The sequence below is a fragment of the Pedobacter sp. Leaf41 genome, assembly GCF_001422545.1.
GTDB lineage: Bacteria > Bacteroidota > Bacteroidia > Sphingobacteriales > Sphingobacteriaceae > Pedobacter.
This window is the reverse complement of sequence record NZ_LMLE01000001.1, coordinates 115,343-173,013: the sequence shown is the minus strand read 5'-3', so window position 1 is coordinate 173,013 and position 57,671 is coordinate 115,343. Positions and strand designations below refer to the sequence as shown.

Below are 57,671 nucleotides of genomic sequence, written 5' to 3'. Positions count from 1 at the left end.
CCCCTTTTTACCTTATCTGTTAGCATTTAGGGATTTAACCAATAAGGCATCCCGGCAGGGCGAAAAAGGCATCTCCTCATTTTTAGATTGGTGGGAAGAAGAAGGGCACAACAAAAACCTACCCTCGCCCGAAACTGCAAATGCCATCCAGGTGATGACCATCCATAAATCGAAAGGCCTGGCTTTTAGAGCGGTATTTATTCCTTTCTGCGAGTGGCCATTAGGTGGAAAAGCCAACAACGCTTTTTGGGTGCCAATGGAGGGAACGCCATATGCCGATTTGCAGAGTGTTCCGCTTCAATTTACGAGTAGCTTAAAAGGTTCATCCGTAGCCAAATACTATCTGGAAGAACTTTTAATGAATTATATGGATGCCTTAAACAGCCTTTATGTGGCTACTACAAGGGCTAAAGATTACCTATACATTTCTTTTTCAGGCAAGAAGAAGCCTTCGCTAAGCCACATTGGCGATGCTGTTTTTAGTGCTTATGAAGAAGATTTCGAACATACCGATGAAATCGCAATTGGCAGCTTTTCAACCAAAGGTGATGGCATGGAGAGTTTAAGAGCATTGACTTTAACCGCCTATCCTACTACTGATCGGTTGGAAGATGTATATGAAGAAAGCGAGAGCCGGCCACAACAATGCATAGATAACATTACCAAATCTGGCAAGAAAGGGAGTAATCTGCACTTAATTTTAGCTGAAGTAAATAAAGCTGATGAAATTGTGGATATAGTGGAGAAATTGATTTTGGAGGGATTAATACTCGAAGAAGAGAAAGATGATTATATTAATCAGGCATCGTCGGTATTGGCCCATCCAGAGTTGAGCGCATTGCTAAGCCAGAACGCCAATCAAATCAATGAAAAATCAATAATTGGCATTGACGGTAAAACCTACCGGCCCGACAAGCTGGTGTTAAATGGAGAAAAAGTTTCCATTATCGACTATAAATTTACAGCTGAGGAAAGTCAAAGTCATATTGCTCAAATCACCAATTACAAAAACTTAATAGAGGCTATGGGCTACCAGGATGTTAAACCGTATTTGTTTTACGCCACCTTGGGCAAACTAAAAGCTGTTTAAAATATGAACCCCTTTTTAAAAGATGTTGCCAAAGATTTAGTAGCTAAGTTTGGTCAGAATTTACAAGATTGTGCCATTGTATTTAATAATAAGCGCCCAACCGCGTATTTACAAAAGCACCTTGCCGACATTTATCAGAAACCGTTTTGGAGTCCTTCATTTTACACGGTTTCTGAATTTTTTGCCGAAGCAACACCGCTAAAAATCGCCGACCATTATACCCAGTTTTTCGCCCTTTACGACTGCTACATTCAGCTTTTAAAGAATGAAGGCATTGAAAAACTTCCCTCTATTGCAAAATTTCATAACATTGCCCGAATTATTTTAGGCGATTTTAGTCAGATTGATAATGATTTGGTTGATGCTAACAGGCTGTTTACAGAACTGGAAGATATTGCGGTGATTAACCAGCAGTTCGATTTCTTAACGGCAGAGCAAAAAGCCTTTCTATCGCAGTTCTGGCAATCTTACTCCGAAGGAAAATTTAAAAAACAGCAAGAGCTATTTATCCGGATGTGGCATCGAATGCCACTATTGTACAATGAATTCCATCAACAGTTAAAAACCAAAGATTTTATTACCATGGCCCGCTTGTATAAAAACATCGGCGAGGGTACAAACGAAATCGATTTTACGGCTAAATACACTGGAAAAAAGCTAGTGTTTATTGGGTTCAATGCACTAAGCAAAGCCGAAGCCAAGGCATTTAAACGCTGGCAGGATGAGGATAAAGCAATCTTTTATTTCGATACGGATAGTTATTACATGGAAGATGAGATGCAGGAGTCGGGATTGTTTTTAAGACGAAACTTAAAGCAGATAGGCCTGATCAACCAATTATCAAATGAAACCGGCTTCATCAAAACATCACCAAGAGCGGTAAATGTGTTTAAAGTGCAAGGGCAAACGGCACAGGCAAAAATTGTGAATGAATTGCTGGCCAAGGAAAAAGAATTGATTTTAAATAATCAAGCCATAACTTCTACAGCGATTATTTTAGCAGATGAAAGTTTGCTAATTCCCTTAATGCAAACCATCCCATCAACTATTGAGGATAAAAAAGTAGATGTGAATATTACCATGGGTTTTGGCCTGGCGAATTCTTCATTATATGGCCTGGCCGATTTATGGTTAACGGTTCAATCTGAATTAAGCGCAAAAAAAACGATTAAATATCAAACTGCTGAAGCTTTTTTATCTCATCCGTTAACTGGAATAAGCGAAATCATGCGTCCGAAAATAATCGATGCATTAATTAAGGAGCAGCTTGCAGAAATTCCATACCAGCGCCTAACTCGACAAGGCGGTTTGTTAGCGAAGTTTTTTGAGCCTATACATTCTACAACTAACACAGTCACTATATTAAATGAGTTACTGGATTATGTTTTACATCGTGAGCTCGCAAGCAAAAGTTTGAAGAAGATTGATGCCGAATTGTTTGGAAAAACCATTCAGGAACTCAACCGTTTGCAGGATACTTTACAGCACCATATCGATAAGTACAACAAGGAAATAGAGCTTAGTTTTGTGCTTTCTCTGATCCAAAAATCGTTGGCAGAAATTACAGTTCCCTTGGAGGGAGATCCCCTGAGTGGAATTCAGATTATGGGCTTACTGGAAAGTAGAAACCTAAACTTCGATCGGGTGATTATATTGGGTTTAAATGAGGGGATTGTTCCGCAAGCTTCTACCTCGACAACCTTTATTCCTGATACCTTAAGACGTGTTTATGGTTTACCTGTACTTGAAAATCAAGACGCCATTTCAGCTTACATGTTTTATCGTTTAATTCAACGGGCTCAAAATCTCGATTTTGTTTACAACAGTTTAACTGATGAAAGTAACAGCGGCGAACCCTCCAGATTTATTAAGCAACTAGAGTATGAAAGCGGATTTAATTTCAATCACCAGGAACTTCAGCTTGCTGTTAAAACGGAGCTCAAACGTGAGGAGGTTGTTTTAAAATCGGAAAAGGTTCAGGAAGTTTTAAACAAATACCTTTCGGGACAAAAATACCTGTCAGCATCAGCCTTAACCACCTACATTTACAATCCAATTGATTTCTTTTATAAATACATTGCCGGAATTGAAGAGCCAAAAGAAGTGGAAGAGACAGTAGAAGCCTATAAAGTTGGTTTAATTCTGCATTATGCCATGGAGCAATTTTACGAACAGCTGCGCATCATCTCACCCGAAATTACGGCAGAAAGAATTAAAGAGAAGCGAAAAGATATTCCCGAACTAATTATTGAAGGCTTTGCCGATTCTTTATACGGCGATAAAAAAGAACCAAAAGAGATCCGCCTGACCCATGTAAAACGATTAGCCAAAACCATTAAATTAAATGGGATGGAAAAAATTGTGTTCGCTATTGTAAACGAGTATATCAATATTATTTTAAAACAGGATACTGAAGATGCACCATTTACTTTAATTGGCTTAGAGCAAAAAGGCAACGTCGAATTTGGCTTTGAAGCGAATGGCAAAAACCATCAAATAAAGCTTTACGGCATTATCGATCGTGTTGATTTGAAAAATGGTGGCTATAGAATTGTGGATTATAAAACGGGAGGTGATAAACTCAAGTATTCTTCCATAGAAGAATGTTTCGATACGGATTGTGGCAACATTAACAAAGCGCTTATTCAAACGCTCTTTTATACTCATGTTTATGAGCAAATATCGAAGAATGAAAATGTGGAACCGAATCTTTACGTAGTAAAAAGTATGAGTAAAGATGGGATCCATTTTACTGGCAAAGGCGGCCTGTTACGAAACGAGTTTCTCGCATCAGAGAAACAAGCCTTTTTAAATGCATTGAGGACGAAGCTGAAAGAATTATTCGATTATAGCATTCCTTTCAGGGCAAGTCAGAATTCAGGGAATTATGTTTATTCTATTTATACAACACTTTTTGGGAGGTAAATGCAGCTAAAGCCAATTTCTTCTATAATCCGTTGGTTGAAACCAACGGCAAGGAAACTATATATGAATGAAATTTGTTCACTACACAAAACCGTTGGTTGAAACCAACGGCAATGAATATCGGTAATAAGGTAGAAACTTCCCTTACACTAGTTAAAACCAACGGCAATGAATATTGACAATCGAGGTAAAAAATTTATCCTGCGCAGTTCAATTTTTTGCAACTAGGCTTTAGTCGCTGGAATGAAATATGATTTTCAAACAAAACCGTTGGTTGAAAACAACGGCAATAGTCTTAAAATCAATGGCTTTAATGAAATCGCTAACTGCACCATCCATTTATTTGACGTTGGTTTCAACCAACGGATAGAAAAAAAATCAGTACATTGGCCTTAGCCAAACTTTAAGATATGTCGTATGTAAAAATTTGGGTTCACCTGGTGTTCTCAACTAAAAACCGACATCCCTATTTAACTCAAAACATCCGCTACAAACTTCAGAATCATATCATAGAGAATTGTAAAGAAAAATCAATTTTCCTAAAAGCTGTAAATGGCTATACAGAAGATTTGCATTGTTTGATATCAATAGGAAAAGAACAAACCATAGCTAAAATTGCACAGCTAATAAAGGGCGAATCTGCCCATTGGATAAATAAAAATAAATTAACCGACGAACCCTTTATTTGGCAAGATGATTATTTCGCGGTCTCTGTTAGCGAATCCAATTTAGAGATTGTTAGTAATTACATTAAAAATCAAGAAAAACATCATAGCAAAAAATCTTTTGAAGAAGAAGTGAAAGAGTTCGCCGATAAATATAAATTTGAATTAAGAAAATAATAATATGCTTACCCTCAACTTCACCAAATTTCCAATACTCGAAACCAAACGATTAATTCTTCGTGAACATTCGTTATCAGATGCCGAAACCTTATTCGCCATGCGGACCAATGAAAGGGTAATGAAATACATCGACCGAGAAAGACCTCAAGATTTATTAGACATTCAAACATTCATCACCACATTAAATCAAGGTTTCGAAAATGCTGATAATTTGGCTTGGGTAATTGCAGAAAAAGAAAATCCTGATGAAATGATTGGCTCCATTGGATATTGGAGAACTGATTTTGCCAACCACAGGGCAGAAATCGGTTATATGCTACACCCCAACTACTGGAGAAAAGGAATAATATCCGAAGCGCTAAAAAGAACAATTGATTTTGGCTTTGAAGACATCAATCTGCACACCATTAAAGCAAATATCAATGTAGAAAACGATGCTTCCAGGCAAATGCTTATCAAGCATGGTTTCGTTAAAGAGGCTCACTTTAAACAAGATTTTTATTTCAGAGGCCAGTTTTTAGATAGCGAGATTTACGGATTGTTAAATCCGAATCACTAAATCAGATTTTAATATTTTTATATTTGACTATGTACCGTTTAGACAGAACAGCATTCAAGGCTCAAAGTGCGAAGGAAGCAAGTAAAACTGATAGAATTTATTATAAAAATCTATCGTGGCAAGAACGTTTAAAAACTGCCAACTATTTGAATAGTGTTGCTTATAATTATCCTGAAAATTGCCCTCCTAAGATGGATAAATCAATATTTTCAGTTCGAACCAGAAAGTAATGGGCAATATTTGCAACATGAAGAAGAGTACTTAATTATACGAACGATAAATTACGAAGATTTGTTAACCGCAAAAAAGACTTCTGCCAGAGCAAAAGATATTAATGATTTAGAAAATTTATAATTGTTAATTTTGATAAAAGTATTTCGAGAAAAACCAAAATCCTGATACAAACGCAAGCTTAGTGGAAGCATTACAAAATATTATTTTAGCTAATGTAAAACAGACGTACAAGCTCGATCCAAAAAGCCTTAAAAATCACCATTATCAACCATAATTATTACAAAATAGAGGTTTAATTCCCTTTGGTTTGGTAACGATTAATAATTATATTTGCCACCGTTATTAAAATTTACAATGAGAGAAATCCAATTTAGAGAAGCACTACGTGAAGCCATGCAAGAAGAAATGCGCAAAGATGACCGCGTTTTTTTATTAGGTGAAGAAGTAGCAGAATATAACGGAGCGTACAAAGTAAGTCAGGGAATGCTTGATGAATTTGGTGCAAAACGTATTATCGATACCCCGATTGCCGAACTAGGTTTCGCAGGTATTGCAACAGGTGCTGCAACAGCAGGCCTTATTCCAATTGTGGAGTTCATGACTTTCAACTTCTCATTAGTAGCTATCGATCAAATTATCAACGGTGCTGCTAAAATTTTATCAATGAGTGGTGGTCAGTTCTCATGCCCAATGGTTTTCCGCGGCCCAACAGGTAACGCAGGTCAATTAGGGGCACAACACTCTCAAAACTTCGAAAACTGGTTTGCCAATACTCCAGGTTTAAAAGTTGTTGTTCCTTCAACTCCTTATGATGCAAAAGGATTATTAAAACAAGCTATTATTGATCCAGATCCAGTTATTTTCATGGAATCGGAAGTAATGTATGGTGATAAAGGTGACGTTCCTGCAGAAGAATATTATATCGAATTCGGTAAAGCAAATGTAACTAAACAAGGTACAGATGTAACTATAGTAACTTTCGGTAAAATGTTAACCCGTGTAGTTAATCCAGCAGTAGAGGAATTAACCAAAGAGGGCATCAATGTAGAAGTAATTGATTTACGTACTGTTCGCCCAATCGATTACGACACGATTATCGAATCTGTTAAGAAAACCAACCGTTTAGTTGTAGTAGAAGAAGCTTGGCCATTGGCATCACTTTCAGGTGAGATTGCTTTTATGGTTCAGAAAAAAGCTTTCGATTATTTAGATGCGCCAGTTTTACGTATTACTTGTGCTGATGTTCCACTTCCATATTCGCCAACTTTAATTGCTGCCAGCTTACCAAATGCAGATAGAGTTGTTAAAGCGGTTAAAGAAGTAATGTACGCTACAAAATAATTTAAAAATGTCAGTCTGGGCGTAGTCGAAGACTAAAAATATAAAATCCTCCGAATTTTTTGGGGGATTTTTTTTTTGCAATCGATTTTAGCTTGATGCTTATCTCCCTACCCTCAATAATATTGGGAAATGCACATCTTTGGTGGCATCGTCTCCCCAAGCCTCTTTCAGTTCGGTAAACATATATTCTAAAGGATTTCTATCGTTTGCCTTCTTGTAATGTTGAAGAGATGACCAGGTATTCAAATATCCAATCATCTGATTGAAAGTCCATTTGGTTTTAATTTGAAAATGCGGTGCAATAATTTCTTCAAAAGGAAATGGAATGGTTTTATAACCTTCTTCAATATACCTCCGTTCGCTATCCCAATATTTACCTAAAATATCTTCGTAAAGCTTATGGATGGCTTTATCAACTTTTTTATCGATGAACATAATCCCATAACCAATTACGGCCAGTAAGCCATTGGGCTTAAGTGTTCTTTTTACCTCAGAATAAAATGCTTCAAAATTAAACCAATGGATTGCCTGTGCTACCGTTACAAGATCAAAACTTTGATCGGGAACATTTATTTTCTCAGCTGGTGCTACATCGTAAACAATATTTGGCATTTTAAGCGCTTGATTAAGCTGCTGCTCACTAATATCCGTCGCATAAACTGACTTAAAATGTTGCGCTAAAACCCTAGCAACCTGTCCATTTCCTGTTGCGCAATCCCATGCGGCATCTTTGTTGTTCACCAAATTGAAAAGGTAATCATATAGCTCCTGAGGATACGTTGGTCGATAGATGGCATACTCAGCAGACTGGGTAGAAAAATTATCTTTCATGCTTAATTTAATAAGTGGGTGCTTGAATTGGTGACTTAATTTTTTGAATACTTTCTTGCAAATGAATTATTCTAAAACTATCTTACAAATTAAACAAAACTTACCAATTAGTGTTTAACTCGTTTGTTTAAAAAACAATCATTCTTTCAATGTAAGCATATGAATAAATCCACAAATGATTTTCCTTCAGAAGAGATGAATGACGTTAAATACAGGTTAAAATCTATCTTCGGTGGCTCTGTGGGCAATTTAGTAGAGTGGTACGATTGGTATACTTATTCTGCTTTTGCGTTATATTTTTCTCCCGTTTTTTTCCCTAACAGCAATCCTACTGCTCAACTCCTAAATACAGCTGGAATTTTTGCAGTAGGCTTTTTAATGCGACCAATCGGTGGGTGGTTATTTGGAAGTATTGCCGATAAAAAAGGCCGAAAAACCGCTATGGCTCTGTCGGTTTTCATCATGGCAATTGGCTCCTTAATTATTGGTTTAACGCCAGGCTATAAGCAAATTGGCATTTTAGCACCATTGCTGTTGGTTTTTGCAAGACTTATTCAAGGTTTAAGTACGGGCGGAGAATACGGAACCTCTGCTACATATCTTAGTGAAATGGCTTCCAAAAAACATCGTGGTTTTTATTCAAGCTTTCAATATGTAACCCTTATTGGCGGTCAGTTACTGGCTTTGGGCATTCAACTCGTTTTACAAAACTGGTTACTTACTCCACAACAACTCCATGATTGGGGCTGGCGAATACCATTTTTTATTGGTGCTATACTTTCCTTCATTGCGCTTTATTTAAGACGACATATTGCCGAAACTTCCGCTTTTAAAAGCAAAGATAGAGAAGCAAAAAAAGGTGGAATTGCTGTGCTGATGAAATATCCGAAAGAAGTTTTTACGGTTGTTGGTTTAACACTGGGTGGAACAATTGCCTTTTATACTTTCAGTACATACATGCAAAAATTCTTAGTTAATACTGTTCATTTAAGCAAAGAAACTTCCACAACGCTATCATTTATTTCGCTTTTAGTGTTTGCTATATTGCAACCATTGTTTGGCTTATTATCTGATAAAATTGGTAGGAAACCATTATTAATTGGTTTTGGCGTTTTAGGTTCTGTTTGTACTGTTCCTATTTTAACTGGTTTAGCCACCGAAACCAACACAACCATTATCTTTTTATTAATGATTGCTGCTTTGATCATTGTGAGTGGATATACCAGTATAAATGCGGTGGTAAAGGCTGAACTATTTCCGGCAGAGATTAGAGCTTTAGGCGTGGGACTGCCATATGCTTTAACCGTAGCCATCTTTGGCGGTACAGCTGAGTATTTTGCACTTTGGTTTAAAAATATCGGACACGAAAATTACTTCTATTGGTATGTTACAGGTTGCATTTTAATTTCATTGATTTTGTATACAACCATGAAAGACCCCAAGCATCATTCAAAAATAGAGGAGTAAGCTAATGGCAGAATTTCGCGATTAAGAAAGAGATATTTTTTCGCCCGTAGTCTTCTGATAGTGCGTTAATTATACTGCAGAGATAAAATATGCAGGTTAGTACACTTTCGGCTAAATGCCAACCAGTTGTTAGTAAGAATCCGTTTCCAAAATAATCAAATTTTATATATTTACAATTATGCAGAATCAAGCCCCTTTAGCCGAAAGAATGCGCCCTCAAAACCTCGATGAATATGTAGGGCAAAAACATTTGGTGGGTACAGGTGCAGTTTTGCGCAAAGCGATTGAAAGCAGTCAATTGCCATCCATGATTTTTTGGGGACCTCCCGGAGTCGGCAAAACCACTTTAGCTTATATCATTTCTCAAGCTTTAGATCGACCTTTTTTTAACCTCAGTGCTATTAATAGCGGCGTTAAAGATATACGAGAAGTGATTGATAAAGCTGCAGCATTAAAAGACAGTTTTTTAGGTTTGCCTATTTTATTCATCGACGAGATTCATCGGTTTAGCAAATCGCAGCAAGATAGTCTGTTGGGCGCTGTAGAACGCGGTTTGGTAACGCTAATCGGCGCCACCACAGAAAACCCTTCATTTGAAGTGATTTCCGCTTTGCTTTCCCGTTGCCAGGTCTATATTTTAAAATCCTTAACTGAAGAAGAGCTTGCTGGTTTATTGCAAACGGCCATTAAAAAAGATAGCATTCTTAGTGAAAAGAAAATTGCTATTAAAGAGCATGAAGCCTTAATTCGCTTAAGTGGCGGCGACGCCAGAAAGCTTTTAAACGTTTTGGAAATCGCCATTAACGGTATCGGCGGCGATAAAATAACCTTAACAAATGAAAATGTTTTGGCGCATGCACAGCAGAATTTAGCTTTGTATGATAAAGCAGGTGAACAACACTATGATATCATTTCAGCATTTATCAAATCTATCCGTGGTAGCGATCCAAATGCCGCTGTTTATTGGCTGGCCAGAATGATTGAAGGTGGTGAAGATCCACTCTTTATTGCCAGAAGATTATTAATTCTTTCTTCAGAAGATATTGGAAACGCCAATCCAAATGCCCTGCTTCTGGCCAATAATTGCTTTACCGCTGTAAACGTGATCGGCTATCCTGAAGCCAGAATTATCTTATCACAATGCGTAACCTATTTGGCCAGTTCGGCTAAAAGCAATGCAGCTTATGAAGCCATTAACCATGCACAAGCACTCGTAAAGCAAACCGGAAACCTGCCTGTTCCGCTACACATTCGCAATGCACCAACCAAGTTGATGAAGAACATTGGTTATGGAAAAGACTATAAATATTCGCATGGTTATGAGGGGAATTTTGAGCCACAGGAATATTTTCCGGATGAATTAAGCGGAACAAGACTTTACGACCCAGGGAAAAACCCGGCAGAAGAAAAGCTTCGGGAAAAGCTGAAACAAAACTGGAAAGACAAATACAATTATTAGTGTAACATTTGAAGGGAAACGTTAACTAATAGATAGAAACTAATACTAAACTTATATATGCTGAGTACTTTTTTGAGCCATCAAAGGAAATCCTTTTGGCGATCCAGAAATCGTGGCGGTAGTATCGCCACTCAAATTTTACTGGGATTTTTCATGCTCTATTTCCTGGCTGTTGCCGTTGGAATTGGTTTTGGAATGAATATCTTCCTACCTAAAGTTTTTAAAGGTGTAGATATCCTGACCAGTTTTAATGGAATAATTCTGTATTATTTCGCTTTTGACTTCGTTATGCGTTTGCAGCTACAAGAACTCCCTACCTTAAGCATTATTCCTTATTTGCATTTAAAAGTCCCGAAGTATAAAATCATTGGTTTTTTGAATATTAAAGCACTTTTTTCAGCTTTTAATCTCTGGCCGATTTTTCTATTTTTCCCTTTTATCTTTACAGAAATAATTGATGAATATGGCGCTTTTGCTGCCGTAATGTATGTAGTAGCCATACTTTCAATTACCGTTTTCAATAACTATTTGATTCTCTATATCAAAAGAAAATCAATTACCAATGTGCTTTACACTTTGGGCGGCTTTATATTGATTGCTATTTTTGGTGCTTTAGAGTATTTCAAAATCATTTCATTAATTAGTGTTTCCGATACAGTTTTCAGGGCCATTGGCGAACGCCCGTACCTGAGTTTCGCATTCACCATACTCGCTTTCGCGGTTTTTAAAATTAATTCTGACTTCTTATTAAAGAACTTATACGCTGAAGAATTAGGCGCCAAGCAAGAGAAAAAAGTGAGTACTGACTATGCCTTCTTAAATCGTTTCGGCAAAGTAGGAGAGTTAGCGGCTTTGGAATTAAAACTTATTTTGCGCCACAAACGCTCCCGTTCATCAGTGATCCTTGGCTTATTTTTTCTGCTCTATGGATTCTTTTTCTATAGACAAAAACTAATCGACACCGATTCGTTTGGTAAGATGATGTTTGCAGGGATTTTTATGACAGGCGTATCCATCATTATTTACGGGCAATTTATGTTTGCCTGGCAAAGTTCACATTTTGATGGATTGTTAAGCAACAAAATAAATTTTAAAAATTTTATAAAGGCAAAGTTTTTGCTATTTACTATCGGCTCCACTATCATTAGTCTACTTTCTACATTTTATGGCTTTATGAGCTGGAAACTGGTAGTGATGCATTTAGTTTGTTATCTGTATAATATCGGTTTTGGTACCGTCATAGTACTTTACCTGGCCACATTCAATTATAAACGAATAGATATTACCAAAGCTGCAAGCTTTAATTATCAGGGTACAGGAGCCACACAGTGGTTACTTATGTTTCCATACGCCCTAACACCCATGTTGATGTATTTACCTTTTAGCTTATTGGACCTTCCCTATTGGGGATTATTTACCATAGGCGCCTTTGGAGTATTGATGCTTTTGATGAGAGGTTTCTGGGTAAACCTGATTACTGCAAAATTTGAAAAACAACGTTATAAAATAGCCGAAGGCTTTAGAGAATAATTATGATACTAGAGGTAAAAAAATTAAAGAAAGTTTATGGCGATAAAACAGTTGTAAACATTGATCATGTACAAATTAGAGCTGGCGAAACCATTGGTTTAGTCGGCAATAACGGCGCTGGTAAAACGACATTCTTCCGAATGATTTTAGATTTAATTCGCCCAACTGAAGGTGAAGTTTTATCGAAAGATAAAAACGTGGCGGACGGTGATGATTGGAAAAATTATACCGCATCATTTTTAGATGAAGGTTTTTTAATAGACTATTTAACCCCTGAAGAATATTTCACCTTTATAGGAAGCTTAAATAACTTAAGCGTAGCAGATGTTGGTGCCTACTTAACCCAGTATGCAGATTTTTTCAATGGAGAAATTTTGAATAGTGGAAAGTACATCCGCGATTTCAGTAAAGGAAATCAAAATAAGGTAGGTATAGCAGCTGCATTGATGCAGAAACCTGAATTATTGATATTGGATGAACCTTTCGCTAACCTCGATCCAACTACTCAGATCAGGTTGAAACAGCTTTTGAAAACTTACCCTGGCAACATGACTACTTTTATTTCTAGTCATGATTTAAACCATGTTACAGATGTGTGTAGTCGGATCATTTTGGTAGAAAAAGGTAAAGTGATAAAAGATTTTAAAACGGATGAAAACACCTTAAAAGAATTAGAGAGTTACTTCTCCGCTTAGATTTTGTACTAAGAATGATACAGATAAGAAGGGCTATGATTTAACATAGCTCTTTTTTTATACATGATAATATTTTAACAGGTGCTAAAACATTAAAATTCAATTAAAATAGGATTGGGTAATTTTTGGCATCGTGTTTGAATACGAGTTGTAGAATTATAAATCTAGATTATTATGAGTATTTCAAAAGTAAAAATAGCAACATTAAGTATAGGGTTAGCAGTGGGTTCGATGGCATTCCAAAGTTGTGATAGTTTAACTAAAACACAAAAAGGTGCTGGTATAGGTGCTGCTGCAGGTGGAGTAGTAGGTGCGTTAATTGGTAAAAAAGCTGGTAATACAGCTGTTGGTGCATTAATCGGTGGTGCTATTGGTGGTACAGCTGGGGCTTTTATTGGCCGCAGGATGGACAGACAGGCTGCTGAAATTCAAAAAGCAATTCCAAACGCTGAAGTAATCCGCGAAGGTGAAGGTATCATTGTAAAATTTGACAGCGGTATTCTATTTGATTTTGATAAAACAGCTTTGAAGGATGCAGCTAAAACCAATGTTCAAAGCTTAGCAGCTTCTTTAAATCAATATCCTGATACTGATATTAAAGTAATTGGGCATACTGATAGCCGTGGTACAGAACAATATAACATGGGATTATCAGAAAGAAGAGCAGCAGCGGTTAAAGCTTATGCAGTTTCTCAGGGTGTTCCTGCTTCGAGATTAGTAACCATTGGTAAAGGCTTTGCCGAACCAATTGCAGATAATGAAACTGATGCTGGTCGTGCAGCTAACCGTCGTGTTGAAATTGTAATCGTTGCAAATGATGCATTGAAAAACACAGCAAAATCTCAAGGATAATCTTTGCATATTCCCTCTACCTATGAGGTCATTATATATCCAACCCCGATGTTAAAACATCGGGGTTTTTTGTTATCATTTTTTATGAATATATATCATCAAAATAACCAATCACCAATGATTTCATGAGCATTTCTTGCTCTAACATTGTATAAGGTGGAACGGCTTTTATCAACTTCCAATGCGGCCAACCGTCTTGGTCAACGCCTTCCAATTCATAAAAATCCATCTCACTTAAAAGGCGGCAAGTAGCAATATGCATCAACTCTTCTTTTTGACGCTTGCTGTATTTCTTTGGTCCTTTTCCTAACTCCTGCACGCCTATTAAGAAAAGCATTACTTTTAAATCAGGAAAATCTGAATCAAATTCCTTTGCAATCCGCTCTTGTAAAACTTTCCATTTGGCATTAATCTCCGATGGTTTCATAGCTGCAAAGATAGATTTAAAAGAATCAAGCTGAAAGTGAAACTTTGATGATGAAAAGTAAAACTTTAATTCTAACTGCTACAAATACCGCATAAAAACTTATTTTAATTACATTTATAACCTATGAAAACAGATTCTAATAAAATAATTTCTGCAGGTTTATTGGCATACGGCATGTCGGGCAAGGTATTTCATGCGCCATTTTTAAATGCTCACCACGGATTTAATTTAAAAGCGATTGTAGAGCGAAGCAAAAAAAATGCAATAAACGATTATCCAAATATTGTAAGTTACAACAGTGTTGACGAGTTATTGAACGATGACGAGATTGAATTGGTTGTTGTAAATACACCAAATAACCTTCATTATGAACATGCTAAAGCAGCACTTCTTAAAGAAAAGCACATTTTAGTGGAAAAGCCATTTACAGCTACATCTGCACAAGCTAAAGAGTTATTTCAATTGGCAGATGAGGTTGGTAAACAAATTATCTTCTATCAAAACCGCCGATGGGATAGCGATTTCACCTCGGTAAAAAAAGTGTTAGCAAGTGGTAAGCTTGGCAAATTAAACGAAATGCATCTTCGTTACGATCGCTATAGAAATGTGATTGGGCCAAAAGCCTTTAAAGAACAGGCGGTAGAAGCAAGCGGCTTAATTTACGACCTTGGTCCACATCTTTTAGATCAGGTGATTAGCTTATTTGGAAAGCCGATTAGCTACCATAAAATGTTAGGTAAAAATAGAGTGGGCACAGCAGTTGATGATTATTTCAGCATTCAACTTAGCTATCCTAACAGTGTTTTTGTATTTGTTACTTCGAGCATGTTGGTTGTAGATCCGCAGGCGGCTTTCGTTCTACATGGCGTAAATGGTAGCTTTATAAAACAACGAGCCGACATCCAGGAAGAGCAGCTTTTGGCTGGAATGAAACTCACCGATAAAGGTTACGGCATCGAATTAGCTGGAAAAGAAGGATTATTAACTACAATTGACGCTGATGGAAACAAAACAGAAGAAACTATTCCTTCGGAATTAGGAAGTTATTTACCTCTTTTTGAAGCCGCATATCTTGCCTTAACAAACCAAAAACCTTATCCTGTTACTAGAGAGGATGTATTAATTCAGCTAGAAATTTTGGAAAGTTAGTATAATAATCACCACCCGAATATTCACTCAATTATCGTTGATTAATAAAATATGAATTCATTACCATTCGCCTACCTTATTCCTATATTTTTAATTGCCATTTACCTGATTCTTAAAAAAAAGAAACCTAAAATTGATCCACTCACTGATACGGATAAAAAAATACTAGACGACTATGTGGGTTACTACCATCAACTGGATTCGACAGATAAGCTGAGATTTGAGCAAAAGATAGCCGAATTTTTTGCCGCGGTTAAAATTGAACCGATTGACTTGGAAATGACCACTTTAGATGAGCTTTTAATTGCATCGAGTGCAGTTATCCCCATTTTTGGTTTTGCAGACTGGCAGTATAAAAATCTAAGTACGGTATTATTATATCCTGATACATTTGATAAAGATTTTCAGTTTGAAGGTGGAGAACGGCAAATAATGGGTATGGTTGGCAGCGGTTATATGAATGGTCAAATGATTTTATCTCGGTCGGCACTGCGACAAGGTTTCTCGAAAAGTGCCGGTAAAGAAAATACGGCAATTCATGAGTTTGTACACCTTTTAGATAAATCAGATGGTGCAACTGACGGTGTACCCGAAAATTTAATTTCGCATGAGTACACCCTGCCGTGGATTAAAATGATGCACGAGGAAATGGCACGAATTGAAAATAATAAATCGGATATTAATCCTTATGCCATTACAAATGAAGCAGAATTTTTCGCCGTGGTATCAGAATATTTTTTCGAAAAGCCATACTTGTTGAAAGAAAAGCACCCAGATTTATACCAGCAATTGAGCAGAATATTTGCACAACATCCTGCTAACTAGTTATCAACCCTCGCATCTAGCAGAAACAAATCAAGTAACCAATGAAGTTTTTCAAAATATTTTCCATCCTTTTCTACCTAACTTTAAGTGTATCCGCACAAAAAACCTATGTACTGAAACAAAATTTTCCGATAGGTAAAAAGTATACCTTTTCAATGGTTTCTGATCAGATTATCAATCAGGAAATTTCAGGGCAAAAAATAAATCTCAATCAAAATATCGGTACCGATTATATTTTCGATATCCGCAATGGAGATAATATGAGTAAGGATATTGATGTGGTATACAGTCGCATCTTTATGAAATCATCGGGAATGGGAAATACGATGATGATGGATTCGAATGATCCGGACACGACAAAAGTCAATCCCTTCAGAGGAATTAAAGGCGCATCTTTCAGGATGGAAATTGCGCCTGATGGCAGTATAAAATCACTAACGGGAATCGATGCAATGTTAAACAAAATGACTTTCAGAATGTCAAAAGATTCATCGGTGATTCGCAGTTTAAAAACTTCATTGGCCAAACAGTTTAATTCTGAAGGCATGAAACAAACCATGGAATCATCTTTAAAAATTTATCCGGAAAAGCCTGTAAAAATTGGTGAAAGCTGGACAGTTGACACCAAAATGCAAATGACGATGCCTATTGAAACCATCACAAAATACACTTTGAAAGAGGTTAAAAATGGTGTCGCTTATCTAAATATATCTGGCAGCTTAACCTCAAAAGGTGATTTTGAAACGATGGGGAACAAAATGCAAACTGATTTGACCGGCACAAATAACGGCGACGTGGAACTGGATATGAAAACAGGCTTAATTTTAAAGAGCCATTTAAGAATAGAGTTAGCGGGTACAATGTCTGCAATGGGACAAATGATCAATTTTGAGCTCCAGGGAATCAATAAAATGACCGGTAACGAAATGCAGAAAAATGCCATATTAAACCCGTAAGATCTTCACTAAAGTTATTTGTTAATCACTTCACATCTATAAACTTCCAGTTAAAGCCACTAAAAATTCAGTAGGTATTTCAATGTGCGGAATATGCCCGCAAGCCTCAAATTCAATCAGTTTTGCCCCAGGAATCTTGGCCGCCGTTTGCTTTCCTAAAAATTTGTACTGCCCATGCAAAACCTGTTGATCAGGAGTCAAAAGTCCTTTACCTACAATGGTTTTGTCTTCCTTGCCAATAAATAAAACGGTTGGAACTTTTAAATTTTGAAACTCGTACACTACTGGCTGCTCGTAAATCATAGTGAAAGTCATGGCCGCAACCTTTGCCCAACGTGGATAGTCGGCGCTGAAAGTAACTCCACCGGCAACATTAACCAAGTACTCATATTCAGGTTTCCAATAAGTAAAATAAGAACTCTGATAATATTTCCGAACGCTTTCTGCGGTAGTTTTTAGTTCTGTTTGATATTGCTGAGCTGTATTTACATAAGGCACAAAAGTTTTATAATCCTCTAATCCAATTGGATTTTCGAGCAATAATTTTTCGGTTCTATCTGGATAAAGCAATGCAAAACGCGTAGCCAACATGCCACCCATACTGTGCCCCAATACCACCGTTTTCTGAACGCCAAGAGTATCCAACAATTTCTTATTCCATACGGCCATTTGATGGAAACTATAATGAATAAACGGTTTTGATGATTTGCCGAAACCAATTTGATCTGGAACAATAACCCGATAACCAATATCAGTTAAAGCTTTGATTACATTGCCCCAATAGTAACCACCAAAGTTTTTTCCGTGAAATAGCATCGCGGTTTTACCGTTTGCCATCTTGGTTGGCGCAATGTCCATATACGCCATTTTTACATCCTGACCCTGAGTTGATATAGGAAAAAATTTAACAGCGTATGGATATTTCACATTCTCTAAAGTGATGGACAACGTATCAATTTTTTGTGCTTGCGAATACGTGATAGTGGAAATTAAAATGGCAAATAAAAGGAGAAACTTCTTCATGTTCATAATTATTTATGGCGATTATCAAAAGGGGATCCGCCTAATTTAATACATATTTATACTTTTAACCAACCAAACAAACTAAAAACCATGCCGAATTGGGTACTATTTTGAAGGATAGCTTTTCAACTATCCGTTGCAAGCGAAAAGAAACAAGCATTAGGAGCAACAACGCCTGGGAAGACCATGTAAGCATGGGCGAAAATGGTACTACAAAATATTATCTAGCGATAAAAAACTTAGAAAATATTCTAGTTATGGAGTTACTTACCGCCTCCCAGGCGTTGGATTTACGTAAGCAATTAAAATCATCAAAGGCGATAGAAAATATGGTTTCAGCGTACAGGAAAGTGGTTAGCTTTAATAATGCCGACTAAATTCTGGCTGATGATATTAAGAATACAAAACAATTTTTGAATGAGAATTAGATTTCGGTTGGTGATGACACCAACCGATAGACAAAACTGAACATCCAAGCCTCCAAAATCAGAGGCTTTGATGGGTTTACTTAGCAAGAAAATCTATTATTTCCTTTTTATGGTACTTGCGGGCATAATCAAGCGCTGTCTTCCCCTCGTTATTTTTCAAGTCTATTTTGGAGCCGGCATTTATTAAGAATTTAGCCGCCTCGAGTTGGCCATATTTGGCAGCATACATCAGCGGAGTTTTATCATCGCAAATTTTATTTACATCTACTTTAACTGAAATTAAATCCTGCAAAATCTTAACTGAACCAGTTCTAATACTTATGGCTAATAAGGAGTACGGCTTATCTTGTAGCAGTAAACACGAATCCAGATTAATTTTATCCTGCATAAGGGCATTTTTAAATGCCATTACATCATCGGTTTCAAATGCATTTTTTAATCCATGTGACAAACTTTGCGCATGCGATAGAATTACAGAAAACATTAAGAAAACAAATATTTTTAGTGGTTTCATTTTAATTTTTCATCAATAGTTTTAGGTTTTTAGCAGAGGCATTTATCGCAGTCGAATCTGAAAAATCTCCATGCGCTTTGTTAACAAGCATATCGGTTAAAACAACGCTCGATTTACCTTGAGTAGTAATGGAGAGGCTATCAATTTTATATCTATTTCTGTTCGATTTATCGCCCTCAATAGCAATATGAGAATATCCTTTGATTGCAATGGTTAAAACTTTGTATGATGTTCCGCTGGCCCTAAACTCACTGTTATCTAAATTCAGATTGAGATCGTCGACGTAGTTATTACTTTGCGAAAAATTTAGCACATGATTGCCACTTACATTTAGCCTTCCAATTTTTGTGTTGGGATGGAACAACATACTCTGAAGATTATTCACATTCAAATCAAGCTTTTTAATTTTTGCGTTGATCTCTAACTGCAAAGCTTTGGTTACTGATAGTTGTTTAATTACTGGAGCAAAAATAACCAGACTTAAAAAATCCATCTTTTTATCTTTTGAAGCTTTGCTTGAAATTTGGAGCACTCCATTTGCATCCACAACAGCTATCAAGTTTTCGCTTTCATTTTCAGAAATCTTTAATCCATTTTGTGGACTTTCCACTAGCGTTATTTTTAAGATTGTGCTTTTCGAAGCAGTTACATTTACTTTTTCAAATGTTTTATCCAGTTTTCGAAGTTTAAAATAAGGAGTAACAGCATCAAACTTATCTAAACTTTCATAATTCTTAATGATTTTATCTTCTGGCAAATAGTTGAACTTCACATTGATCGCAATAACCAAAATCGGTACAATAATGAGCAATAGTGCTAGCGCTATTAATAATTTATTACTTGTTTTCATGTTCTAATCGTTAAAATTTTGCTCAACAAATGTTTCATATTTAGCTTTCAATTCATCAAAGCCAATATTTAATAAATAGATGTTCCTGAATACCACTGGTAATTCATCATCTATAAACTGTACTTTACGATAATTTTTAACCTGATCGATTGCACCTTCATCAACAAAAAAACCAATACCTCTTTTATTATTGATGATATTTTTATTTTGAAGCAACTCATAGGTACGCATTACGGTATTTGGGTTTACTTCCATTGCTACTGCAAGTTCTCTTACTGAAGGTACTTTTCCTTCGGCTTTCCATTTCCCTAGCAAAATATGTTCACACACATAATCTGCTATTTGAAGGTATATCGCCTTATTATCTCTAAATTCCATATCTATACCTATTAAAATTAAACCTCTTTCTCTTTTAAACGAACGTAGGTAATCAGCCAAAAAATTAAAGTAAGCAATAACGTAATTAAGCAAAGGCTAAGCAATATATTTTCCGTATCACCACCTATCGTTATCTTAGACTTACCTGTGGTTAAAACATCAGCGGCTTTATAAATGAGGTAAAAACCAACTGCCAGGAACAGCATTATTGATACCGCGGTTTTAATATAATGGAAATTCGTAAAATAAGCCGAACCCAATAAAAATATGCTAGTAATCAGAAATGGGAAGCCAAAAAAAGCCATGCAGTATTCCCGATATTTTTCATCGTTAAAAACTTGCGAAAAAATACTATCTACCGCTGCAGCCGACGCTCCTTTATTGTTTAAACTTTTGAATTCACTCAAATGCATATTTAAGTACTTCACGAAGGATATATCGATCAAATAGAAAATGATAATGTAACTCGCAAAACTGATTAAAGTAGTGTAGAAAACGCCACTCAAAAACTTTTCGAAAGTAGATGCTGGTGTCATTAATTCTAATATAGCTCTGGATTTTTGACCCAAAATGGAGAAGTAACTACTTGCTACAATACTAATGAAAAGGAAACCGAGCATTAAATAAATCGGGTATCTAAAACGCATATCCAAATTGCCGTCATAATCGAAATTATTATTTCTAATGGGTGATGGAATGTAATAAAGATAAAAACCAACAATAGCGCCAACCACTACTACCAGGCTTATAAGGTAGATTTTCCCAAAATCCAGCCATTGTCTTTTAAGCAATAAGCCAAATCGATTAATATTAAATGTATTGTTCATGGCTTAATTAAATAAAGGTTTAAATTTGATTTTTTCGGCGAGAATAGCATTAAATAGCAGCTCGATATCTAATTTGCTATCTTCCTGATGATAATTTGGCATAACTGCATTGAAGCCAGATAATGATTGCTCGGCATAAATTATACTTGCATCTATTTCCTTAACCTTTTTGAAGGTTAGCTTCTCGGTAATTTCGTCTACAGATGCTTTTAAAGCAATATCATTTTCATCTAACATGATTACCGTATCAATCAGGTTATCTAAATCCCTAACCTGGTGGGTCGAAATAATAATGCAACGATCGTCGGTTAAAGCCGAGGCCATAATTTTTCTGAATTGTGCTTTCGATGGGATATCTAATCCATTTGTTGGCTCATCCATAATAACCAGCTTGGCCTGCGTAGCCAAACCGAAAGCTATAATTACTTTCTTTTTCTGCCCATAACTCATATCAATTAACTTTTGCGCCAATGGAATATCGAATTCCTTAAGCAGATCTGCGAAGTAACCATGGTTAAAGTTTTTGTAAAATGGTGAATTGGCTTTGATATAAGCATCAATTTTTACGGCGGGGAGATAAAACTCTTCTGGAATGAAACAAATCTGCTCTAAAAGTGCTGGCTGTCTATCTTTAGGATTGTAACCCAAAACATTTAATGTACCACTTTGGGCATAAACCAGACCTGCCAAATTCTTGAGCAAGGTAGATTTACCTGCCCCGTTTTTACCAAGCAAACCATAAATATGGCCCGCCGTTAGCTGCAAACTTAAATTCGTAAATAATGGCTTGTGCTTGCTATAACTAAAATTAAGACTATCAATTTGAATCATAATACTGTATTAGTTAAATAATACACTAAAGTATAGCTTATTATTTAGATTCCAAATTTTTGGGTAGATATTTTTTTATAACCTCTTTGTAAAAACTAAGTTTAATATCCGTTGCATTAAAACTTCCTTAACATTTGGATTGTATGTTTGTGAGAAAGCATTAAAAATGGATAAAAATTGGGCATACTTACTTTGTCGTTTGGCAATCGGCTTAAGTTTTTTCGGTCACGGGTTGGTTCGGCTACCAAAACTTACTGGTTTTAGCAATTGGATGGTTGATCAATTTTCGAAATCATTTTTGCCCGATGCTTTGGTGGTTCCTTTCAGCTACATTTTACCCATTGCCGAATTTATTGCTGGCGTATTAATTATTTGGGGCTTATTTACCCGACAAGGATTATTACTTGCAGGCTTAATTTCACTAACGCTTATTTTCGGCACTACTGTGATCGAAAACTGGGATGCCTTACCTTCCCAATTAATACATGTCGCATTTGTGGCGGTGTTACTGGCACATTTACCATACAATACTTACGCAGTAGATAAAATCATAAAAAAATAATTATGGAATACAGAAAAATAGGAAATTCAGATTTAGAACTTTCTGCCATTACATTTGGTGCCTGGGCAGCTGGTGGATGGATGTGGGGAAGTACTGATAGAAATGATGCTATTAGCGCAATAAGAGCAGGTTACCATTTGGGTGTAACCTCAATAGATACCGCACCCATTTACGGACAGGGCGAAAGTGAAGAGATTGTGGGCGAAGCAGTGAAAGAAATCTCCAGAGATAAAATTCAACTGGTTACCAAGTTTGGCATGCGCTGGGACCTGGAAAAAGGCAAGTTGGCCATGCAATCAAAAGATAACGATGGCAAGAACATCGACATTTATAAGTATGCCGGAAAAGAAAGTGTAATTTATGAGTGTGAACAATCTTTGAAAAGGCTGGGAACCGATTACATCGATTTATACCAAATCCATTGGGCCGATGAAACTACGCCAATCAGCGAAACTTTTGAAGCCGTTAGTAGATTAATTGAACAGGGGAAAGTGCGTTACGCTGGTGTTTGTAATTATAATGTGGCACAGTTGAAAGAGGCAGATCAAACGTTGGAAATTATTTCCAATCAAATTCCTTTTAGTATGGTAAACCGTGGCGTTGAAGTAGAAACGGTTCCTTATTGTATAGAAAAAAACAAATCTATTTTGGCTTATAGTCCGATGGAAAGAGGTTTGCTCACCGGCAAAATGACTTCTGATTATCAATTTGAGGAAGGCGATCATCGGAAGGGAAACAAATTCTTCACTCCAGATAGTATTCAAAAAACAAATGCATTTTTGGAAAAAATTAAGCCTTTGGCTGATGAAAAAAATGCAACCTTATCTCAACTTGTTTTGCGTTGGACAATCGAAAGGCCTGGAATTACGATTGCCCTGGCTGGCGCTAGGAATGAGAAACAATCTGTTCAAAATGCGGAGGCTATCAATGTAAAATTGAGTGCCGAGGAAATTCAATTCATCAATACTGAACTGCAAAACGCAGGTTTTTAAATATCAAACCCGAACGCAAAATGGGGTCGAAATACGTTAATTTGCTTGCGGTAAAATCTAAATAATCATGTCAAAATTATTCTCTCCTTTCACCTTAAAGGATGTAACCTTAAAAAATAGAATTGTAATATCGCCAATGTGCCAATACTCTGCTGTGGATGGCTTTGCCAATGATTGGCACTTGGTACACTTAGGAAGCCGGGCTGTTGGTGGTGCGGGTTTAATTATCCAGGAAGCAACTGCTGTTGTTCCAGAGGGTAGAATTACCCATGCCGATTTAGGTATCTGGAAGGATGAGCATCTTGAAAAGTTGAAGCAAATTGTTTCATTTATCCATGCAAACGGAGCAATTGCCGGTATCCAGCTGGCACATGCAGGGAGAAAAGCAAGTTGCGAATTGCCTTGGAATGGCGGAGAACAAATTGCCGAGGGCGGAAACAGTTGGTTACCAGTTGGGCCCTCTCCACTTCCATTCAAAAATGGACAAGTTATACCACATGAATTGAGCATTTCTGAAATTCAGGATATCGTTTTTGCTTTCAGAGCTGCTGCAAAACGGGCTTTAGAAGCAGGGTATAAAGTAGTGGAAATCCATGCAGCACACGGCTATCTGTTGCATCAATTTTTTAGTCCGCTAAGCAATAACCGCACCGACGTTTATGGCGGCAGTTTTGAAAACCGCATCCGCCTGGTGATCGACGTAGTAGAAGCTGTGCAATCAGTTTGGCCTGAAAACTTACCGATTTTTGTGCGTATTTCTGCAACAGACTGGACCGAAAATGGTTGGAATGAGCATGACTCGCTTCAATTATCGGCAGTTTTAAAAGATAGAGGAGTTGATTTAATTGATACCTCATCTGGAGGGAATGTACCTGATGCTTTTATACCTGCGGGGCCAAATTATCAGGTCCCTTTTGCTGATAAAATCAGAAATGAAATTGGAATTTATACAGGTGCAGTTGGTATTATTGTCGACGCACAACAGGCAGAGGATATTCTTCAGGAAGATAAAGCTGATTTGATTTTTATCGCCCGCGAATCACTTCGTGATGCTTATTTTCCAACCCATGCGGCACAGGTTTTAGGCGACGATACAGAATGGCCAAATCAATACGTGAGGGCAAAAAGAGAGCCGGTTAAAAAGTAAAGACAAAGCCATCATTTCGAGCGCAGCCGACAAATCTTTGATTATAAAAAAGTCAAATCACGGCTTCTTACCTACCCATTGATATTTCGCTAAAGTGGTCTGTGCGGACACAGACCACGGAATAAAAAAAATAGCCGCAGCTTCACAAATAATTTGTGAGTCTGCGGCTATTCTTATCAAGATGTACTTGTAATTATTTCGCTAAACTAAAAGGCAAATATAGCCCGAAGGTGATGTTTCTACCCACATTATAAATTCCGAAGTTTGGATTTTGGTAATCTAAGCGCCCAGGTTTGTATCTGCTTAAAGCATCATAATACTTCTGGTTTAAAATATTATTGGCCGACACGGATAATTTAAGTGGTTGTTTCCCTAAATTGAAGGTAGCACCTAAACCAGCATTTAGCAATGTGTATCCACTGGTTTGAGTTTCGAAAACATCATCAACACGAGCTTGCTTGAAGGCCGAATTAATTCCTACCGATAAATAAGCATCATTAGTACCTTTTATTTTAGGTTCAAAACGCAATTCGTTACGTAGTGTTCCGGCAGGAATAAATGCCAATGGCTTACTTAATGAAGTATTCTGGGCATGCACATAACCAAAAGTATTTTCAAAATGAATAAAAGGAACCGGGTGAATGGTTAAAGTTGCCTCTGCACCATAAAGGTTTGCATTCACCTGGCCATACCGATACACTGGATAATCATCACCTTCAGCATTGATGATCTCGCCATTGTTTGATGCATAAATAAAATTATGTACATAGTTATTGTAAACGCTAGCACTTGCACTCACAATTTTCCCTTCATATTCCAAAGCGGCATCTACCTGGTAACTGCGTTCCGGACTTAAAGCTGAGTTACCAATTTCATACCTGAAAGTACCTTCATGCACACCATTCGAGGCCAACTCTGCAGGGTTTGGAGCACGAAATGCTGAACCTGCGTTTGCTTTAAAATTCCATTCCTCGTTAAATTGATGGGTGAAGCCCAACGCACCACTTACATTAGAAAACTTGTTTTGGAATGGGGCAAAAATTTCTTCGCCATCCTTAAACAACTGCTTACCATTATTTTTACGAAAATCGTAACGGGCACCAATGCTGAAGGTGTTGTTCTCCCAATTCTTCTTCGCAAATGCGAAAACACCTATTCCGTAGGTATTGTAATCTGGAATTAAAAACTCATCATCAGCTTTATTCAAGCTCCGGCCAGCATCTGCGCTTAGGCCAAAAACTGGTTGCCAGCCATTAGTTTCATGTAAATAATATTTCAGATCGCCGGTAAACGTTTTCAAATCGAAAAACAATGCAGGTTCAGGACCATCTTCCAACTCTCTGCGTTGATTCTGTTGATAACCAAAATCAGCTTTCAAATTGCCATTTCCAAGAATGAAGTTATTGTTTAACGCAATTTTAAAGTGACGAATATCCTGACGGGGATAATCTAATTCGCGGTTTTTGAAATCGGAGTTAATGAGAGCTTCGCCATTTTCTTTAACAAAATTTCCGTTATCGTCTAGCGCAGGCTCATAAAAGCCAATGTTATTGCGAAAACTCGATACGTTTAAGTGCGTGTAGCCCCAGCTCTTGTTCAATCCAATCATCCCGCTTAAATCCGTTTCATTAAACCCAGAATTTGGGAAATATCCGGTAGGTGTTTTAAATGAATAGGCATTTTTGTAAGTTCCCCGAGCCCTCCAAACGAAACCATTTTCATTTCCATTTAGCATTAATGAATTGGCTGTTAAACCGTTATTGGTAGAATAATTGGTAATAAATTCGCCATTAATTTGTCCTTCTGGAGCTGTACCTGGCTCTAAAATATTAATCACGCCGCCCAATGCGTCAGACCCATACATGAGCGAAGCCGCACCACGCAGGATCTCAATTCTATCAGATTTAAACTGATCAATTTCAATACCGTGCTCATCTCCCCATTGTTGTCCTTGCTGCTTTATTCCATCGTCTAAAGTTACAATTCGGTTATAACCCAACCCACGAATCACAGGCTTCGAAATCGACGGCCCAGTGGTAATTTGCGAAACTCCAGGCACTCTTGTTAATGCATCAATCAGGTTGGTAGATGGTGCCAAAAGCTGGTCTTTGCCCACCACTGCCGATGAAGCACTGTTTCGTTTGCTTGTGCTGCTGATGATGCTACCTGTAATTACAATTTCTTTAGTTTCAATCGCAGTAGGTTGCAGAGCGAATTCTAAAGTTGGTGCATTGGCAAAATTAACAATCTTAGTTGCCGTTTTGTAACCAATGTAATGTACCTCCACTAAATAACTCCCCTTATTTGGCAGGTTGTTAAGCATAAACTCACCATCATTATTGGTGATAGCAGTAACTTTTAAATCGGGAATGTAAATGGTTGCGCCAGGTAGAGTTTGGTTGTTACTGGCATCAATAACTTTACCTTTAATATCTTTTAAAGCAAGAGCAAAAGCTGTATTGCTCAACAAAGTATATAGAATTACTAAGCCTATAAGCTGTAATCTTTTCATATTTTTTTATAATAAAACAGAATGAGTCAAAAAGGATAAATCAGCACTGATACAGGGCATAACTTACTTTATTGACGTAAAAACAATTGATTAATCCATTCAATGGATTCAAAATTTCGGAAAGATTATGCAAGAGGAGGCCCACGCAAGTCGGTGCTGAGCAGTGCTACATAGGAGTTTGTCAAAATTGGCTGAGTAGAACTCAACAATTTTGCTGAAAGAAATATTCTGTAAATGTGGTGTGTTTGAACGTAATCCTTTTCGAAGCTGGCATTACAAATCAAACAGGTATCGCCATGAGATTGCACATGGCTAACGTGGTGACAATTAATTTCCTTTTTGGGAATAGGAATCTCTTGATGGTGGTGTAAAACACTCCAAGGGGTTAGGGCAATAGCAAAAACAATCAGCATAAATGCCGACAAATACTTCCTAACGCTTTGCCTGTGCTTTTTCAATTTCCCAAAAGTAGCAAATGTTGTTCAATTCTATATCTTTGGAAAGTAACATTGCTTTTATTTATGAGCCAAAAGTTAAGCGATGGTTTAAATTAAAATGAACACCTAAAGCTGAGGCAAGATTAAAAAGAGTGTTGCATAATGATCCTGCAATGGGCGTTATTCGACATGCTGATGCAGGTTACGATATTGCAAAAGATACCGCCAGAAAATTTAGATTGGAATTGAAAAATAAATCCTGCGAAGAGTAATAACTTAAATAAAATGAAATTTATCAAGAAAAATATCGTCAACGGACTTTTCATTGCATTGCTGTTAGTAATTGTTTTTGTGCCCGATGCGAAAGCTCTGCTGATTAGAGGATTAATGGAAATAGGACTCTATTCTCCCTCTATTGCTGAATTCCCAAAAGCGGCAATGGATTTGAGTGGAATTAAGTTCCAGGATGCAAAAGGAAATGCTATTGATTTGGGCAACTTAAAGGGTAAAGTTATTTTCTTGAATTTTTGGGCAACCTGGTGCCCGCCTTGCAGAGCAGAAATGCCTTCTATAAATAAACTATACCAAAAGTTTAAGGATGATAAAAATGTAGTTTTTATTTTTGCAGATGCTGATGGTGATTTGGAAAAATCGGTAAAGTTTATGACGAACAGAAAATATGAAATGCCAGTATTTAAGGTAACAAGCACTATTCCTGATCAAATTTTTTCTGGCGCTCTTCCCACAACTGTAATTTTCGATAAACAAGGAAGATTGTCATTCAGGCATGAGGGAATTGCAAATTATGCCGATAAAAAGATTGTCGATTTTTTAAATAAACTAAAAGTTAGTGATTAGTTCTTAGTTTATAAAGTTTGAAACTGTAAGTCTTGAGATCCACACCATAACTCCCAATAATTTTATCGGGCAACATTTCATAATCATCTTTCATCTTGTACAGGATGATATTATCTCGCTTTCTTCTTTTAATTGTCTTATCATTGATGTCTGGAAGAAACACCAGACTTAGCGTGTTTTCTCCTTGAATTTTATTTGGAAGATATTTTACAACCTTGTCTGTTTTAATGTCAGTTTTAATAATCTTACTACCTAAAATGTAGCCATTAGCCAATGATAATTTTATTTCAAAATTTTTGGTTTTGCCATAGTAATGTTCCATTTCAAAGGCCTTTTGAGCGACAGTGTTTAAGCTCGCTATTAACAAAATGATGATTACTGCAGCTTTCATATTTAATGATTTATAATTTAAGGTATACAATTTGCATGATTTTTCATAGTTGCACCAGCTAAGTAAATTAAACCTAATTGACGCAGCAGCCTCCGGTCTGTCAATCGGAGCTATAGCAGAAAACTCCGTAGTAGTACCTTTAGTACAGGACTGATTTAACTATCGACTCCAGTATTCGCTTTTCAAAAGATATATACATTTAACTATACATCGCTAATTATTTCCTTACTTTTGCCGCCATGATTTCATTTTTCGAGGCAAACTTAAAGCAACTTTCTATCCACCATACCGGCAATAAATTGGTAGAAGAATATTATAAATTATCTGATGCGCCGTTAAAGATTGATGATGAGATTTTGAGCAATTTGTTAATGCAATATTTCTTAAAGCCTTTCGAAAAGGTAAATGAAGTCTACCGTTTTTATCATCCGAATGATAACCTAAATCTAAATGAGGTTTATCATTTTGCACACGAAATTTTTGAAAACAATGCGCTTTTTCACGAAGATTCGCAGCAATTGGCGAAGTATCTATATGATGTAGCCAACCATCCGAAAATAAAATCGGGCGAATTGTACGTGGCATATTTCGAAAAGGTACAAATTGAAGGTGAACAAATGGATGTGCTTGGAATTTTCAAATCGGAAACTAAAGACACTTATTTAAAAGTTTTCCCTAAAGACGACGGCTTTAATATGAGCTATGAGCAGGACGCCATTAGCATTAATAAACTGGATAAAGGCTGTTTGATTTTTAATACTGATAAAAGTGAAGGCTACAAAGTAGTGGTGTTGGATCAGGCGAAAAGCAGCAACGAATCTGCTGTTTATTGGAAAGATGAGTTTTTGAAATTGAAGATCAGAAATGATAGCTACAATCAAACCAATAACGTTTTAGGTGTTTACAAAAACTTCGTAACTCAAAAACTGGATGATGACTATGAAATTAGCAAAGCAGATAAAATTGATCTCTTAAATCGTTCGATGAAGTATTTCAAGGAGAAGGAAACTTTTGATATTGAAGAATTCGGGAACGAAGTAATAGGCAATGCCGAAGGAATAGAATCGTTTAAAAACTACAAAAAAAACTACGAAGAAGAATACGAAAGCCCGATTGCTGATAACTTTGAGATTGCAGAATCGGCAGTAAAAAAGCAGGCTCGTGCTTACAAAAGTGTTTTAAAATTGGATAAGAATTTCCACATCTACATTCATGGCAACAAGGATATGATTGAGAAAGGTTACGATGATGATAAATCGATGAACTTTTACAAAGTTTATTTCAGAGAAGAAGAATAGGTTTTAGTCGACAGCCGTTAGTCATGAGTCATGAGTCGTCTTTTTACAACATCAACTCAAGAATCTCGACTGAGGACTTTGAACTATATCCGCTGTTGTGCTTTCAACGCCAAATAGCGATTAATTACATTTACGGTTAGTTTTTGAGGCGGAGTTAGGATAGATAAAATTCCATGTTTACTTAATTCTTTAACCATCAATTTCTTTTCATAAATAAACTTTTCTGCTATGGTTTTATGGTAAATTCCTTCCACATCTTTCGCTGGATCGCTACTTAACGATTTAAGCTCTGTGTTTTCAAAAAACACAACCACTAACAAATGATATTTCGAAATTCTTTTGAGGTAAGGCAATTGGCGTTGTAAAGCAGAAAGGCTTTCAAAATTGGTAAAGAAAACCAATAAACCACGCTGTTTGATCACAGCACGTACGCTACTATACAAGGCTTCTAAATTGCTTTCTAAATACCGGGTTTTTTCCTTGTAGAGCACATTCATAATGTTGGCCAGCTGGGCAGATTTCCGATCGGCCGGAACAATAGACCCAATCTGCTCCGAAATAGTAATTAAACCTGCCTTGTCTTCTTTAAGCATAGCCACTTTCGAGAGTGCAACGGTTGCGTTAATGGCATAGTCAAGCAAACTCAATCCTTCAAAAGGCATACGCATTACCCGCGATTTATCGATAATGCTATATATATTTTGTGACCTTTCATCAGTATAGGTATTTACCATTAAGCCACCTTTTCTAGCTGTTGCTTTCCAATTGATCGTTCTAATATCATCGCCGCCCACATAGTTTTTGATCTGATCAAATTCACTGCTATTTCCAATTTTTCGGATTCTTTTGATGCCTAGCTCTGTCAAATGGCGAGAAACGGCCATCAGTTCATACTGACCAAGATTAATAAACGAAGGATAAACGGGCAGCACCTTTGCTCCATCGAAATTATATCGTCGACTAACCAAACCCAATGGAGAGCTGATGTAAGTCCTGATAAAACCAAACTCATATTCGCCACGCTTTGTTGGCCGTAAATTGTAGTGTATAGACTTCCTGTCTGCAGACTTTAGATTGAGCCTGAAATCTTTATCGCGAAGCTGAAATTGAAAGGGTACTTCATCAATCACCCTGGCATTTATACTAAATCCATAACGATTTTTAATTTCAATTTGAACGGGATTTTCGTCGCCATTGCTTAAGCGTTTCGAAGTAAATCTCTGCGCTTCAATCCCCTGCTGAATTCTATAAAGAATAAAAACATCAACGAAAAATAATATAAGTATTACGCCAGTGACAATTTCAGGGATATCGCCAAGCCAAGTGAAGAAAAATTTCAGCAAAAAGAGCACTACGCACAAACCTAAAGCCGCAAACAAACGATCATTAAGGAATAGATTGATATAATATAGCTGAAAGAATTTTTTCAATTGTTATGAATTTGTAAACGATTAATTTATTGGCTCTAAACCTAAACTCCTCACTGAAGACTTCGGACAAAATCTTACCTCGGTACTTCTATTTTTTTAATAATTTGATTCACGATATCACTCGTAGTTAAACCTTCCATTTCCTTTTCAGGAGATAACAAAATGCGATGCGCCAATACAGGCACGGCAACGGTAATGATATCTTCAGGAGTAACAAAATCGCGGTTATTGATAGCGGCGAGGGCCTTTGCGCTATGCACAATAGCTAATGATGCCCTTGGGGAGGCACCCAAATAAAGTGACGAATTGTTCCTGGTTTCATTTACAATCTTGGCAATGAATTCCAAAAGCTTTGGCTCCACAAAAAGGCTTCTAATTACTGCTCTCGCAGCCTGTATTTGCTGAACCGATAAAACAGGCTTCACATCGCTAGCCAGCGTTTTATTCACCAAAGAATGTTGCGCCATTAAAATTGCGGTCTCTTCTTCCAAAGAAGGATATTTCACTTCTATTTTGAATAAAAACCGATCAAGTTGCGCCTCTGGCAAACGATAGGTTCCTTCTTGCTCAATGGGGTTTTGCGTAGCCAACACCATAAAAGGTTCGTCCATAAGATAAGTTTGCCCATCAATGGTTACCTGGCGCTCTTCCATTACTTCAAATAAGGCAGATTGTGTTTTCGCTGGCGCGCGGTTAATTTCATCAACCAAAATAATATTTCCAAAAATAGGACCTTTTCTAAACTCAAAATCACCTGTTTTGGTATTAAAAATTGGAGTTCCTAAAACATCAGAAGGCATTAAATCTGGCGTAAACTGAACTCTTGAAAAATGAGCATCGATTGATTTTGCCAGTAATTTGGCACTTAATGTTTTGGCCACTCCCGGAACCCCTTCTATCAATATATGCCCATCGGCAAGTAAGCCCACAATTAAAAAATCGATAACCTGTTTCTGTCCGACGATAATATTTCCAAGCACATTTCTAATTTTCGCTACCGCTTCGGTTAAAGTGCTTAAATCTGTCCGTTGGTTAAATTGTTCCTGCTCCATGGCTTTGGGTATTTTGATGAAAAAATTCTATACTTTGATTTAGATTGATTAGTTCCTGATCACTTAAAGTGCTCATTTGTGGTATTTGTATGAAATATCGGGTTAATGTTTTTGCCGACGGCTCGTTGATGCCTGTTTTTTCCATTAAAAGTGTGGCAAAATCTGACCCAATCTCATTGGTTTTAAGAAAGTACCTGGTTCGCAAGTATTCCATAAAGTAATTAATTTTCTTTTTGGCAATATCCAGGTTATTTCGTTCGTGGTAATATACACTGCCTACAACATGCGCATATTCAACAGATGCATTTTTTAGAGGATCGGCAATGGGAATAATACGCTGACGGCGCTTAATTTCATAGAGTACAAAAATAACCAAACTAAAAATGGTGAGATAGTAAGCCCATTTAAGTTCAGGATGTTTAAAAAACACCCTCAAAACGTCCGTTGTTTCGTTCTTTTGCGCCGAAAAGTAATCATCAAAAATAATCTGATCACTTGCCTGGATATAACTTAAAGTTTTCGCAGCATATTCGGCACCGTATTTATCCAACATATTAAAGTTGGTATAAAAACCAGGCTCTGAAATTAGGAAAAGCGCACCTTTGCCATAATTATATTTAACAAAATTGGGTTGCTTATTATTATTTATCCCCAATACGATACCTTTTTTGAAATCGATCTTACTAAAATACTGTGTTCCAATTCCTCTTTCGAAACCATAGTTGGCATCAGTTTTTAAACTTGGATTGGTAAAATTTAGCGAAGGCCGATCTGCCGACATCGTAGAGGAGGTTTCGATTTTCAATTCTTTTTCAAGCTTCCCGAAATCATAACTGGCGATAAATATCTTATTTCCCGCTTGCATAAACTTTTTCATCTGATCGAAATCAGTTTTAGAAACATCGATCTTCTGAGCGATCAAAAAGTAAGTGGCGTTATTAAAGTTTTGATTTTTTAAGGTATTGTAAACCGGTCGTTTCGATTCCTGAATTTTTGCCTTTGGAAGAATATCCTTAATTCTATCTCTAATGATAAAAGTGCCATAAGGAATTTTATCTGTAGCTAAATAAGTTGGTGCCCAGTTTGTGGGTGTGGGTTTATTATATTGGGCGACCAGATACAGCAAAATTAATACAATGCCAATACCTAAATAAATTTTATAACTTCTCATTTAATTTTTCCGTTGAACTGGTTAAATGATTGGTTTATGGGCTCAAATTTATTTTCATCGATAGGGAAATCGCCATACCAGATATAATCAAACTGAAGGGTAAGCCTGCTAAAATCTTCCTTTAACTCGGGCTTACTAATTTCCATCAGGTAATTGTAATTCGTTTTATCGGGTTGCCATTGAATAATTTCAGCATCGCTTAGTTTTTTTAAGGCTTTTAAATAAAGTAAGCGTACGGCTAATCGATATTTTCTTTCGCTTATTAATCTTTGTAATTCCTGATCAAAATCAATCTCATGGATGTTTTCGTTAATCACATCATAAGGCAAAACAGTTTCCTTTGATTTTTTACTAAAAATATTTTCGGTACCAATCGCTTTTATAAGAACGTATACTACTACTGCCACACCTAATCCAATAAAGAAATATCGCGATAGCGGATTTGTTGCAGCACCTGAAAATAATCGGCCAATTATATTCCAAAACCACATCCAGAATCTATCCCACAAGGAAAGTTGCCTCACTTGAAGTTCATCGTACTGAAACTCCTTTTGATCTTTGTAATTACTAATTGCCTCCTTATCAAATTTTGCAGGCGTAATTTTGCTGCTATCCAATTGCATAACAGGTTTTGCCTGCTTCGGCTTTACAACAATTTGTGCATCACAATTTACAGCGAACAAAAACAGTAAAAACGGAAGAAGATATTTGATAATGGACTTCGGCATTTTAGTATTCTTCTGGTCGCGTATCGATTGTTTTGTTTGTGTTGCCAAAGTTTGTAATGCGCTCCATTAACCCTGTATTTTCTTTCTGCTCTAACAAACTAAAGTACGATAGTGAAATCGTAATAATAGGAATAATGGTAAATGCCTGGCAGAGCGACTGCAAAACGGTTGTGATCATACTCAAAGTCAAAGACATTTGAGGGTTTTTGCTGGTAAACATGCCTATCATATTGAATAATGTAGTGGGTAAAACCACCATACTCATACATGCGTAAACGATTATCCAAACGATGATTAATGTTCCAAAAGTTACCCAAAAGTTATCCTTAATCATTGTAAAACTTCTGCTAAAAGAATAGCCAAAAGTTCCATTTTCAATCACCATAATGGGAAACATCATGGCTACAAATGGGAACAAATAAAAGCCTGGTATTAAGCAAAAAATAAATCCAATAAACACCATCAGTATCAATACGATAGAACTGCCAAAGATTCGGAAAAAGTAATATTTAAAGTACCCCCAAACTTCTTCCATGGTAGGAATTTGATTGCCTTTTTGAACATATAGGGCGATGTAGGATAAGATGGCCACGGTCATACTGGCATAAGTTGCCAATGAAAAAAGCAGCGACAAAAAATATTCTAAACCGTAGATATTGCCAAACGAAAAGCCTCCTGAGCTTTTGTCACTACCGACTGTATTGATCATGTTTACCATTTTATATTGGTAAACCAGCATTGATGACATGCTTGCTAAAACGAACAATCCACAAAAGGTGAAATAAGTTTTTAATAGTGGCTTAAAATTTTGGCGCATAAATGTGAATGTATCATTTATCACCTGCCCAAAATCTCTCCGTTTTTTGAATTCAATTTTCCCTATCATTATAACTAAGCTTCTTAATAATTTTTACTGGATATATAAAGACGTACCAAATGATAAATATGGCAGACATTGTTAAAATGAATACACTTAAATAGATGGGCATTTCGGTGTGGCGAGTAACAAAGCTTTCTAAAAAGGCCGCTACAATAAAGATGGGAACTAAGCCCAGCACCATCTTCAAGCCATCTTTTGCGCCTTTAATTACCGATTCCATTCGGGTATAAGTTTTCGGGAATAGAAAACTGTTGCCCAATACCAGGCCTGCAGCACCGGCTAAAACAATAGCCGAAATTTCTAAAGTGCCATGAATCCAGATCACCAATACAGATTGCAAGCCCAGGCCTTTACTAAAAAAGAAATATTGGAAGGAACCCAACATCACTCCGTTTCTAAATAGCGAAACGATTGATCCAAAAGAAAATATGATGCCTAAAACGAAGGTATATAAGGCTACATAAATATTGTTAAGCCCAATTTGAGTAAACATTAAAAATTCATTCGATTGCTTGTAAACGCCGAAGGGATCTCCTTTTGCAATATTTTCATTGGTCATGTTTACATAATCATCGCCCATAATCAGGCGCACAAATGTATCGTCATATTTGGCCGATAAAGCGCCGATTGCGCAGGAGACTAAAAAAAATATAAGTGCGTAATAAATTTGCTTACGGTGCTCAAAAAATAAAACCGGAAGTTCTGTTTTCCAGAAATGAATAAAGCGGTTCGATTTTTCTTTTTTGTTTTTATAAACTGCCTGATGCAGCTTAGAAGCTAACCCATTTAAATAGGCTGTAGTTTTGGAGTTCGGATAAAAAGTTTTGGCATAAGCTAAATCGTTGGTGATTTCGATAAACTGATTTGCAACTTCATCAGGGTTTGCCTGCCTCACACTTTCATAATGCTGCCATTTTTCCGAATTTTGTTTAACAAATAAAGCTTCTCTCATGTAAGGCGTAACCAAATAGTGGCTTAAAATAGCTAAATTTTTATGGATATAAAAAACGATTAATAATTAACGGGCAGCGTGCTCATGTAATCGTTTAACGGCATGTGGTTGGTTTTGCAAAAAGATTTATCGAGGATATTTAAACTCACAATTCGGGTTACACTAAAATCGCGATATTGGTTTCTAACATGGCACCACGCTATTAAATGCCAGCTAAAGGCATAAAAAATCAAACCGATCGGCTCTACTTCCCTTTTGCTTTTTTCTTCTTTTGCATTGCTATACTCTAAAGCAACCATTCGTTTTTCAGAAATAGCGGTTTGAATGAGCGAAAGATATTCATAATTAAATTTCATACGCTCGGGCACCTGAAGCTTGATATGCGCATTCATTGCTTCGAGTTTCTCTTTCTGATTGTATTTTAAAACGGCTTTAACCTTTGTTAACGCTGCAGAATAATGTGTACGGATGGAGTTATCTGCAAAACCATTAACCAGACTTTCTACCAATAGCAATGCATTGGCTTCATCCATATTAAATGAAATCGGGGGTAAAAAGTAGCCTTGAACCAGAAAATAACCCTTCGGTTGTTCAAAACCAACCGGAATTCCCTGCTCCTGTAATGCCTTGACATCGCGGTAAACCGTACGCACACTAATTCCAAATCGTTCAGAAATCTTGTCTGCTGAAATGTATTTCTTCGACTGAAGTAAAGTTAAAATTCCGAAAAGACGATCGATGCGGTTCATTGTTTTTGGCCTCGGATAAAAGTAAAAAAATTGTAGCGGATAAAAGATCAGGCAAACAGATAATTTAAAATCTGCCGTTCAACATCAAACTTCCTTGGTATATTATTTGTATTATAAAGTTATGATGTCTTTTAGCAAAAATTTCCGTTATAGTAAAAGATAAAGTTCAAATTAATGGCAGCCGTTATACAGAAACGTTTCTTTAGGGCAATTAAAAGTAAAGTAATTATTGGGTTTTTATTCGCCTGTTTTGCACTGCTTTTGGCTTGGGGTATAAGCAAGTTTGCTTTTACGCGAATGCTCAATACCGTTGAAGAAATTTCGGCTCCGAATGATCGCCTGAGGATTGTAAATGATCTTTCGCATAAAATAGCAAGGCTTGATCAGCTTCAGCGGGATGAGGCTTTTAACAAACAAGGTAACTATAATTTCTTAAGAGAATCCAGAAAGCTAAGGTCGAGCTTAGACACATTGCGTAAACTTTATGCGAATGATTCGGCCCAGCTGGCCAGGATAAAATCGATCAAAAACTTACTTGCGCAACGCGATAAACAGTTCGTATCCTATCTACAAGTTCGCGAAACGCTGGTAAATACCAAGTCGTTCTCAAACGAAGTAAAAAAATTGAATGAGCTTGTAGCCTCACGGGCAATGCAAACTGACAGCGCAGTTTTAACTACCGAAACTACTACTTCTACCACTACCGTTGCACCGCAGGAAGAAGAAAAATCGAGAGGTTTTCTGAGTAAGCTTTTCGGGAAAAAGAAATCAGATGTTTATAAAATTATCAATGAAGAATTTAAAGTTCGACGTGATACGTTAAACGCCAAAGCGGAAGATAGTATTATGAAAAGTATGACGGGTTCGCTTAAAAATATTGAGCAAGAACAACGTCAGAAAAGTCAGAAGTTTTTAAAACGGGAAGCCGAATTATCAAATGCAAGCAACGCTTTAACCAATCAAATGCTTCAAATTTTAAGGGAAGTTGAAGGCCAGGCGGTGGCTCAAATAGATTTAAACGGAATCCAGGCAAAAGAAGTGGTTAACGACGGGATTACACAAATTACGGCCATCATTATCGCTTTCTTTTTGCTTACGGTAATATTACTTTATCTCATTTTGACTGACATTACCAAAAGCAACAGGTACAGGCGAGCACTTGAACTGGCAAAAGATGAAGCGGAATATCACGGAAAGGCAAAGCAGCGTTTTCTATCAAACATGAGCCACGAAATTAGAACGCCTTTACAATCTATATTAGGTTATGCCGAACTTATTTCCGAGCAAGATCATCCAAAGAAAAAAGATATCGATGCCATTTATCAATCGTCCATTCACCTACTGCAAATTGTAAACGAAGTTCTTGACTATAACCGCATTGTCTCCGGAGAGTTTACTTTCCAAAATCAGGTTTTTAGCGCCAAACAGATTGTAGATGAGGTGACCTCGGTGGTTCGCCCTCTGGCAGAAAAAAAATCACTCCAATTAATTACAGATTTAGATTTAGGCGATGTTGATTTTGTTAAAGGCGATGCTTTTAGACTCAAACAGATCCTCTTTAATCTATTGGGAAATGCGGTAAAGTTCACCTTGAAGGGAGAAATTAACCTCCGAATATCATGCAAAAAACAACTCGATAACTTGCATTTTCATTTCGCGATCAAAGATACCGGAATTGGATTTGAAGAAAAAGACATCTCGAGAATTTTCAATGAGTTCGAACAAATCGAATCGCCAGAACAATATGTACTGAACCAAACCGGCACAGGTTTAGGATTACCAATTGTAAAATCATTAATCGAAGCTCAGGGAGGTAGAATTCATGTAAAAAGTAAGCCTGGAACAGGCACCACTTTTAATATTTATTTAACGTATCTGGAAACTTCGGAACGTACAGCCCATGTTGATTTAGAAAATTATAAAATCGTGAACCCAGGCACAGTTTGGGTTATCGATGATGATCAACTCATACTGGATCTATGCGGCCTTATTTTTGAAAAAAATGAAATTCCCTTTCAAAGATTTAATCACGTTGCCGATATTTTACAGGAAAATGCTCCTAACGACTTAAAATATGTGCTGGTTGATATGCGTTTGCCCGAGATGACAGGAATAGAGCTTTGCCATATCTTAAAGAAAAAACTGCCTCATACCGTTAAGTTTTATGCCATTACTGCTCAGGTTTTACCCGAAGAACGTGAAATGGTTTTGAGTGAAGGTTTTGATGGTTTGATTATGAAACCTTTCCGCAGTGTTGATTTGCTTTCCATTTTTGATAAAACCAAAATTGTAGAGGGAAAAGCTGAATTTGATTTTTCTTCTATTGAGAAAATGACTTTCGGAGATCAGCAGATGCTGGAAAAGATATTAACACGCTTTAAAAAAGATTGCATTGACGATGCAGAATCGCTCAAAAATCATATCCATGAAAACGATCAGGATAAAAGCAGGCTAATTGCTCATCGCCTTGCGGGAAGAACAGCGCAAATGGGATCAAAAAACTTAGCGAATGCCTTTAGAACGCTCGAGTTAGAAATTGCCAAAAAAGGATTGTCTTCCGAAATTAATGCAGAGATTTTTAATCAGTTGAAGAAATTGGATGGATTGATTAAGGCAATGGATGAAATGGAGTTGGTTGGAGAGGACTAACCTCACCCCTTCATCCCCTCCCCTCGAAGAGAGGGGGCGGGGAGCAAAAATAGTAAAGAAATAAATTCGTAAATCTGGATTTAACTCACTATCCGGAAAAGCATGGCCAAGTAGCAAAAACCACTTATCAAATCTCCATTCTGAAAGAACAATGGAAAGGTGAATTCTTAAAACCTGGGTTCAAACCAGGCTACGAACTTTCCCTCTTTTCAAGGAGAGGGACCCCACAGAAAAACAAAAACCTCTGCCTTTAACAGGGTGAGGTTTTCTATTCAATCCCATACCTTTCCATTTTGGCATAAAGCGTTTTTCTATCGATATTCAGCATTTTTGCTGCCTTACTTTTATTATGTTTTGCCTTAATCAAAGTTTCGGAGATAAGCATCTTTTCATTCTGCTCATTTACTGCTTTCAAATCAGATGAGCTGCCTGGTAGGGTTTGTTGGTTAACCGCCAGCATCATTTCATCCGGCAAAGCAGTAACCTGGGCAACATCGCCGGGCGTTAATAAAACCATGCGCTTAACTACATTGCTCAACTCACGCAAGTTTCCTGGCCAATCGTAATTCAGCAATAAAGATTTTGCTTCTGTAGAAACGCTTTTAACATTTCTATCCAAATCTCTATTTGATAAACTGATGAAATGATTGATAAAAAGCTCCAAATCGCCAGCCCGATCTCTTAAAGCAGGTAACTGAATCTTGAATTCATTTAACCGATGATACAGATCTTCTCTAAATTCACCTCCAGAAATGCTGTTTAATAAATCGTCGTTTGTAGCGGTAATTATGCGAACGTCAACTGCAATTTGTTTAGTACTGCCTAAGGGTTGAATAACACGTTCTTGCAAAGCTCGAAGTAACTTAATCTGAACTTCGTAGCTTAAATTCCCAACCTCATCTAAAAATAAAGTGCCCCCATTGGCAGCTTCAAACTGGCCCTTTTTGTCGTTTAAGGCACCGGTAAAGGCTCCTTTCATATGGCCAAATAATTCGCTTGCCGCTAAATCTTTTGACAAAGCACCGCAATCAATAGCCACAAAAGGTTTGTCGGCTCTTTTGCTTTGCTGATGCAATGTTCGGGCAGCAAATTCTTTACCTGTTCCGCTTTCACCTTGAATAATTACCGACATATCAGTCGGTGCAACCAACGCAATGTGCTCATATAACCGATCAGCCGTTGCGCTTTTGCCTCTTATAAAATCAGAATCTGTTGATTCAATTTTAGTCTCTTTTAAATCCTTTTTGGTTAAAGAATTTTTAATAACCATTAAAAGTTCATCAGGGTTAACAGGCTTTGTAATATAATCGAAGGCGCCCATCTGCATAGATTTTACAGCGGTTCGCACATCATTAAAACTCGTCATTACCACAATTGGAGTAGATAAGCCCAAATTTCTGGAGTGAGTAATCACCTCGAAACCAATTCCATCGGGCAACCGATAATCAATTAAAAACAAATCAAATGTTTGATTTTCGATCAGTTTAAAAGATTGTTTAATATGGGTTACGAGTGTAACCTCGTGATTGTTTTTCGTTAAAAAACCTTCAAGTAATTGAGCAAATGTAGTATCATCTTCTAAAATCAGGATTTTCGCCATATACAAAAATAAGAAAAGCCAGACAAAGTCTGGCCATTCTTGTACTAGGTAGATGTAATAATTGGGATTTATTGAACCGGTTTACCATCTTTGTCAATTTTCACAGAACCTGTTTCTGCTTCTTTTTTAACATTGATTAGGTAATATTCTTTTGCGCCTTCCTTAACCGACCAAGCTTCAGTTGCGGTCCAACCTTTGTAAGCATCAGACTTTAATGCTGTAGTAACTGGCTCTGGAAGTTCTTCCAGTTTAACTGGAGTTTTTACTGCGCTATCTTGAACTGCAACAATTGCAGGATTTTTAATTGTATTTACTTCACTTGCTTGTACTGCTGAGAATCCTGCAAATGCTAAGAACGCAGCTGATAATATTAACTTTTTCATGGTTTTTTAATTTTAATGTGTTGAAACTGCAAAAGCAATTTCGTGGTTCTGGTTTAAATATGCGCAACCCAGAGGCTGCGCTTTTTGTTGATTATGCCTTATTTAGGACAAATATTATTGAACTGGCTTACCGTCTTTGTCGATTTTTACAGAACCAGTTTCTGCTTCTTTTTTAACGTTGATTAAATAGTACTCTTTTGCACCTTCTTTAACCGACCATGCTTCAGTTGCTGTCCAACCTTTATAAGCATCAGATTTTAGAGCGGTTGTTACTGGCTCAGGTAATTCTTCCAATTTTACTGGAGTTTTAACTGCGCTATCTTGAACTGCAACAATTGCAGTGTTTTTGATTGAGTTTACTTCACTTGCTTGTACTGCTGAGAACCCTGCGAACGCTAAGAATGTAGCTGATAAAATGAACTTTTTCATAGTATATAATTTTTAAAATTTAATATGTGTAACAATACTTCCTATTGTTTCATAATAATGCCAAAGCTGGCACAGATATATAAATCGCTTATTTTCAGAATATTAGACGTGTGCCATAAAATAAATGTTGTGGAGTTTCTCCACACATTGGGGGTAATGACTACATCTTAGGCATAAATATAAATGATGAACTATATAATTGACGTAGATATTTGATTTGGAAAGCAAGGGCAGAAGCTATTTTTAAGGTCCGCCCCGCTAATGCTTCAAGCACCGAAAAATCCTGTGCTAACATGTAAGCACAATTAAGGTAATCATAAATACAGATGCTTAAATCGGTGGCTTTCCGCGTATATCGGGTTTATTTTACTGCTGTTTGTGCATAATAAAGAAAAACCACCCCCAGCCCCTCCTTGAAAATAAGGAGGGGAGTGCTGTTCAATAGTTCAAGAAATAGTTTAGAGATACCGACACCAAGATGTGCTGTTTAATCGCTCATGAAATAATGGAAACATACCGCCACTAAGATTTTTGAAGAAACTAAAATATTCACTGTCCAGCTCCCCTCCTAATTTAGGAGGGGCAAGGGGTGGTTAATCTATAAGCAACATTTTTTTTCCAGAAAATTTTTTATCAAAAGAATATTTTTTTCTATACTTGCAGCCCGATTAAAAGCCTCCTTAGCTCAGCTGGTAGAGCAACTGACTTGTAATCAGTAGGTCATTGGTTCGATTCCGATAGGAGGCTCTTTTTATTCAAATTGTAGGTTACGATATGAGACTTTGTCAAAACCCTAACTTCTACCACAGCATTTTCCTCATCACTACATTACAAATCATCAATTCGTAGCGTAAAAATCTTAAATTCGCTGCATGCTAAAATACTTTTCAGCCGATTGGATTTTTCCAGTAAGCACTCCCCCAATAAAAAACGGAGTAGTTGCAGTTAATCATGATGGCGAAATAACGAGAATCTTCACAGCAGCAGCCGTCGAAAATCTTAATGTAGAGATTGAAAAACATAGGGGCGCAATCGTTCCAGGGTTCATCAACACCCATTGCCATTTAGAACTTTCGCACATGTTGGGCCAAATTCCAGAGCATACAGGCTTGGTAGAGTTTGTGCAGTGCATTATTAAAAGCAGGCAAGCAAACCCCGAACAAATGAGCACGGCGATGGAAAACGCCGATAAACAAATGCTTGTAAATGGAATTGTTGCCGTTGGCGATATCTCCAACCAAATTTCCTCGAAGGAAATAAAGCAAAACAGCAAAATTTATTACCACACTTTTGTTGAGGCTATGGGCTTTAATCCAGAAAGGGCAAACGCCATCATGGATTATACAACCGCAATAAAAAACGAGTTTTCGCCATTACCGGCATCAGTTGTGCCGCATGCACCATATTCCGTTTCACCAGAACTCTTTGCTTTAATTAATGCTACCGCAGAAAAAGAGAATGCATTGATCAGCATTCACAACCAAGAAACTGTAAATGAAAATTCGTTTTTTCAAGATAAAACAGGTGGCTTTCTGTCACTCTATAAATTTTTAGGTTTAGATATTCAATTTTTCAAAGCAAGCGGAAAAACTTCTTTGCAAAGTTGGCTGCCGTACATTAAAAAGCAAAAAACACTTCTTGTACACAATACCGTTTCAAACAAAGCAGATATTGAATTTGCGAAACAAAATCACCCAGATTTATATTGGTGCCTTTGTCCACAGGCTAATTTATACATTGAAAATACTTTGCCTGATGTTGATCTATTCATCTCAGAAAATGTAAAAATCACTTTGGGTACCGATAGTTTGGCAAGCAACCATCAGTTGAATATTTTAGCGGAAATGAAAACCTTGCAAAAGCATAAAAATATTGCTTTTGATAAACTGCTGCTTTGGGCAACGCTGAATGGAGCCGAGTTTTTAAATTTAAACACACACTTGGGAAGCATCGAGGTTGGTAAAAAGCCAGGTCTAAATCTGATTCAGCTATCAAATGATTTTATAATTGAAAGTGATCAAATAATTAAACTCGTTTAGCTAATGAACCCAATCTGCAAACTTTTCAATATAAAATATCCCATTATCCAGGCCGGAATGGTTTGGTGTAGTGGCTGGAAACTGGCAGCTGCAGTTTCAAATGCTGGCGGTTTAGGGATTATCGGCGCTGGCTCCATGTATCCTGAAATACTACTGGAGCATATCCGAAAATGCAAACTCGCAACAGACAAACCTTTCGGTGTTAACATTCCTTTATTATACCCAAATATTCAGCAAATTATTGATATTGTAATAGAAGAAGAGGTGAAAATCATTTTTTCATCGGCTGGTAATCCTTCCACGTGGACAAGCATTCTAAAAGAAAACGGAATTACCGTTGTACATGTTATTTCAAATACAAAATTTGCCTTGAAAGCCCAGGAGGCTGGTGTAGATGCTATCGTGGCAGAGGGGTTCGAAGCCGGAGGACATAACGGTCGCGAGGAAACTACAACCATGTGTTTAATGCCCATGATTAAGGCTGCCGTAACTATTCCTGTAATTGCTGCAGGTGGCATTGCAAGCGGCAAATCAATGTTGGCTGCTTTTGCACTTGGCGCCGATGCCGTTCAAATCGGTTCTGCTTTCTCCATTGCAGAAGAGTCATCTGCGCATCCATCATTTAAACAAAGAATAATCTCGGCAGCAGAGGGCGATACCAGACTTGCAATGAAAAAACTTGTTCCGGTAAGGTTATTAAAAAATGAATTTGCTGAAGCCGTTTCACAGGCCGAGGCAGAGGGGGCAGATAGAAATTTATTAGTAGAGTTGCTAGGAAAAGCTAGAGCCAAACTTGGCATGTTTGAAGGTGATATGGAAAAAGGAGAACTCGAAATCGGACAAATATCAGCGATGCTCAATGAAATTAAACCCGCCAAACAGATTTTAGAGGAGATTTGGGAGGAATTTTTAGTTGGATTAAAGCAATTAAATGATTTGCATAATCAAATAAAGCATTAAAAAGCTTTGTTAACTTTGCAGCTTGAACACTTACATCAAATGAAACACATTAATATAAAGGTAGCTGGAAAAGTGCAAGGCGTATTTTTTAGAGCAAGCACCAAAGCAGTCGCCGACCAAATGGGAATAAAGGGTTTTGTTAAGAATGAGAAAGACGGCTCGGTTTATATTGAGGCAGAAGCGGAGCAGTTTATCCTCGAACCTTTTATAGATTGGTGTAAGGAAGGTCCTGATAAATCTCTCGTGGATGATGTTCAAGTAAGTGAAGGAGAACTTAAAAATTTTAAGAACTTCGAAGTGGTTAAAAAGAATTTGCTTTGGTAAGGAGATTGACGATTTCGGATTGACGAATTACGATTTCAAACCTAAATCAGCTAAATTTACGCATAGTTATTAATCGATTTTTCTTTTAGAAAACCAACTGTTTCAATCTAAAACCTAAAATCAAAAATCTGAAAGCAATTGTCAGTATATAAAAAGTTTCTTGGGCAAACCATGGTTTATGGTATTAGTACCATTCTCTCACGTTTGTTTAACTTCATTTTAACGCCAATTTACACAACGGTTTTTGCTCCTGGCGTGTATGGCGTTTTTACCAAAATGTTCAGTTATGTGTCCATCATTAATCCAATCCTGGCTTTTGGAATGGAAACTACCTTTTTTAGGTATTTGAATAAACATGAGGATAAAAAAGAGGAGGTTTATAACAATAGCTTTATCGTCATCGCCTTCCTATCTACGCTGTTTTTAATCACAGCACTTGTTTTTTCTGATTTTTTGGCCAAGTATACGCTAAATGGAAATATCTCAGGCTTTGCAGATCAAAAATCCTATATACACTTATTTGCCTGGATCTTATTCGTTGATGCTATAAGTGTAATTCCTTTTGCAAAACTAAGGGCAGATGGAAAGCCATTTAGATATAGCCTGATTAAATTTACCAATATTGGTACTTTTATAGGTCTTAACTTGGTATTTATTTTTGTAATTCCGTTTTTGATAAAAAACGGAATAATCGATGAATGGCTAAGCAGCTGGTATAAAGGAAGATGGGTAGGTTATGTTTTTGTGGCCAATCTAATTGCGAGCCTGGTTACGTTGCTTATGCTCTTACCGCAATTCGCAGCCCTCCGGTTGAAATTTAACAAACAACTTTTCTACAATATGTTTGGCTATAGCTGGCCAGTTTTGGTGGCTAATTTGTCTTTCATCATTAATGAAAATCTTGATAAGATTTTACTTGGTAAATATTTGCCCAACAACATTGCTAATCACGATGTAGGTATTTATGGTGCAGTATGTAAACTAGCTGTTTTCATTAGCATTTTTAATACTGCTTTCAGGTTGGGTGCGGAACCGTTTTTCTTTAGTCACGCTAAAAATGAAAATGCCAAACAAACGTATGCTACTATTTTATATTATTTTGTATTGGCGTTATCAATCTTGTTCTTGGGGCTCACAGCTAATATCGAAATTATAAAACACTTCATTAATTCAAGGTATTGGTCTGGTTTAGATGCGGTTCCTGTTTTGTTATTTGGTTATGTATGTTTAGGCATATACATGAACTTATCGGTTTGGTACAGGCTATCCGATCAAACGCGATATGGTTTATATATATCATTAGTAGGAGCAGTTTTCACCATCGTGATGAATATCATTCTCATTCCTAAATATAGCTATATGGGATCTGCATGGGTATCTATGTTCGCCTATTTTATTATCATGGTTATTTCATACTGGCTGGGGCAAAAACATTATCCCATCCCCTACAAATTGAAGTCTATGGCAACCTATGTACTGGTCTCCATCCTATCAGTTGGTTTATCGTTTTGGGTATTCAATCGTAACATCTATATTGGTAACACCATCCTATTGCTATTTCTTCTTGGAATATTCTATTTTGAAAAGGATAATGTAAAAAAGCTTTTAAGGAAGAACGCTTAAGTTATTACATCAAGAATGATATAATAGTGGTGTAGTTTTAACCTATAAATATGAACATAAAAATTATCAATAAATCCGAACATCCGTTGCCGCAATACGAAACAGCTCATGCTGCCGGAATGGATTTGAGAGCATCAATTACCGAAGATATTACACTTAAACCTTTACAACGCCAACTTATCCCGACTGGTTTATATATCGAATTGCCAATTGGTTATGAAGCACAGATTCGTCCGAGAAGTGGCTTGGCTTATAAACATGGAATCAGCATTGTCAACTCACCTGGAACAATTGATGCTGATTATCGTGGAGAGCTAAAAGTTTTATTGGTTAATTTATCAGATACTGAATTCAAAATCGTTAATGGAGATAGAATAGCACAAATGGTTATTGCAAAGCATGAAACAATTGAGTGGCAAGCAGTTGATGAATTGGGAGAAACCTTGAGAGGCGAAGGGGGTTACGGGCATACTGGCAAAGGCTAATGATGGAATTAGAGGATGATTGATTGAGTGAATCAGAGTTTAGCTGAACATTCACTCATTCAAAATTCATTCACTCAAAATTCAATTTTATGAATAAAACATATCTTTTTGTTGCGGCGATCATTTTAAACTTAAATGCTTTTGGGCAGATGCCTGTTGTATCTAATGCGGCAAGAGATAGCAATGCTGTAAAGCAATTGTTTTTTGCCGGTTTACGAGAAAAAATGTCGGATAACTATTCGCTCGCTGTCACTAATTTCAACAAGCTTGTTGGTTTAGATGCGAACAACCATGCTGCCTATTTTGAATTGGCCAATGCCAATATTCGTTTGGATAAATTAGCCGAGGCAGAACAGAATATTAAACAAGCCATCAAGTTAAATGGCAATAATCCATGGTATTACCGCACCTTGGGCGAGGTTTATAAACGCAGCAACAAAATGCCCGAATTGGTCGAGGTATTTTCGCAATTGATTCGCCTCGACCCCGAAAACGATGCCTATTATTTCGATAAAGCAAATGCACTCTATTTATCCAATAAAAAAGAGGATGCTAAGAAAATTTACGATCAAATTGAAACAAAATTTGGAGAATCAAGAGATCTGATCACTGCCAGAAGAAGAGTACAATCAAACGGAAATACCTCTGAAAGTGATATTGTTAAGCTGTTGGAAGGTAACCAAGCTGATGTAAAAAACTACCTCTATGCTGCGGGCCTCTTACTGCAAAAAGGCAATGATCTGGAAGCATTGAAAGTTTTATTGAAAGCCCATCAATTAGCGCCTGAAAATTTCGAAGTTAACCTAGCCCTGGCTGATATTTATCGCAAGCAAAAGAATGATGAGGCCGCTTTTTCATCTCTGAAATTGGCTTTCGGTAGTGCCGATATGCCCTTAACAGAGAAAGTAAAAATTGTATCTGCACTTTTTCAAAAAATAAATGAGCCGATTGTAGCGAAAAGCCTGACAGATTTAACCAAAATTGTTGCTGAACAAAATCCAAAAGATGCCAAAGCATTAGCTTTATATGGCGATGTACTATATCAACAAAATAAGTTGAGAGAGGCACTGGTTCAATACCAGGAAGCTTTGAAGCTGAATGAACAAATTTATGCTGTTTGGGAACAGGTGATTAATATTCAATCCCTAATTGGGCACTATGCTGAAGCAGTAAAAGTGGGTGATGAAGCATTAACCATTTATCCAAACCAAGCCAGTTTGTATTATTACATCGCTTATGCCTTGTATAAAACAGGAAAGTTCGAAGCTGCTTTGAACAATCTCAAAACGGCATTACAGCTTGATGTAGACAACAAGAGTTTGCAAGCACAATCTTATGCGCTTCAGGGTGATATCCACATCAGCCAAAACAATTTTAATCAGGCAAAAATAGCTTTTGAAAAAGCGATTGCTACAGAGCCTGATAATTACCTCATCATGAATAATTATGCCTATTACCTGGCATTAAAAAATGATGACCTATCAAAAGCGGCGCTGTATGCAGAAACTGCCGCCAATGCAATGCCCACAAATTCATCGGTTGCAGATACTTATGCCTTTATCTTATTTAAGCAGCAAAAGTATGATCTGGCAAAAACCTGGATCGAAAAAGCCCTGCAAAACAATACAGATAAGAATAGTGTTTACTTGGAGCATTACGGAGATATCTTGTTTATGAAGGGCGAAAAAGATGCGGCTTTAGTACAATGGCAAAAGGCAAAAGATGCCGGAAATGCAAGTGAAGTTCTAATCAAAAAAATTAATGAAAAGAAATATTTTAAATAGCGCACTTATCATAAGTACAATTTGTTTTGCAACGGCTTGTAAGCCTAAGAAAGAAATTATTACAGCACCCACAAAGCCAGTAGAAACTCCTGCTGACAATACCAAAGCGGAAGCTTTATCGGCCATCAGCGATAAACAGCTAAAATTTAATACAATTTCCTTAAAAGCAAAGGCAACATTAAACATCTCTGGCGATGCAAACGATGTAACCATGAACTTTAAAATGAAAGACAAGGAAACCATTTGGGTAAGCATTACTGCTTTAGGTGGATTAGCAGAAGTTGCAAGGGCATTAATTACGCCAGATAGCATCAAAATTATGAACAGGCTAAAGAGTGAGTATATTAAAAAGCCTTTCAGCTATATTTACACTTTTACCAACAAACAAGTTAATTTTAATACGCTTCAAAGCATCTTAACAGGAAATGCCATGGGCGAATTTTTGACGCCGCAATCGGATGTTAAACAAGAAAATGGCGTTTGGGTAGTTTCCGGCAGAAAACAAGAACTTGATTACCGGCTGCTTTTTAATACCCTTTTGAAGGTTTCTGAAACGAATTTAAATGATTCGAAAAATGGACAGGCACTAAAAGTTAACTATACCGACTACCAAAAACTGAACGAATCTCTTTTCCCAAGTGCACTTCAAATCAATACCTTATCGGGTGCGAAAAAAATCAACATCGATTTACAATATGTGAAAATTGATGGCAATGTTCCAGTTGATTTTCCGTTTAGTGTTCCAAAGAGATATACAGTTATTAAATAGGATTTGGAGCGATCCAAAATTCAATGAAGAATAAGTGAAGATCGTTAAATGCGCCATTTTAATGGTTTAAGTATCTCAATTTTAATGTATTTTCCTATAAAATTTTTATACTTTTGGCTCAATGAAGCTACACAAACTCGTATTTATTCTGTTATTAAGCGGTTTTGCCTTTTCTGCGCTTGCGCAAACTGAAAGTCAATTAAGAAGGAAAAAAGAAGCTATACAGCGTGAAATTGAACAGCTCCAAAAAAATCTAAACAAAACTGCAAGCGGTAAAAAGCTAACGCTGCAGCAAATAAATGGCATTAATGCGCAAATTCGGCTGCGTCAAGAGAAAATAGGAACAATTAACTCTGAAATTAAAAACCTAGATAATCAAATCTCTCAGAACACAAATACCGTACATACTTTACAAAGTCAATTAGGCGATCTTAAAAAAGAGTATGCAGGCATGATTCGTTTTGCGCAAAGGAATAGAAATTCGTATGATAAAATGATGTTCATTTTTGCCGCGAAAGATTTCAATCAAGCTTACAAACGCATTAAATATTTACAACAATTCAGTCAATACCGTAAAAAACAGGCTGGATATATTGAAAATACGCAACAAGATCTTAATGGAAAGATCAGAGTTTTGGATAAAACTTTAAGAGAGAAAAGTGAGCTCCTGAAAGAACAGGAAAAAGAGAGAGAACGTTTAGGCAAAGATAAAAGCCAACAATCTGCCGTACTTGGGAAATTAAGTAAACAAGAAAAGCAATTTGCGCAGGACATTGCTTCGAGAAGAAGGCAGCAAAAGCAAATTGATGCCGCCATTAGTGCAGCCATTCAACGGGCAATTGAAGCTGCCAAAAGAAAGGCCGCAGAAGAAGCGAGAATAGCTGCTGCTAAACGTGCAGCAGAAGAAAAAGCGGCTGCGGATAAGGCACGGGCGGAAAATAGACCTGCGCCAGCCGCAACTAAAGCACCTGCAGTGAAAGAAAAAACAACCAGCGAGGCCTTAACGGCAACGCCAGAAGCTGCTCGTTTGTCAGCAGGTTTTGAAGGAAATAGGGGGCGACTGCCATGGCCTGTTGCAACAGGTACTGTTACAGAACGTTTTGGTTTGCATAAGGTGGATCAAGCATCGTACACCAACGATGGTATTGATATTACCACTGCCGATGGCGCTGCAGTAAGGGCAGTTTTCGCTGGGAAAGTTTTATTGGTTCAGTACATTCAAGGTCGAGGAGTTGTGATTATCATGCACGGTGAATATATTACTGTTTACCAAAATTTGAGAAATGTATCCGTTAGTACTGGAAATAATGTTGACACCAAGCAAACTATTGGAGTGGTGGCCAATACCGGTGATGACGCAATTTTGAAGTTCCAAGTTAGACGAGGCAATAGTGTATTAAATCCAGAGGCCTGGATTAGTAAGTAAAGAAGACAGTTATAAATTGTATATATTTGTATAAAATAGATTAGTGATGTATCAAGGCACGTTATTAGAGTTTTTAAACATGGGTGGATCAGAGATCATACTCATTTTAGTGGTGGTTCTTTTGTTATTTGGAGGTAAAAAATTACCCGAACTGGCAAGAGGATTGGGGAAAGGAATCAGAGAGTTTAAAGATGCATCGGATGGTGTTAAGCGTGAAATTCATAGAAATATAAACGCAATGGACCTGGATAAAGAGGAAGCGGAAGAAACCGTTGCCAACAATAATAACCAACGCCATCATCCAACAGATGAAACTCCTGAAGAGGAAAAAGCGGGTCCGAATTTGACGAAAAATCATCCTTCAGTTAATCCCATTGATGAAACAGTAACTGACAATCAAAAAGCTTAAACAAAAAAGTTATGTTAAATACAACAATAGCAGCAATGCTTGGAACACCAGAAATTATCATTATCGCGGTAGTGGTTTTGTTATTGTTTGGTGGTAAAAAAATTCCTGAACTGATGAGAGGGTTAGGAAAAGGTGTTAAAGAATTTAAAGATGGTAAAGATGGCGTTGACGGAGAACAAGTAGATCCATCTAACCGTGATAAAACTATTTAATTGAAAAAAAGTTAAGTTTTGAAGAAATACAGCTCTCTTAAAGAGATCCAAACGCTCATTTCGCAGAAGCAATTAACTTTAACCGATTTATTGGCTTATTATTTTAAGCAAATTAATGAAAATGAACACCTCAATGCATTCAACGAGGTGTTTTTTTATTCGGCAGAAGTTCAGGCAAAAGCGGTACAACAGAAGATCGAAAATGGAACAGCAGGAAAACTTGCTGGAATGGTAATTGGAATAAAAGATAATATCTGTTATAAAGACCACGTCGTTACTGCATCGTCAAAAATGCTCGATGGTTTCGTATCTCCATATTCGGCCACTGTTGTTCAAAGATTATTACAAGAAGACGCCGTAATTATAGGACGTTTAAATTGCGATGAATTTGCCATGGGTGGATCTAATGAGACTTCCTATTTCGGACCTGCGAAAAACGCTGCCAATCCTGAATTGGTTCCAGGAGGTTCATCTGGCGGTTCGGCTGTTGCTGTTCAGGCCGATATGTGTTTAGCGGCGTTGGGTACCGACACAGGCGGTTCTGTACGTCAGCCCGCAGCCTTTTGTGGCCAAATTGGATTGAAACCAACCTACGGTAGAATTTCCCGATATGGTGTTATTGCTTATGCATCCTCTTTCGATCAGGTTGGACCAATAACCTCTTCTGTTGAAGATTCAGCGCTATTATTAGAAGTATTAGCGGGTGCAGATGAATACGATTCGACTGTTTCTCCGCTTGAAGTACCCGATTATCCAGCTCATTTATCGGATAGTAGAAAACAAAAAATAGCTGTTTTAAAAGAAACCATTGAGAGCGATGCACTTGATCCGGAAATTAAATCGGCAATATTAAGTTCAATTGAAGATTTAAAAGCGCAAGGCCATACAGTGGATTATGTTTCATTTGATCTTCTCGATTATCTTGTTCCTGCCTATTACATTTTAACCACAGCAGAAGCCTCATCCAACCTTTCTCGTTATGATGGCGTTCATTATGGTCACCGCAATACGGAAGCAAAATCATTAACCGAACTTTATAAATTGTCTAGGGCTGAAGGTTTTGGCGAAGAAGTTAAGAAACGAATTCTATTAGGGACGTTCGTTTTAAGTGCCGGTTACTATGATGCTTATTATCAAAAAGCGCAGCAAGTCCGCAGGTTAATTAGAGAAAAATTGGATATTCTGTTTGAAGAATATGATTTAATTTTATCGCCAGTTGCCCCAACCGCAGCCTTCGAAATTGGAGACAATGTACAAGATGCGTTGGTAATGTATATGGCAGATATTTTTACAGTTTTGCCTTCGTTAAGTGGCAACCCAGCAATTGCTCTACCTTTAGGCAATAATAACGCAGGTTTGCCGTTAAGTATTCAATTTATAGCCAAACATTTTGATGAAGCTAAACTTTTGGCTTTCTCTAAGGCATTTTTATCCAATTAAGTTCAAGTCGAATATTCGATTTTAGAATTGATCATTGCAATTACAGTTTAGGTAAAAGGCTTGTAATTAAATTTAAGCAATGGTATTGTTAATTTCTGGCGGGCAGTATCACCTCGCTAGAACAGGCATTGGTTTTTAACTATTATCAATGCTGAATAAACCAATAGCCCATGATTAAAAAATTACTTTTTGCATCTCTTCTTTGTCTTCCAGCATTTATCTTCCCAACATTTGCGCAGCAAGTATTAAAATTAGATAGCATCCCTAAGAAGCAAAACAATATCTTAATCAATACAGATACCGTAGCTGTTCCCTCCATATACGAAAACACATTGTTGATGGGGCAAAACTATATTTACAAGCTCAGGTTAGATTCTATTGTTAAAACCGTACCACTTCCTTATAACGAATACGTACAGCAATACATCGATATTTATGCTAAACGTAAAGATATGTTTGGCAAAATGATGGGACTATCCAACTACTATTTTCCAATTTTTGAAAAGGCCTTAAAGGATTTTGAAATTCCGCAGGAAATAAAATACCTCACCATTGTAGAATCACAGATGAATCCACATGCCATTTCAAGAGTGGGCGCCACTGGCATTTGGCAATTTATGTTCGGTACTGGAAAAGCATACGGTTTAAAAATGGATAATTTTGTCGATGAGCGAAAAGACCCCATCCAAGCCAGCTATGCTGCAGCACAATATTTTAGAGATGCATACGAAGAACTCGGAGACTGGCTTTTAGCCATTGCGGCTTACAATTGCGGCAAGGGGAATGTAACCCGAGCCATGATTAAAGCAAACTCAAGAGATTTTTGGGAAATCAGACAATTCCTGCCAAAAGAAACCAGAAATTATGTGCCAGCATTTATAGCTGCAGTTTACGTGATGAATTATGCGAAGCATCACCAAATTAATGCTCAGGCTTGCAACATGTTTCTGAAAACCGATACCGTTCAAACGAGTCGGTTTGTTTCCTTAAGTAGCTTGGCGCAAGCTCTGAATGTTGATGAAACCTCGCTTTTTGCCTTAAACCCAGCGTACAAAAAGAAAATTGTAAATGGTACGGAAGAGGAGCCCAAGCGCATAATAATGCCTAAGCTTAGGGATATTGATTATGCCAATGTCTATGAAGTTTTGTACAACACCGATTTGGATATCAGCATGCAAGTGGTGCAAGCCAGTACGGATGATGTAAGAGATTTGCGTAAAAAGGCCGTTAAACCTTTTTCATCAAATACGGTGTTATACCACAAAGTTTCCGCAGGTCAAACGCTTACAGCAGTTGCCAATAAATATGGCGTAGAGGTGCAGGATTTAAGAGTATGGAACGGTTTAAAAAGTAAAACTATCGTTCCTGGTCAAAGGCTCAAAGTGTTCGCCAAAAATCGTGTTCAGCTTAAAGCACCTGTTTCTTATTCAAGTTACAAGGTGAAAACCGGTGATACCTTATCAGAGATTGCTGAAAAGTTTAACGGAGCAACGGTGCAAAGCATTAGGCGTGATAATAAACTCAGCAAAGCTGGTTTACAGGCTGGGATGGTTTTGAAGATCAGCAAGGGCTAGTTAAATTATAAACGAAACATCTCTGTAACATTATCATCGATTCACATATAATTAACTTTCTCTTTATTTACATAATGTTAAGATAACTTTAATTTGCTTAAAATTATTTTAACATATCATGGATACCAGAAGAGAATTTCTCCGTAAATCTTTACTGCTTTCAGGCGCAACAGGATTAGCATCCGTTATGCCTTCATCAATTCAAAAAGCATTTGCAATCGATCCGGCTCCGGGAAGTACATTTCTAGATGCTGAGCATGTGGTGATTCTAATGCAGGAAAATAGATCTTTCGACCATACATTTGGAAGTTTACAAGGTGTTCGCGGTTTTAACGATCCGAGAGCGGTTACATTACCCAACCAAAAGCCAGTTTGGTTTCAAACTGATGCTGTGGGCAATACTTATGCCCCATTTCGTTTAAATATTAAAGATACCAAGGTAACCTGGATGGGCTCATTGCCACATTCAAGAGCCAGTCAGGTTGACGCCTATAATGAAGGCAAATACGATAAATGGTTAATTGCCAAAAAGCCAGGCAATAAAAACTACGCACACATGCCGCTCACTTTAGGCCACTATGTACGCGAAGATTTGCCTTTCAATTACGCTTTGGCAGATGCTTTTACCATTTGCGATCAAAACTTCTGCTCGGGCATGACGAGCACTACGCCAAACAGGTCTTTCTTCTGGACAGGCAAAATCACCCATGAGGAGAATGGCATTTTAAAAGCAAACATCAGGAACGATGACTTCGCTTACGGAAAACATGTATGGAAAACCTTTCCTGAATTACTGGAAGAGAACAAAATTGCTTGGAAGTTTTATCAAAATGAAACCAGTTGCGGCGGCGGTTTTAAAGGTGAGGAACGGGCTTGGCTGGCCAATTTCGGCTGTAACTTATTGGAGTTTTTCAAAGCTTATAATGTTAAGTTTAAAGATAAATATATAGAAAACCTGCAAAAACTGGTCGATACGCTACCTGCAGAGATTAATAAACTGCAAGAAGAAAGCCCCTCAAGTGATGCTGCGTCGAAAAAAATCCAGAGTGATTTAAAAAATAAAATGAAAGCATTGGATGATGCCACTGCAGATTTACAAAAATGGAATGAAAAAAACTTTGCCAAGTTAACCGATGAGGAGAAAAGTCTATTTTATCGGGCTTTTGTGGTAAACAAGAACGATGCTAATTATAGAAGTATTTCTTCAATTAAATATGACGATAACGGCAAAGAAAGAGAAGTAACTGTTCCAAAAGGAGATGTTTTACATCAATTTAGAGCTGATGTAAACAGTGGCAAATTACCTACTGTTTCCTGGCTCGCCGGACCGCAAAATTTCTCCGATCACCCGAGCGCCCCTTGGTATGGTGCCTGGTTAGTATCGGAAGTGATGGACATCTTAACCAAAAACCCCGAAGTTTGGAAGAAAACCATATTCATTGTAACTTATGATGAAAATGATGGCTACTACGATCATGTTGTTCCGTTTTCCATTCCCGATAACACTAAACCAGAAACCGGAAAAGTTTCTAAAGGCATTGATACCGAAGTGGAGCATGTGCGTTTGGCAAATGAGCTTAAACAAGGAGTACCAGAAAAGGGAGCCAGAGAAGCACCAATTGGTTTAGGCTTTAGAGTGCCGATGCTAATTGCTTCGCCCTGGAGTAGAGGCGGCAAAGTAAATTCGCAGGTTTTTGACCATACCTCTACGCTGCAATTTTTAGAAGAATTCGTTAACCGAAAATACAACAAGAACATCCGCATTGAAAATATTAGTGAATGGAGAAGAACGATTTGTGGAAACCTGACTTCTGCATTTACTCCGTTCGATGCGGCTTCAGAGAAATTACCGTTTTTACAACGCGATGCTTTTGTTGAAACCATATTCAACGCAAAATTTAAGGAAGAACCTAAAATTTCGAAAGCTGTAACAGATGCCGACTTAAAAAATGTAGAATTGAACACGAATTTTGCCAATGTAATGTCGCAGCAAGAAAAAGGCATTCGCAAGGCTTGTGCTTTACCTTACCAATTGGCAAGTGAGGGTGCACTTCTTTCGGATAAAAAAAGTTTCCGAATTAAAATGTCGGCCAGCACAAAGCTATTTGGCAAAACTGCTGTTGGTGCACCATTTACGGTGTATGCGCCAGCGAAATTCAAAGCTGGTGAGCAGGAACAAATTTGCAGAAATTGGAATTTCGCGGTCAAAGCCGATGATGAACTCACTTACAATTGGCCATTGGAAGCGTTTGAGGATGAAAAATACCACTTGCGTTTAAACGGACCCAATGGATTTTTCCGTGAGTTTCTGGGTACAGCAAACGATCCACTTTTAAGCATTTCGGCAAATCATGAGCTGAATCGCCTTAC

Annotated in this window: 53 protein-coding genes, 1 tRNA gene and 1 pseudogene (2 of these 55 running past the window's edge); 35 read left to right on the top strand and 20 right to left on the bottom strand. The window is 37.2% G+C overall.

What is annotated here, in order from left to right:
* The 5 genes from ASE92_RS00730 to ASE92_RS00705 form a co-directional block, all read left to right on the top strand.
* Positions 1-1,090 carry the 3' portion of an exodeoxyribonuclease V subunit beta gene (locus ASE92_RS00730; RefSeq protein ID WP_056848208.1) on the top strand. The gene continues 2,174 nt to the left of window position 1, outside the view, so the window shows 1,090 of its 3,264 coding nt (coding positions 2,175-3,264); its start codon lies beyond the left edge, outside the window; the stop codon is at positions 1,088-1,090.
* Positions 1,091-1,093: 3 nt separating this feature from the next.
* Positions 1,094-4,015 carry a PD-(D/E)XK nuclease family protein gene (locus ASE92_RS00725; RefSeq protein WP_056848207.1) on the top strand — a complete coding sequence of 974 codons (2,922 nt, stop codon included), beginning with the start codon at positions 1,094-1,096 and terminating at the stop codon, positions 4,013-4,015.
* A 410-nt stretch (positions 4,016-4,425) separates the two neighbouring features.
* Entirely contained in the window at positions 4,426-4,857 is a 432-nt protein-coding gene (gene tnpA, locus ASE92_RS00720) for an IS200/IS605 family transposase (protein WP_056848206.1), read from the top strand.
* A gap of 4 nt (positions 4,858-4,861) precedes the next feature.
* On the top strand, positions 4,862-5,419 hold the full coding sequence (locus ASE92_RS00715) for a GNAT family N-acetyltransferase (RefSeq protein WP_056848205.1): 558 nt from the start codon (positions 4,862-4,864) through the stop codon (positions 5,417-5,419).
* Between the two features lie 588 nt (positions 5,420-6,007).
* Positions 6,008-6,994, top strand: coding sequence for a pyruvate dehydrogenase complex E1 component subunit beta (locus tag ASE92_RS00705; protein ID WP_056848203.1), 987 nt, complete (start codon positions 6,008-6,010; stop codon positions 6,992-6,994).
* A 99-nt stretch (positions 6,995-7,093) separates the two neighbouring features.
* Here ASE92_RS00705 and ASE92_RS00700 read toward each other — a convergent pair whose 3' ends face one another.
* On the bottom strand, positions 7,094-7,825 hold the full coding sequence (locus tag ASE92_RS00700; protein ID WP_056848202.1) for a class I SAM-dependent methyltransferase: 732 nt from the start codon (positions 7,823-7,825) through the stop codon (positions 7,094-7,096).
* A 159-nt stretch (positions 7,826-7,984) separates the two neighbouring features.
* On the opposite strand from ASE92_RS00700, the gene ASE92_RS00695 reads away from it, so the two are divergent.
* The 5 genes from ASE92_RS00695 to ASE92_RS00675 all read left to right on the top strand — a co-directional run bounded on the left by ASE92_RS00695 (position 7,985) and on the right by ASE92_RS00675 (position 13,828).
* The gene (locus tag ASE92_RS00695; protein ID WP_200926305.1) at positions 7,985-9,292 is read left to right on the top strand and encodes an MFS transporter; all 1,308 of its coding nucleotides are present in this window, start codon (positions 7,985-7,987) and stop codon (positions 9,290-9,292) included.
* 178 nt (positions 9,293-9,470) lie between these two features.
* Positions 9,471-10,751 (top strand): replication-associated recombination protein A, encoded by a 1,281-nt coding sequence (locus tag ASE92_RS00690; RefSeq protein ID WP_056848201.1) that lies wholly within the window; start codon positions 9,471-9,473, stop codon positions 10,749-10,751.
* A gap of 57 nt (positions 10,752-10,808) precedes the next feature.
* The gene (locus ASE92_RS00685; RefSeq protein ID WP_056848200.1) at positions 10,809-12,281 is read left to right on the top strand and encodes a DUF5687 family protein; all 1,473 of its coding nucleotides are present in this window, start codon (positions 10,809-10,811) and stop codon (positions 12,279-12,281) included.
* 2 nt (positions 12,282-12,283) lie between these two features.
* A complete protein-coding gene (locus ASE92_RS00680; protein ID WP_056848199.1) occupies positions 12,284-12,976 on the top strand; it encodes an ABC transporter ATP-binding protein in 693 nt (230 codons plus the stop codon).
* A 174-nt stretch (positions 12,977-13,150) separates the two neighbouring features.
* On the top strand, positions 13,151-13,828 hold the full coding sequence (locus ASE92_RS00675) for an OmpA family protein (RefSeq protein WP_200926304.1): 678 nt from the start codon (positions 13,151-13,153) through the stop codon (positions 13,826-13,828).
* A gap of 82 nt (positions 13,829-13,910) precedes the next feature.
* On the opposite strand, the gene ASE92_RS00670 is transcribed toward ASE92_RS00675, so the two are convergent.
* Positions 13,911-14,255: a hypothetical protein gene (locus ASE92_RS00670; protein WP_056848197.1), complete on the bottom strand. Its 345-nt coding sequence runs from the start codon at positions 14,253-14,255 to the stop codon at positions 13,911-13,913.
* A gap of 123 nt (positions 14,256-14,378) precedes the next feature.
* Here ASE92_RS00670 and ASE92_RS00665 point away from each other — a divergent pair, with 123 nt between their 5' ends.
* The 3 genes from ASE92_RS00665 to ASE92_RS00655 are packed head-to-tail and all read left to right on the top strand — an operon-like array spanning position 14,379 to position 17,185.
* Positions 14,379-15,404 carry a Gfo/Idh/MocA family oxidoreductase gene (locus tag ASE92_RS00665; protein WP_056848196.1) on the top strand — a complete coding sequence of 342 codons (1,026 nt, stop codon included), beginning with the start codon at positions 14,379-14,381 and terminating at the stop codon, positions 15,402-15,404.
* A 51-nt stretch (positions 15,405-15,455) separates the two neighbouring features.
* On the top strand, positions 15,456-16,229 hold the full coding sequence (locus ASE92_RS00660) for a zinc-dependent peptidase (protein WP_056848195.1): 774 nt from the start codon (positions 15,456-15,458) through the stop codon (positions 16,227-16,229).
* A gap of 41 nt (positions 16,230-16,270) precedes the next feature.
* Positions 16,271-17,185 carry a DUF6263 family protein gene (locus ASE92_RS00655; protein ID WP_056848194.1) on the top strand — a complete coding sequence of 305 codons (915 nt, stop codon included), beginning with the start codon at positions 16,271-16,273 and terminating at the stop codon, positions 17,183-17,185.
* Positions 17,186-17,221: 36 nt separating this feature from the next.
* Here the strand turns inward: ASE92_RS00655 and ASE92_RS00650 are convergent, their stop codons facing one another.
* The gene (locus ASE92_RS00650) at positions 17,222-18,208 is read right to left on the bottom strand and encodes an alpha/beta fold hydrolase (protein ID WP_082454937.1); all 987 of its coding nucleotides are present in this window, start codon (positions 18,206-18,208) and stop codon (positions 17,222-17,224) included.
* Between the two features lie 98 nt (positions 18,209-18,306).
* On the opposite strand from ASE92_RS00650, the gene ASE92_RS00645 reads away from it, so the two are divergent.
* Positions 18,307-18,585 (top strand): aromatic amino acid lyase, encoded by a 279-nt coding sequence (locus tag ASE92_RS00645; RefSeq protein WP_056848192.1) that lies wholly within the window; start codon positions 18,307-18,309, stop codon positions 18,583-18,585.
* A 127-nt stretch (positions 18,586-18,712) separates the two neighbouring features.
* Here ASE92_RS00645 and ASE92_RS00640 read toward each other — a convergent pair whose 3' ends face one another.
* The 5 genes from ASE92_RS00640 to ASE92_RS00620 are packed head-to-tail and all read right to left on the bottom strand — an operon-like array spanning position 18,713 to position 22,036.
* The gene (locus tag ASE92_RS00640; RefSeq protein ID WP_056848191.1) at positions 18,713-19,150 is read right to left on the bottom strand and encodes an ankyrin repeat domain-containing protein; all 438 of its coding nucleotides are present in this window, start codon (positions 19,148-19,150) and stop codon (positions 18,713-18,715) included.
* 1 nt (position 19,151) lies between these two features.
* Positions 19,152-20,000 carry a hypothetical protein gene (locus tag ASE92_RS00635; protein WP_056848190.1) on the bottom strand — a complete coding sequence of 283 codons (849 nt, stop codon included), beginning with the start codon at positions 19,998-20,000 and terminating at the stop codon, positions 19,152-19,154.
* 3 nt (positions 20,001-20,003) lie between these two features.
* On the bottom strand, positions 20,004-20,378 hold the full coding sequence (locus tag ASE92_RS00630) for a GntR family transcriptional regulator (RefSeq protein WP_056848189.1): 375 nt from the start codon (positions 20,376-20,378) through the stop codon (positions 20,004-20,006).
* Positions 20,379-20,395: 17 nt separating this feature from the next.
* A complete protein-coding gene (locus ASE92_RS00625; RefSeq protein ID WP_056848188.1) occupies positions 20,396-21,205 on the bottom strand; it encodes a DUF373 family protein in 810 nt (269 codons plus the stop codon).
* A 3-nt stretch (positions 21,206-21,208) separates the two neighbouring features.
* Positions 21,209-22,036, bottom strand: coding sequence for an ATP-binding cassette domain-containing protein (locus ASE92_RS00620; protein WP_056848187.1), 828 nt, complete (start codon positions 22,034-22,036; stop codon positions 21,209-21,211).
* Between the two features lie 166 nt (positions 22,037-22,202).
* Here ASE92_RS00620 and ASE92_RS00615 point away from each other — a divergent pair, with 166 nt between their 5' ends.
* The 3 genes from ASE92_RS00615 to ASE92_RS00605 all read left to right on the top strand — a co-directional run bounded on the left by ASE92_RS00615 (position 22,203) and on the right by ASE92_RS00605 (position 24,737).
* Positions 22,203-22,598, top strand: a complete 396-nt coding sequence (locus tag ASE92_RS00615; protein WP_056848186.1) for a DoxX family protein — start codon at positions 22,203-22,205, stop codon at positions 22,596-22,598.
* Positions 22,599-22,600: 2 nt separating this feature from the next.
* Complete coding sequence (locus tag ASE92_RS00610; protein ID WP_056848185.1) at positions 22,601-23,590, top strand: aldo/keto reductase; 990 nt, start codon at positions 22,601-22,603, stop codon at positions 23,588-23,590.
* Positions 23,591-23,657: 67 nt separating this feature from the next.
* Positions 23,658-24,737 (top strand): NADH:flavin oxidoreductase/NADH oxidase, encoded by a 1,080-nt coding sequence (locus ASE92_RS00605; RefSeq protein WP_056848184.1) that lies wholly within the window; start codon positions 23,658-23,660, stop codon positions 24,735-24,737.
* 193 nt (positions 24,738-24,930) lie between these two features.
* On the opposite strand, the gene ASE92_RS00600 is transcribed toward ASE92_RS00605, so the two are convergent.
* Complete coding sequence (locus tag ASE92_RS00600) at positions 24,931-27,249, bottom strand: TonB-dependent receptor (RefSeq protein WP_056848183.1); 2,319 nt, start codon at positions 27,247-27,249, stop codon at positions 24,931-24,933.
* A gap of 559 nt (positions 27,250-27,808) precedes the next feature.
* Here ASE92_RS00600 and ASE92_RS21025 point away from each other — a divergent pair.
* A pseudogene (locus tag ASE92_RS21025) lies at positions 27,809-27,958 on the top strand (hypothetical protein); the annotation flags it as partial.
* Between the two features lie 13 nt (positions 27,959-27,971).
* Positions 27,972-28,544 carry a TlpA disulfide reductase family protein gene (locus tag ASE92_RS00595; RefSeq protein WP_056848182.1) on the top strand — a complete coding sequence of 191 codons (573 nt, stop codon included), beginning with the start codon at positions 27,972-27,974 and terminating at the stop codon, positions 28,542-28,544.
* On the opposite strand, the gene ASE92_RS00590 is transcribed toward ASE92_RS00595, so the two are convergent.
* Complete coding sequence (locus ASE92_RS00590; protein ID WP_157255599.1) at positions 28,534-28,935, bottom strand: hypothetical protein; 402 nt, start codon at positions 28,933-28,935, stop codon at positions 28,534-28,536. The genes ASE92_RS00595 and ASE92_RS00590 overlap by 11 nt on opposite strands.
* 239 nt (positions 28,936-29,174) lie before the next feature.
* On the opposite strand from ASE92_RS00590, the gene ASE92_RS00585 reads away from it, so the two are divergent.
* A complete protein-coding gene (locus ASE92_RS00585; protein ID WP_056848180.1) occupies positions 29,175-30,233 on the top strand; it encodes a nucleoid-associated protein in 1,059 nt (352 codons plus the stop codon).
* Positions 30,234-30,316: 83 nt separating this feature from the next.
* Here the strand turns inward: ASE92_RS00585 and ASE92_RS00580 are convergent, their stop codons facing one another.
* The 7 genes from ASE92_RS00580 to ASE92_RS00550 form a co-directional block, all read right to left on the bottom strand.
* Positions 30,317-31,663, bottom strand: coding sequence for a DUF58 domain-containing protein (locus ASE92_RS00580; protein WP_056848179.1), 1,347 nt, complete (start codon positions 31,661-31,663; stop codon positions 30,317-30,319).
* A gap of 74 nt (positions 31,664-31,737) precedes the next feature.
* A complete protein-coding gene (locus ASE92_RS00575) occupies positions 31,738-32,715 on the bottom strand; it encodes a MoxR family ATPase (protein WP_056848178.1) in 978 nt (325 codons plus the stop codon).
* Positions 32,696-33,886 (bottom strand): DUF4350 domain-containing protein, encoded by a 1,191-nt coding sequence (locus ASE92_RS00570; RefSeq protein WP_056848177.1) that lies wholly within the window; start codon positions 33,884-33,886, stop codon positions 32,696-32,698. Before ASE92_RS00570 ends, ASE92_RS00575 begins: the two co-directional genes overlap by 20 nt.
* Positions 33,883-34,614, bottom strand: a complete 732-nt coding sequence (locus ASE92_RS00565) for a DUF4129 domain-containing protein (RefSeq protein WP_082454865.1) — start codon at positions 34,612-34,614, stop codon at positions 33,883-33,885. The genes ASE92_RS00570 and ASE92_RS00565 overlap by 4 nt, the downstream gene beginning before the upstream one ends.
* Position 34,615: 1 nt before the next feature.
* A complete protein-coding gene (locus tag ASE92_RS00560) occupies positions 34,616-35,323 on the bottom strand; it encodes a hypothetical protein (protein ID WP_157255598.1) in 708 nt (235 codons plus the stop codon).
* Between the two features lie 160 nt (positions 35,324-35,483).
* Positions 35,484-36,446, bottom strand: coding sequence for a stage II sporulation protein M (locus ASE92_RS00555; RefSeq protein WP_056848174.1), 963 nt, complete (start codon positions 36,444-36,446; stop codon positions 35,484-35,486).
* 59 nt (positions 36,447-36,505) lie between these two features.
* Positions 36,506-37,195, bottom strand: coding sequence for a YafY family protein (locus tag ASE92_RS00550; protein ID WP_056848173.1), 690 nt, complete (start codon positions 37,193-37,195; stop codon positions 36,506-36,508).
* A 174-nt stretch (positions 37,196-37,369) separates the two neighbouring features.
* Here ASE92_RS00550 and ASE92_RS00545 point away from each other — a divergent pair, with 174 nt between their 5' ends.
* Positions 37,370-39,844 (top strand): ATP-binding protein, encoded by a 2,475-nt coding sequence (locus tag ASE92_RS00545; protein ID WP_056848172.1) that lies wholly within the window; start codon positions 37,370-37,372, stop codon positions 39,842-39,844.
* A gap of 268 nt (positions 39,845-40,112) precedes the next feature.
* On the opposite strand, the gene ASE92_RS00540 is transcribed toward ASE92_RS00545, so the two are convergent.
* From ASE92_RS00540 to ASE92_RS00530, 3 genes are all read right to left on the bottom strand, one after another.
* Entirely contained in the window at positions 40,113-41,444 is a 1,332-nt protein-coding gene (locus tag ASE92_RS00540; RefSeq protein ID WP_056848171.1) for a sigma-54 dependent transcriptional regulator, read from the bottom strand.
* 68 nt (positions 41,445-41,512) lie between these two features.
* Positions 41,513-41,827: a hypothetical protein gene (locus tag ASE92_RS00535; protein WP_056848170.1), complete on the bottom strand. Its 315-nt coding sequence runs from the start codon at positions 41,825-41,827 to the stop codon at positions 41,513-41,515.
* A gap of 114 nt (positions 41,828-41,941) precedes the next feature.
* Entirely contained in the window at positions 41,942-42,256 is a 315-nt protein-coding gene (locus ASE92_RS00530; RefSeq protein ID WP_056087216.1) for a hypothetical protein, read from the bottom strand.
* A 674-nt stretch (positions 42,257-42,930) separates the two neighbouring features.
* Between ASE92_RS00530 and ASE92_RS00525 the strand changes: the two genes are divergently transcribed.
* From ASE92_RS00525 to ASE92_RS00460, 14 genes are all read left to right on the top strand, one after another.
* Positions 42,931-43,003 (top strand) — tRNA-Thr (locus ASE92_RS00525).
* A 125-nt stretch (positions 43,004-43,128) separates the two neighbouring features.
* The gene (locus ASE92_RS00520; RefSeq protein ID WP_056848169.1) at positions 43,129-44,295 is read left to right on the top strand and encodes an amidohydrolase family protein; all 1,167 of its coding nucleotides are present in this window, start codon (positions 43,129-43,131) and stop codon (positions 44,293-44,295) included.
* A 3-nt stretch (positions 44,296-44,298) separates the two neighbouring features.
* Complete coding sequence (locus tag ASE92_RS00515; protein WP_056848168.1) at positions 44,299-45,255, top strand: nitronate monooxygenase family protein; 957 nt, start codon at positions 44,299-44,301, stop codon at positions 45,253-45,255.
* Between the two features lie 39 nt (positions 45,256-45,294).
* Positions 45,295-45,579, top strand: coding sequence for an acylphosphatase (locus ASE92_RS00510; RefSeq protein ID WP_056848167.1), 285 nt, complete (start codon positions 45,295-45,297; stop codon positions 45,577-45,579).
* 138 nt (positions 45,580-45,717) lie between these two features.
* Positions 45,718-47,202, top strand: a complete 1,485-nt coding sequence (locus tag ASE92_RS00505; protein ID WP_200926303.1) for a lipopolysaccharide biosynthesis protein — start codon at positions 45,718-45,720, stop codon at positions 47,200-47,202.
* 50 nt (positions 47,203-47,252) lie between these two features.
* Positions 47,253-47,687: a dUTP diphosphatase gene (dut, locus tag ASE92_RS00500; protein WP_056848165.1), complete on the top strand. Its 435-nt coding sequence runs from the start codon at positions 47,253-47,255 to the stop codon at positions 47,685-47,687.
* A gap of 89 nt (positions 47,688-47,776) precedes the next feature.
* The gene (locus ASE92_RS00495; protein ID WP_056848164.1) at positions 47,777-49,471 is read left to right on the top strand and encodes a tetratricopeptide repeat protein; all 1,695 of its coding nucleotides are present in this window, start codon (positions 47,777-47,779) and stop codon (positions 49,469-49,471) included.
* A complete protein-coding gene (locus tag ASE92_RS00490) occupies positions 49,449-50,240 on the top strand; it encodes a DUF4292 domain-containing protein (RefSeq protein ID WP_056848163.1) in 792 nt (263 codons plus the stop codon). Before ASE92_RS00495 ends, ASE92_RS00490 begins: the two co-directional genes overlap by 23 nt.
* Before the next feature lie 121 nt (positions 50,241-50,361).
* A complete protein-coding gene (locus ASE92_RS00485) occupies positions 50,362-51,666 on the top strand; it encodes a murein hydrolase activator EnvC (protein WP_056848162.1) in 1,305 nt (434 codons plus the stop codon).
* Between the two features lie 46 nt (positions 51,667-51,712).
* Positions 51,713-52,075 (top strand): twin-arginine translocase TatA/TatE family subunit, encoded by a 363-nt coding sequence (locus tag ASE92_RS21630; RefSeq protein WP_056848161.1) that lies wholly within the window; start codon positions 51,713-51,715, stop codon positions 52,073-52,075.
* Positions 52,076-52,086: 11 nt separating this feature from the next.
* A complete protein-coding gene (locus ASE92_RS00475) occupies positions 52,087-52,287 on the top strand; it encodes a twin-arginine translocase TatA/TatE family subunit (protein ID WP_200926302.1) in 201 nt (66 codons plus the stop codon).
* Positions 52,288-52,305: 18 nt separating this feature from the next.
* Positions 52,306-53,727, top strand: a complete 1,422-nt coding sequence (gene gatA, locus ASE92_RS00470; protein ID WP_056848160.1) for an Asp-tRNA(Asn)/Glu-tRNA(Gln) amidotransferase subunit GatA — start codon at positions 52,306-52,308, stop codon at positions 53,725-53,727.
* Between the two features lie 170 nt (positions 53,728-53,897).
* Positions 53,898-55,301 carry a lytic transglycosylase domain-containing protein gene (locus tag ASE92_RS00465; RefSeq protein WP_056848159.1) on the top strand — a complete coding sequence of 468 codons (1,404 nt, stop codon included), beginning with the start codon at positions 53,898-53,900 and terminating at the stop codon, positions 55,299-55,301.
* Between the two features lie 118 nt (positions 55,302-55,419).
* Positions 55,420-57,671: the 5' portion of a phosphocholine-specific phospholipase C gene (locus tag ASE92_RS00460; protein ID WP_056848158.1), read on the top strand. 277 nt of this gene lie beyond the right edge of the window; the window shows 2,252 of its 2,529 coding nt (coding positions 1-2,252); the start codon lies at positions 55,420-55,422; the stop codon falls past the right edge of the window.

Coding starts and splice junctions, on each gene's coding strand:
- ASE92_RS00575 (WP_056848178.1), bottom strand. CDS start 32,715: ATGGAGCAGGAACAATTTAACCAACGGACAGATTTAAGCACTTTAACC.
- ASE92_RS00660 (WP_056848195.1), top strand. CDS start 15,456: ATGAATTCATTACCATTCGCCTACCTTATTCCTATATTTTTAATTGCC.
- ASE92_RS00495 (WP_056848164.1), top strand. CDS start 47,777: ATGAATAAAACATATCTTTTTGTTGCGGCGATCATTTTAAACTTAAAT.
- ASE92_RS00665 (WP_056848196.1), top strand. CDS start 14,379: ATGAAAACAGATTCTAATAAAATAATTTCTGCAGGTTTATTGGCATAC.
- ASE92_RS00515 (WP_056848168.1), top strand. CDS start 44,299: ATGAACCCAATCTGCAAACTTTTCAATATAAAATATCCCATTATCCAG.
- ASE92_RS00675 (WP_200926304.1), top strand. CDS start 13,151: ATGAGTATTTCAAAAGTAAAAATAGCAACATTAAGTATAGGGTTAGCA.
- ASE92_RS00560 (WP_157255598.1), bottom strand. CDS start 35,323: ATGATCAATACAGTCGGTAGTGACAAAAGCTCAGGAGGCTTTTCGTTT.
- ASE92_RS21630 (WP_056848161.1), top strand. CDS start 51,713: ATGTATCAAGGCACGTTATTAGAGTTTTTAAACATGGGTGGATCAGAG.
- ASE92_RS00605 (WP_056848184.1), top strand. CDS start 23,658: ATGTCAAAATTATTCTCTCCTTTCACCTTAAAGGATGTAACCTTAAAA.
- ASE92_RS00715 (WP_056848205.1), top strand. CDS start 4,862: ATGCTTACCCTCAACTTCACCAAATTTCCAATACTCGAAACCAAACGA.
- ASE92_RS00670 (WP_056848197.1), bottom strand. CDS start 14,255: ATGAAACCATCGGAGATTAATGCCAAATGGAAAGTTTTACAAGAGCGG.
- ASE92_RS00475 (WP_200926302.1), top strand. CDS start 52,087: ATGTTAAATACAACAATAGCAGCAATGCTTGGAACACCAGAAATTATC.
- ASE92_RS00585 (WP_056848180.1), top strand. CDS start 29,175: ATGATTTCATTTTTCGAGGCAAACTTAAAGCAACTTTCTATCCACCAT.
- ASE92_RS00540 (WP_056848171.1), bottom strand. CDS start 41,444: ATGGCGAAAATCCTGATTTTAGAAGATGATACTACATTTGCTCAATTA.
- ASE92_RS00725 (WP_056848207.1), top strand. CDS start 1,094: ATGAACCCCTTTTTAAAAGATGTTGCCAAAGATTTAGTAGCTAAGTTT.
- tnpA (WP_056848206.1), top strand. CDS start 4,426: ATGTCGTATGTAAAAATTTGGGTTCACCTGGTGTTCTCAACTAAAAAC.
- ASE92_RS00700 (WP_056848202.1), bottom strand. CDS start 7,825: ATGAAAGATAATTTTTCTACCCAGTCTGCTGAGTATGCCATCTATCGA.
- ASE92_RS00545 (WP_056848172.1), top strand. CDS start 37,370: ATGGCAGCCGTTATACAGAAACGTTTCTTTAGGGCAATTAAAAGTAAA.
- ASE92_RS00635 (WP_056848190.1), bottom strand. CDS start 20,000: ATGAAAACAAGTAATAAATTATTAATAGCGCTAGCACTATTGCTCATT.
- ASE92_RS00610 (WP_056848185.1), top strand. CDS start 22,601: ATGGAATACAGAAAAATAGGAAATTCAGATTTAGAACTTTCTGCCATT.
- ASE92_RS00705 (WP_056848203.1), top strand. CDS start 6,008: ATGAGAGAAATCCAATTTAGAGAAGCACTACGTGAAGCCATGCAAGAA.
- ASE92_RS00690 (WP_056848201.1), top strand. CDS start 9,471: ATGCAGAATCAAGCCCCTTTAGCCGAAAGAATGCGCCCTCAAAACCTC.
- ASE92_RS00630 (WP_056848189.1), bottom strand. CDS start 20,378: ATGGAATTTAGAGATAATAAGGCGATATACCTTCAAATAGCAGATTAT.
- ASE92_RS00490 (WP_056848163.1), top strand. CDS start 49,449: ATGAAAAGAAATATTTTAAATAGCGCACTTATCATAAGTACAATTTGT.
- ASE92_RS00595 (WP_056848182.1), top strand. CDS start 27,972: ATGAAATTTATCAAGAAAAATATCGTCAACGGACTTTTCATTGCATTG.
- ASE92_RS00565 (WP_082454865.1), bottom strand. CDS start 34,614: ATGCCGAAGTCCATTATCAAATATCTTCTTCCGTTTTTACTGTTTTTG.
- ASE92_RS00680 (WP_056848199.1), top strand. CDS start 12,284: ATGATACTAGAGGTAAAAAAATTAAAGAAAGTTTATGGCGATAAAACA.
- ASE92_RS00620 (WP_056848187.1), bottom strand. CDS start 22,036: ATGATTCAAATTGATAGTCTTAATTTTAGTTATAGCAAGCACAAGCCA.
- ASE92_RS00625 (WP_056848188.1), bottom strand. CDS start 21,205: ATGAACAATACATTTAATATTAATCGATTTGGCTTATTGCTTAAAAGA.
- ASE92_RS00695 (WP_200926305.1), top strand. CDS start 7,985: ATGAATAAATCCACAAATGATTTTCCTTCAGAAGAGATGAATGACGTT.
- ASE92_RS00465 (WP_056848159.1), top strand. CDS start 53,898: ATGATTAAAAAATTACTTTTTGCATCTCTTCTTTGTCTTCCAGCATTT.
- ASE92_RS00650 (WP_082454937.1), bottom strand. CDS start 18,208: ATGAAGAAGTTTCTCCTTTTATTTGCCATTTTAATTTCCACTATCACG.
- ASE92_RS00615 (WP_056848186.1), top strand. CDS start 22,203: ATGGATAAAAATTGGGCATACTTACTTTGTCGTTTGGCAATCGGCTTA.
- dut (WP_056848165.1), top strand. CDS start 47,253: ATGAACATAAAAATTATCAATAAATCCGAACATCCGTTGCCGCAATAC.
- ASE92_RS00520 (WP_056848169.1), top strand. CDS start 43,129: ATGCTAAAATACTTTTCAGCCGATTGGATTTTTCCAGTAAGCACTCCC.
- ASE92_RS00685 (WP_056848200.1), top strand. CDS start 10,809: ATGCTGAGTACTTTTTTGAGCCATCAAAGGAAATCCTTTTGGCGATCC.
- ASE92_RS00555 (WP_056848174.1), bottom strand. CDS start 36,446: ATGAGAGAAGCTTTATTTGTTAAACAAAATTCGGAAAAATGGCAGCAT.
- ASE92_RS00550 (WP_056848173.1), bottom strand. CDS start 37,195: ATGAACCGCATCGATCGTCTTTTCGGAATTTTAACTTTACTTCAGTCG.
- ASE92_RS00600 (WP_056848183.1), bottom strand. CDS start 27,249: ATGAAAAGATTACAGCTTATAGGCTTAGTAATTCTATATACTTTGTTG.
- ASE92_RS00590 (WP_157255599.1), bottom strand. CDS start 28,935: ATGAAAGCTGCAGTAATCATCATTTTGTTAATAGCGAGCTTAAACACT.
- ASE92_RS00510 (WP_056848167.1), top strand. CDS start 45,295: ATGAAACACATTAATATAAAGGTAGCTGGAAAAGTGCAAGGCGTATTT.
- ASE92_RS00485 (WP_056848162.1), top strand. CDS start 50,362: ATGAAGCTACACAAACTCGTATTTATTCTGTTATTAAGCGGTTTTGCC.
- ASE92_RS00570 (WP_056848177.1), bottom strand. CDS start 33,886: ATGAGAAGTTATAAAATTTATTTAGGTATTGGCATTGTATTAATTTTG.
- ASE92_RS00535 (WP_056848170.1), bottom strand. CDS start 41,827: ATGAAAAAGTTAATATTATCAGCTGCGTTCTTAGCATTTGCAGGATTC.
- ASE92_RS00640 (WP_056848191.1), bottom strand. CDS start 19,150: ATGAAACCACTAAAAATATTTGTTTTCTTAATGTTTTCTGTAATTCTA.
- ASE92_RS00655 (WP_056848194.1), top strand. CDS start 16,271: ATGAAGTTTTTCAAAATATTTTCCATCCTTTTCTACCTAACTTTAAGT.
- ASE92_RS00530 (WP_056087216.1), bottom strand. CDS start 42,256: ATGAAAAAGTTCATTTTATCAGCTACATTCTTAGCGTTCGCAGGGTTC.